The 49,849-nt window shown below is 45.0% G+C and carries 38 protein-coding genes, 1 pseudogene and 1 riboswitch; of the genes and pseudogenes, 6 read left to right on the top strand and 33 right to left on the bottom strand.

The window, feature by feature from the left end; all coding sequences use genetic code 11:
• Positions 1 to 198 (top strand): hypothetical protein (locus AB4585_RS05570; protein WP_372169412.1); only part of this gene is annotated, 198 nt, incomplete at its 5' end.
• Positions 199 to 409: 211 nt separating this feature from the next.
• Here the strand turns inward: AB4585_RS05570 and atzF are convergent.
• From atzF to AB4585_RS05535, 7 genes are all read right to left on the bottom strand, one after another.
• The gene (atzF, locus tag AB4585_RS05565) at positions 410 to 2,209 is read right to left on the bottom strand and encodes an allophanate hydrolase (protein ID WP_372155246.1); all 1,800 of its coding nucleotides are present in this window, start codon (positions 2,207 to 2,209) and stop codon (positions 410 to 412) included.
• A 20-nt stretch (positions 2,210 to 2,229) separates the two neighbouring features.
• Positions 2,230 to 5,820 (bottom strand): urea carboxylase, encoded by a 3,591-nt coding sequence (gene uca / locus AB4585_RS05560; RefSeq protein ID WP_372169411.1) that lies wholly within the window; start codon positions 5,818 to 5,820, stop codon positions 2,230 to 2,232.
• A gap of 93 nt (positions 5,821 to 5,913) precedes the next feature.
• Positions 5,914 to 6,552: an urea amidolyase associated protein UAAP2 gene (locus AB4585_RS05555; RefSeq protein ID WP_372155616.1), complete on the bottom strand. Its 639-nt coding sequence runs from the start codon at positions 6,550 to 6,552 to the stop codon at positions 5,914 to 5,916.
• An 11-nt stretch (positions 6,553 to 6,563) separates the two neighbouring features.
• Positions 6,564 to 7,328 carry an urea amidolyase associated protein UAAP1 gene (locus tag AB4585_RS05550; protein ID WP_372155617.1) on the bottom strand — a complete coding sequence of 255 codons (765 nt, stop codon included), beginning with the start codon at positions 7,326 to 7,328 and terminating at the stop codon, positions 6,564 to 6,566.
• A gap of 10 nt (positions 7,329 to 7,338) precedes the next feature.
• Positions 7,339 to 8,145, bottom strand: a complete 807-nt coding sequence (locus AB4585_RS05545; RefSeq protein ID WP_372155618.1) for an ABC transporter ATP-binding protein — start codon at positions 8,143 to 8,145, stop codon at positions 7,339 to 7,341.
• Positions 8,138 to 8,968, bottom strand: a complete 831-nt coding sequence (locus tag AB4585_RS05540; protein ID WP_372155619.1) for an ABC transporter permease — start codon at positions 8,966 to 8,968, stop codon at positions 8,138 to 8,140. Before AB4585_RS05540 ends, AB4585_RS05545 begins: the two co-directional genes overlap by 8 nt.
• A 33-nt stretch (positions 8,969 to 9,001) precedes the next feature.
• Positions 9,002 to 10,075 carry a putative urea ABC transporter substrate-binding protein gene (locus tag AB4585_RS05535; protein WP_372155620.1) on the bottom strand — a complete coding sequence of 358 codons (1,074 nt, stop codon included), beginning with the start codon at positions 10,073 to 10,075 and terminating at the stop codon, positions 9,002 to 9,004.
• Positions 10,076 to 10,139: 64 nt separating this feature from the next.
• Positions 10,140 to 10,237: riboswitch (guanidine-I (ykkC/yxkD leader) on the bottom strand.
• A 770-nt stretch (positions 10,238 to 11,007) separates the two neighbouring features.
• On the opposite strand from AB4585_RS05535, the pseudogene AB4585_RS05530 reads away from it, so the two are divergent.
• Positions 11,008 to 11,550: pseudogene (locus AB4585_RS05530) on the top strand (PhoH family protein); the annotation flags it as partial.
• 108 nt (positions 11,551 to 11,658) lie between these two features.
• Here the strand turns inward: AB4585_RS05530 and tldD are convergent.
• The 26 genes from tldD to AB4585_RS05400 all read right to left on the bottom strand — a co-directional run bounded on the left by tldD (position 11,659) and on the right by AB4585_RS05400 (position 42,960).
• Positions 11,659 to 13,104, bottom strand: coding sequence for a metalloprotease TldD (tldD, locus tag AB4585_RS05525; protein WP_017061366.1), 1,446 nt, complete (start codon positions 13,102 to 13,104; stop codon positions 11,659 to 11,661).
• 19 nt (positions 13,105 to 13,123) lie between these two features.
• Positions 13,124 to 13,936 (bottom strand): carbon-nitrogen hydrolase family protein, encoded by an 813-nt coding sequence (locus tag AB4585_RS05520; RefSeq protein WP_017061365.1) that lies wholly within the window; start codon positions 13,934 to 13,936, stop codon positions 13,124 to 13,126.
• Positions 13,937 to 14,030: 94 nt separating this feature from the next.
• Positions 14,031 to 17,906, bottom strand: coding sequence for a YhdP family protein (locus AB4585_RS05515; RefSeq protein WP_017061364.1), 3,876 nt, complete (start codon positions 17,904 to 17,906; stop codon positions 14,031 to 14,033).
• Between the two features lie 10 nt (positions 17,907 to 17,916).
• A complete protein-coding gene (gene rng, locus AB4585_RS05510) occupies positions 17,917 to 19,386 on the bottom strand; it encodes a ribonuclease G (RefSeq protein ID WP_017061363.1) in 1,470 nt (489 codons plus the stop codon).
• A 20-nt stretch (positions 19,387 to 19,406) separates the two neighbouring features.
• Positions 19,407 to 20,030, bottom strand: a complete 624-nt coding sequence (locus AB4585_RS05505) for a nucleoside triphosphate pyrophosphatase (RefSeq protein WP_102393506.1) — start codon at positions 20,028 to 20,030, stop codon at positions 19,407 to 19,409.
• A gap of 7 nt (positions 20,031 to 20,037) precedes the next feature.
• Complete coding sequence (gene mreD, locus AB4585_RS05500) at positions 20,038 to 20,526, bottom strand: rod shape-determining protein MreD (protein WP_017061361.1); 489 nt, start codon at positions 20,524 to 20,526, stop codon at positions 20,038 to 20,040.
• Positions 20,516 to 21,403, bottom strand: coding sequence for a rod shape-determining protein MreC (mreC, locus tag AB4585_RS05495; RefSeq protein WP_004735927.1), 888 nt, complete (start codon positions 21,401 to 21,403; stop codon positions 20,516 to 20,518). Before mreC ends, mreD begins: the two co-directional genes overlap by 11 nt.
• Positions 21,404 to 21,497: 94 nt before the next feature.
• Positions 21,498 to 22,541 carry a rod shape-determining protein gene (locus tag AB4585_RS05490; RefSeq protein WP_017062957.1) on the bottom strand — a complete coding sequence of 348 codons (1,044 nt, stop codon included), beginning with the start codon at positions 22,539 to 22,541 and terminating at the stop codon, positions 21,498 to 21,500.
• Between the two features lie 150 nt (positions 22,542 to 22,691).
• Positions 22,692 to 27,092: a DUF6701 domain-containing protein gene (locus tag AB4585_RS05485; protein WP_372169410.1), complete on the bottom strand. Its 4,401-nt coding sequence runs from the start codon at positions 27,090 to 27,092 to the stop codon at positions 22,692 to 22,694.
• Positions 27,089 to 27,526: an MSHA biogenesis protein MshP gene (locus AB4585_RS05480; protein WP_372155542.1), complete on the bottom strand. Its 438-nt coding sequence runs from the start codon at positions 27,524 to 27,526 to the stop codon at positions 27,089 to 27,091. Before AB4585_RS05480 ends, AB4585_RS05485 begins: the two co-directional genes overlap by 4 nt.
• Positions 27,516 to 28,262: a prepilin-type N-terminal cleavage/methylation domain-containing protein gene (locus AB4585_RS05475; protein ID WP_372155541.1), complete on the bottom strand. Its 747-nt coding sequence runs from the start codon at positions 28,260 to 28,262 to the stop codon at positions 27,516 to 27,518. The genes AB4585_RS05480 and AB4585_RS05475 overlap by 11 nt, the downstream gene beginning before the upstream one ends.
• The gene (locus AB4585_RS05470) at positions 28,262 to 28,831 is read right to left on the bottom strand and encodes a prepilin-type N-terminal cleavage/methylation domain-containing protein (protein WP_372155540.1); all 570 of its coding nucleotides are present in this window, start codon (positions 28,829 to 28,831) and stop codon (positions 28,262 to 28,264) included. The genes AB4585_RS05475 and AB4585_RS05470 overlap by 1 nt, the downstream gene beginning before the upstream one ends.
• The gene (locus tag AB4585_RS05465) at positions 28,828 to 29,319 is read right to left on the bottom strand and encodes a prepilin-type N-terminal cleavage/methylation domain-containing protein (RefSeq protein ID WP_372155539.1); all 492 of its coding nucleotides are present in this window, start codon (positions 29,317 to 29,319) and stop codon (positions 28,828 to 28,830) included. Before AB4585_RS05465 ends, AB4585_RS05470 begins: the two co-directional genes overlap by 4 nt.
• 150 nt (positions 29,320 to 29,469) lie before the next feature.
• Entirely contained in the window at positions 29,470 to 29,985 is a 516-nt protein-coding gene (locus AB4585_RS05460; RefSeq protein ID WP_372131917.1) for a type II secretion system protein, read from the bottom strand.
• Positions 29,986 to 30,020: 35 nt separating this feature from the next.
• On the bottom strand, positions 30,021 to 30,596 hold the full coding sequence (locus AB4585_RS05455) for a prepilin-type N-terminal cleavage/methylation domain-containing protein (protein ID WP_017068729.1): 576 nt from the start codon (positions 30,594 to 30,596) through the stop codon (positions 30,021 to 30,023).
• Positions 30,597 to 30,675: 79 nt separating this feature from the next.
• Positions 30,676 to 31,131 (bottom strand): MSHA biogenesis protein MshF, encoded by a 456-nt coding sequence (locus tag AB4585_RS05450; protein WP_372155538.1) that lies wholly within the window; start codon positions 31,129 to 31,131, stop codon positions 30,676 to 30,678.
• Between the two features lie 3 nt (positions 31,132 to 31,134).
• The gene (locus AB4585_RS05445) at positions 31,135 to 32,358 is read right to left on the bottom strand and encodes a type II secretion system F family protein (protein WP_017061351.1); all 1,224 of its coding nucleotides are present in this window, start codon (positions 32,356 to 32,358) and stop codon (positions 31,135 to 31,137) included.
• Positions 32,359 to 32,370: 12 nt separating this feature from the next.
• A complete protein-coding gene (locus AB4585_RS05440) occupies positions 32,371 to 34,095 on the bottom strand; it encodes a GspE/PulE family protein (RefSeq protein ID WP_017061350.1) in 1,725 nt (574 codons plus the stop codon).
• Positions 34,085 to 35,260, bottom strand: a complete 1,176-nt coding sequence (locus AB4585_RS05435) for a tetratricopeptide repeat protein (RefSeq protein ID WP_371721860.1) — start codon at positions 35,258 to 35,260, stop codon at positions 34,085 to 34,087. The genes AB4585_RS05440 and AB4585_RS05435 overlap by 11 nt, the downstream gene beginning before the upstream one ends.
• Before the next feature lie 2 nt (positions 35,261 to 35,262).
• On the bottom strand, positions 35,263 to 36,102 hold the full coding sequence (locus AB4585_RS05430; RefSeq protein ID WP_017061348.1) for an ExeA family protein: 840 nt from the start codon (positions 36,100 to 36,102) through the stop codon (positions 35,263 to 35,265).
• A gap of 53 nt (positions 36,103 to 36,155) precedes the next feature.
• Positions 36,156 to 37,793 (bottom strand): pilus (MSHA type) biogenesis protein MshL, encoded by a 1,638-nt coding sequence (gene mshL / locus AB4585_RS05425; protein WP_017065932.1) that lies wholly within the window; start codon positions 37,791 to 37,793, stop codon positions 36,156 to 36,158.
• Between the two features lie 15 nt (positions 37,794 to 37,808).
• Positions 37,809 to 38,141, bottom strand: coding sequence for a hypothetical protein (locus AB4585_RS05420; protein WP_017061346.1), 333 nt, complete (start codon positions 38,139 to 38,141; stop codon positions 37,809 to 37,811).
• Positions 38,134 to 38,781, bottom strand: a complete 648-nt coding sequence (pilO, locus tag AB4585_RS05415; protein WP_017061345.1) for a type 4a pilus biogenesis protein PilO — start codon at positions 38,779 to 38,781, stop codon at positions 38,134 to 38,136. The genes AB4585_RS05420 and pilO overlap by 8 nt, the downstream gene beginning before the upstream one ends.
• On the bottom strand, positions 38,781 to 40,223 hold the full coding sequence (locus tag AB4585_RS05410) for an MSHA biogenesis protein MshI (RefSeq protein WP_372155536.1): 1,443 nt from the start codon (positions 40,221 to 40,223) through the stop codon (positions 38,781 to 38,783). Before AB4585_RS05410 ends, pilO begins: the two co-directional genes overlap by 1 nt.
• Before the next feature lie 2 nt (positions 40,224 to 40,225).
• Entirely contained in the window at positions 40,226 to 42,241 is a 2,016-nt protein-coding gene (csrD, locus tag AB4585_RS05405) for an RNase E specificity factor CsrD (RefSeq protein ID WP_017062969.1), read from the bottom strand.
• Between the two features lie 161 nt (positions 42,242 to 42,402).
• The gene (locus tag AB4585_RS05400) at positions 42,403 to 42,960 is read right to left on the bottom strand and encodes a single-stranded DNA-binding protein (protein WP_017061342.1); all 558 of its coding nucleotides are present in this window, start codon (positions 42,958 to 42,960) and stop codon (positions 42,403 to 42,405) included.
• Positions 42,961 to 43,238: 278 nt separating this feature from the next.
• On the opposite strand from AB4585_RS05400, the gene AB4585_RS05395 reads away from it, so the two are divergent.
• The 4 genes from AB4585_RS05395 (at position 43,239) to AB4585_RS05380 (ending at position 49,791) form a co-directional block, all read left to right on the top strand.
• A complete protein-coding gene (locus AB4585_RS05395; protein WP_029235590.1) occupies positions 43,239 to 43,886 on the top strand; it encodes a LuxR C-terminal-related transcriptional regulator in 648 nt (215 codons plus the stop codon).
• Positions 43,887 to 44,043: 157 nt separating this feature from the next.
• Positions 44,044 to 44,916 carry a UTP--glucose-1-phosphate uridylyltransferase GalU gene (gene galU / locus AB4585_RS05390; RefSeq protein WP_372155535.1) on the top strand — a complete coding sequence of 291 codons (873 nt, stop codon included), beginning with the start codon at positions 44,044 to 44,046 and terminating at the stop codon, positions 44,914 to 44,916.
• A gap of 183 nt (positions 44,917 to 45,099) precedes the next feature.
• Positions 45,100 to 47,931, top strand: a complete 2,832-nt coding sequence (uvrA, locus tag AB4585_RS05385; RefSeq protein WP_017061339.1) for an excinuclease ABC subunit UvrA — start codon at positions 45,100 to 45,102, stop codon at positions 47,929 to 47,931.
• Positions 47,932 to 48,027: 96 nt separating this feature from the next.
• Positions 48,028 to 49,791 carry a PglL family O-oligosaccharyltransferase gene (locus AB4585_RS05380; protein WP_372169409.1) on the top strand — a complete coding sequence of 588 codons (1,764 nt, stop codon included), beginning with the start codon at positions 48,028 to 48,030 and terminating at the stop codon, positions 49,789 to 49,791.
• Positions 49,792 to 49,849 lie beyond the last annotated feature (58 nt).

The following is a 49,849-nucleotide window of genomic DNA, read 5'->3' as shown; positions in this document are numbered from 1 at the left end:
CATCAAAAAGGCAAAAGACAGGACTTGACCCTACGTACGATTTCATCAAAAAGGCAAAAGACAAGACTTGACCCTACGTACGCAAACGCTGACATGCGCCAAGTAAAGAGACAAAGAAACCGGATTGATAAGTCTTTGGCTCAAGCTGAAGCTCTAGGATTAATGGTCACTGATATTAAAGGAAGATTAGGATGGTGAGTTCACGGGTAAAAATTCAATCCGAGAAGCTTTTGGACAGAACCTAGTTAGAGTACTTACTTAAATTAGTAAAGTACGAATTATCTAAAGTATCGCAAAGTACTCTGCCACTGCTTTATCACTGCATCTGTGTTCTGATTATTTTTGAGACAGAACCTATTTAAAGCTTAGGTATATCTCCCAAGCCTACTATTTATAAAAGAGACATCAATCATGATTGTATAAGAAAAGACCTCCATCCACCCGTTTCTGTGATATCGGTTGCCCCTTCAATTCCAATACCTTCACAGATAAACCCTTTCACCCATTCGCCAGAGTCAATTTCAACACTACCTAATCCAAGTGGATGAGGGATTTGCACAAGCAAGGAACCTAGCTGTTTTTTAGGAACTCGCCAGATTTCAACTTCAATCTTTTGGCCTTGGTTTTGGTTACGCACCAGCCCCGGTCTTAACGGCGGGCCACCTGCTAGGCAGTATAGAGAGTAGTTTTCTGATGTGGTGGTGCGCTGTTTAAAGTTCGCGCCCAATTCAATCAGCTGATGGTTAAGCGCTAGATCTTTCATGTGAGCACCGCATACAAGAAGATCAACGCTCTCACTACTCTCAAGTTCAACCTGTGTTGCACCTAAAGGTAAGTTCATCGCCTGTTGCCACTCTTTAGCTAGAGCAATCAGAGCTTCATCCTGAAAGGCTTGTGCAAATAAGGTGACGCCAAATGGTAGCCCGGCTTCGGTGAAGCTTGCGGGTATGGCAATCGCGCTGTAGTCGAGCAGGTTCATGAAGTTGGTGTAATAGCCAAGGTTGGTGTTCAGAGCGATTGGGTCGCGGTTAACTTCATCAATGGTGTAGATAGTGCCTGCTGTTGGTGTGAGCACCGCATCAACATCGTCCATCAGCTGATCACACTTAACCTTATAGGCTTGCATTTGATACATGGCTTTGAAGGTATCGGCGGCTGAAAGATCTTTGGCTCCACCAACAATGGTTTGAATCACTTCTAAGCACTGCTCTTGATTGCTGTTAAAGAAGGATTCGATAGCCGCATAACGCTCTGCGACCCATGGCCCTTGGTAAAGCAAATTTGCTGCTTCAATAAATGGCGATAAATCAAATGGAATGACCTCTGCACCCAATGATTCTAGACGAGCAACCGACTGAGCATAGAGCTTGCGGTACTCTTCGTTGCCAAAGAATTTGAGCTGTTCTTCCGCTGGTACACCGACTCTCAACCCAGAGAACTTTGCAGTCGCTTCAAGCCCTTGTTCAATCGCATAGCGAGCATAGCAATCGCTCTCATCATAGCTCACGCCCACTTGGTAGAGTGTAGTAAGGTCTTCTGCACTCTTGGTGAAAAACGTCACGCAATCTAGTGTGCGACATGCAGGGACGACACCGGTGCAACTTAGCAATCCTTTACTTGGCTTCAAGCCATAGAGGTTGTTGAATGCAGCAGGTACGCGACCTGATCCCGCCGTGTCTGTGCCAAGAGCAAAGTAGACTTGATTGGTCGCCACAGAGACCGCGCTGCCAGAACTTGAACCGCCCGAAATATACCGCGCATCAAAGCTGTTATTCACCGCGCCCCAAGGGCTGCGTGTGCCAACCAAACCTGTGGCGAACTGGTCAAGGCTTGTCTTACCCAAGGGTACAGCGCCTGCTTTGATCAGCTGTTTGACGACATACGCTGATTCTGATGGCTGATAGCGGTAAGCTTCACAGCCAGCAGTAGTATCTAGCCCCGCTAAATCAATATTGTCTTTGATGGCAAAAGGGACACCAAAGAGGGGTAACTGATCAATATCTTGTTTGGCGAGTTCAGCGAGATACATGTCCAGTTGTTGGTCAGAAATCACTGAGAGCCAGACGTTAGATTGATCGGCTCTGACTTGCTCAAGCTTGGTACGTAAAAACTGCTCGGCGTTAGTCTCACCGCTGCGATACGCCTCATGTAAGCCACTGATCGTCAGTGGCTCTGATGCTGTTTGAATAGTTGTGTTTGAATCTGTCATCTTACCTATCCTCAGAACCGTTACGCAGCACACGTATTAACAACAAGTAGCGGCTCGCCTGCATGTACCTGCGCACCCGCTTCATGGCATATCGAGTCGATTACACCCGAGACACTCGCGGTCACTTCGAGCTCCATTTTCATCGCTTCCAGAATCATCACCACATCATTCTCTTTCACAGTTTGCCCCGGCTCGACGAGCACTTGCCATATGTTGCCAGCAACGTGGCTCTCAATGGCTTCTTGCCCTTCTTCTAGCTCTGTTTGAACACTCGACTGCTCTATTTCAGTCGCTACGAAGTTCGCTTGTCCAGACTCTTCCCAACGCTGACGCTCCTCTTCGAATGCCTGTTGCTGGCGAGCTTTGCTCTGCTTGATTTCATCGGCATGTTCATCGAGAAGTGATTGGTAATCTGCAAGTGAGAACTCGGCCTCTTCAATCTTCACTGGATAGTGACCTTGTGGGTGTTTCTCACGAATATCGAGCAGCTCCTCCGCACTCACTTCGTAGAACTTAATTTGGTCGAAGAAGCGCAACAGCCAAGGCTTGGTGAAGGCTTCGGTTTGACGGTAGCGATTCCACATCTGCAGAGTTCGACCCACAAACTGATAACCACCTGGACCTTCCATACCGTAGACACACATGTAAGCACCACCAATTCCGACCGCATTTTCTGGCGTCCAAGTACGTGCTGGGTTGTATTTAGTAGTGACCAAGCGGTGGCGAGGGTCAATTGGTGTTGCCACTGGCGCACCAAGATACACATCCCCTAGCCCCATCACTAAGTAGCTCGCATCAAACACGATGCGCTTAACGTCTTCTACTGAGTCGAGCCCATTGATACGGCGAATAAACTCAATGTTATCCGGGCACCAAGGTGCGTCTTTGCGAACCACTTCGTCGTATTTACGAATCGCCAGTCGAGTGGCTTCGTCATCCCAAGACAGTGGCAAATGCACCACGCGAGCAGGCACAGTTAGCTCATCGATATTACCGAGAGTCGCTTCAATCGATTCTAACTCGTCAAGCAGCTGCTCTCTTGGCAACACGAGGTTGTCGTAATGAATTTGCAGTGAGCGAATCCCCGGAGTGAGCTCTTCTACGCCAACCAAGTTTCTCTCTTGAAGCTTGAGCATCAAAGCATGAACTCGGAAACGCAGGCGAATGTCGAGCATTTGCGGACCATACTCCACCAGCAAGTAATCTTCACCACTAGGGCGGTACACGACTTGCTCACCATATTGACTCGCTGGGATGGTCTTGATAATTGGCGAATCGAGCTCTGCTGTTGGCAGCGCCATTTCATTGATGACACCTGTCTCAATCTGAGAAAGTTGCGCGCGCTCAGCAAGCTCAGCGTCTTCTACTGATACAGGGGTAAATCGAATCTTATCTCCTGCTTTGAGCTGCCCCATCTTCCAAAGATCCGCTTTGATGATGGTCGCTGGGCAGACGAAACCGCCAAGACTTGGGCCATCTGGACCTAGAATAACCGGCATATCACCAGTAAAGTCGATAGTGCCAACGGCATAAGCGTTATCGTGGATGTTTGATGGGTGAAGCCCTGCCTCGCCACCATCTGCGCGTGCCCAGTTTGGTTTAGGTCCGATTAAACGAACGCCTGTACGGCTTGAGTTAAAGTGCACTTTCCACTCGGCATCAAAGAAGGCATCAATATCCTCTTGGGTGAAGAAATCTGGCGCACCGTGAGGGCCGTAAATCACTCGGATCTGCCATTCACCGTTGAATTCTGGCTGCACCACTGAGGTAATTTCAGTCGTACTCTCCTGAGCCGATTGGCTAATACGCAGTACATCCCCCGCCACTAATGCACGACCAGCGTGGCCACCAAATTGGCCTAACGTGAAGGTTGAGCGGCTACCAAGATATTCTGGGCAATCAATACCACCTTGTACCGCTAGGTAAGTACGAGCACCGTCTAGCACCTTGCCAAGCTTCAGCGTTTGTCCTGATTTAATCTCAATCGCTGTATTCATCGTTACCGATTCACCATCCAGTGAGGCTTGGATGCTTGCGCCTGTCAGCGCGATACGTGTCGCTTGGTTAAATTTAAGCGTTGGACCCGAGACAATGATTTCCAAACCAGCGCATGACTCATCATTGGCTAGTAGTGTGTTGGCTAAACGGAAGCTTAATGCGTCCATAGGGCCTGATGGTGGCACACCAATGTCCCAGTAACCTGTTCGTGCTGGGTAATCTTGAATGGTGGTTTGTGTTCCTCCATTGACGACATCAAAGGTATTCGGTTTAAACTCGAAAGTATTGAGAGACTGAGTCAGCACCTCACCTTTCTTTACCAGTTCGCTCGCTAATAGCTGGCTTAAGTACGCTTTGTTGTGTTCGATGCCGTAAATCGTGCTGTTGTCGAGGCTTTGCTTAAGCTCTGCAAGTGCTGTGTCTCTGTCTTGGGCATGAACGATCACTTTAGCAAGCATAGGATCAAAGAATGGCGAAACTTCAACGCCCGCTTCAATCCAATGTTCTACACGTAAGTTCTCTTGCTCTGCCCACTCGACATGACTTAGTAGCCCAGCACACGGCTGAAAGTTTTTGTTAGCATCTTCGGCGTAAAGACGAACCTGAATCGCATGGCCTTGTGATTTTAGGTTTGCACCAAGTGTCGCCAGTTCTAGCTGCTCAGCACCTTGGCGAACCATCCACTCAACAAGATCAACACCAAACACTTCTTCTGTGACACCATGTTCCACCTGTAGGCGTGTGTTCACTTCAAGGAAGTAGAACTCTTGTGTTTGCTGATCCAATACAAACTCAACCGTACCTGCATTGCGATAGTTCACCTCACTCGCAAGGCGAACCGCAGTATCCTGTAGCTTAGCTCGAGTTTCATCGTTGAGGTTCGGTGCAGGTGTCTCTTCAATGACTTTTTGGTTACGGCGCTGAGCAGAGCAATCACGCTCACCTAATGCAACCACATAACCTTGTCCGTCACCGAAGATCTGCACTTCAATATGGCGTGCCTGCTGAATAAACTTCTCGATGAACACGCCGCTGTTACTGAAGTTGTTTTCACTTAATCGCTTAACGCTATTATAAGCCTCATCCAGCTCTTGGCTTGTAAAGCAGCACTGCATACCGATACCACCGCCACCAGCGGTACTTTTAAGCATCACTGGATAGCCAATTTTCTCCGCTTCCTTTAGGGCTTGCTGCTTGTCATTCAATAAGTCTGTGCCTGGGAGAAGCGGTACGTTCGCATGAGTCGCGATGTTACGCGCAGAGTGTTTTAGGCCGAACGCTCGCATTTGTTCTGCTGTTGGTCCTAAAAAGACCAATCCTTCTTGTTCGCAGCGTTCAACAAATTCTGGGTTTTCGCTTAGGAAGCCGTAGCCAGGATGAATCGCTTCTACCCCTGACTGTTTCGCAATAGCAATGATTTTGTCTTGATCAAGGTACGTCTCGGTTGCGCCGCCCTGACCTAAAGAGTAAGCCTCATCAGCACCGACAACGTGTAAACTTTGAGAGTCTGCTTCGCTATAAATAGCAACGCTTGTGATATTGAGTTGTTTTAATGTGCGGATAACTCGGCAGGCAATGGCTCCACGGTTAGCAATTAACACCTTACTAAACATATTTTCTTCCCTAAAATCCAGGTCGTCCCGGAAAAATAAAGAGCATTAACTAGGGTCGTCCCTTGCTCATTTTTTGCAGCTATTTTGCTGACTTTATTGCCAAACGATGACCTCAACAGGCGTTGGGTTGTAGGCATTACATGGGTTATTCAGTTGTGGGCAGTTCGACATTAAGACGATGGTGTCCATGTGGGCTTTGAGCTCTACGTACTTGCCTGCGCCACTAATACCGTCCGCAAAAGTAAGTCCACCTTCGGCTGTCACAGGTACATTCATAAAGAAGTTGATGTTATGGGTAATGTCGCGCTTAGACATACCAAACTGCTCGTTTTCAGCGACAGCAAGTAACCAGCTATCACGGCAAGCATGCATGCACTTTTTATCAATTGAGTAACGTACTGTGTTGCTCTCGGTCGCACATGCGCCGCCAAGCGTGTCGTGTCGGCCACAGGTATCTGCGACAATCTCAAGCATCACATTGCCTTGGTCAGACAGAATCTTGGTCCCAGCAGTTAGATAAACATTACCCTGCTCACGAATGGTATCGATGGCGCTGTAGCGCTCTGAAGGATCATTCGCGTTGTAAAACAGAGTATCTGCAGCTTGGTTGCCTTCAATATCAAGGATACGCACCGTTTGGCCTTTTTTTACGACTTTCATGTAGTAGTCCCCCGCAGGCACAACATCACGATAAAGTGCTTCACTTGGCTGTAATTGGCTCTCTACAATCATGTTTTACTCCTTTAACAACAGTGACTAACGGTGGATGGTTCAACGGCTTGACTTTCCGTAGCGGCATAACGACGGTTGTTTTCAAAACCTCGCTCGTTCTCTTCACGGTGATTTAGACAGGCATCACTTTCGAGCATCGGGTCAGACTCAAATACCGTTACCTCAACAGGCTTATATGGATATGTCTCTGATGGATTAAGTGGATGCGGACAAGTCGTCATCACTACCAAGGTATCCATCTCAAAACGCAGCTCAATACAGTCATCGGCTTGGCTGTGCTGAGGGTCGTAGTTAAGATTACCCACTTCATCGGTAGCCACTTTGCTGAACAAGTTAAGGTTCGCCGCCAAATCACGCTTACCTAAGCCATATTTCGCCACTTCTACTAGCAACGCGTCATAGCCGTTCTGTTTCCACTGGTTACGCTCTGTTTGGTAGTCTCGCTCACCCCACTTCTGTGCCACTTTCTGTTTGTTGGCAACACCACAAACAGTATCAATCCAGCCAGTGTCATCACGGACAATCGAACAGAAAATACGCCCCATATCTGAATACAAACAGTTGCCTGTGGTCAGCTTGAACGTGTGTTGGCATTTCAAGGTATCAGGCGCATTGTAGCGCTCTATCGGATTGGCAGGGTTGTAGAACAACACACTCAGGTTCGCCCCGCCTTCTAGGTCTTTGAACCGAACCGTTCGACCTTTCGGCACGACCATAGACCAATGGGCGGCCCCAGGCAGTGTGTCTGAAAAAATCACTTCCTGTTTTGCTAACATGTTTTATTCCTTATGCAATTTTTTGTAGTAGTTGTTCTGGTTGGGTGTGTTCCAACTGCTCAGTTGGAATATCAAAAGTCACCTGCGCACCAAAACGCTCTGGGGCTTGCTCATCATGGCGGGTATGATCAAACACCCATAGACGGTTGCCTAGATGGAAGCCTTCACTAAGATCGTGAGTGATCATAAATACGGTCAGGTTTTGCTCTTTCCACAGCGATTTCACGAGCACATGCATGTCTTTGCGAATACCCGGATCAAGTGCGCCAAAAGGCTCATCCAATAGCAGTATTCTTGGCTTCTTAATTAGTGCCTGAGCAATAGAAAGACGCTGTCTCATACCGCCTGATAGCTCATGCGGGTATTTATCTTGAGCGGCTAACAAGCCTACTTGTTCCAGCATCTTCAACGCTTGCTTTTTCGCTTGTTGCTTCTTAGCCCCAAACAGTCGTCCCAATAAAGTGCTGGAAATACTGCTTTCCTCAAACTCATAGCCGAGCATGACATTCTCAAGTGCAGTCAGATGTGGAAACACCGAGTACTTTTGGAACACGATGCCTCGCTCTACACCAGGCTCTTGAGTAAGCGGCTCGCCATCCAATAACATTTGGCCTCTCGATGGTGTTTCTGTGCCTAGCAGCATGTTGAGGAAAGTGGTTTTTCCACAACCCGAAGCGCCGACGATGCTGACGAAGTCACCTTCATTGACAGTGAGGTTCAAACGCTCAAGGACGATGTTGTCGCCATACTCTTTCCAAACCTGCTTGATTTGGATGATCGGCTGCTTGGTTTCGTTATTCACTTGCGCACTAACCATGATTCTCTCCTTGAGACTGGTGATACCAAGGGCTTAACTTTTTCGACGCTAAGCGTAAGAGCCAATCCATGCTGTAAGCCAAGATAGTGATCCACAAGACGTACGGTAGAATCACATCCATTGATAGGTAACGGCGTACCAAGAAGATGCGGTATCCCAAGCCTTCGGTTGCAACAATCGCCTCTGCGGCAATCAAGAACAGCCATGCGCTACCCAAGGTTAGGCGAACGGCTTCAATCAGCTTTGGCATAATCTGAGGAAGGATAACTCGCACAATAATTTGCCAACTGTTCGCGCCTAGTGTTTGAGCCTTAATGAGTTGCTCATCAGGCAGGCTTTGCACCCTAAGCTGAATGTCTCGAATAATGATCGGACACACACCGATGACAATCAGCACCACTTTAGAGACTTCACCCACCCCAAATGAGATAAACAATATTGGCAATATCGCCATAGGCGGAATAAGAGAAACTACGGTGATCACCGGTGATAATGAAGAACGCACTAAAGGAATAATGCCCGTCGCAATACCTAGTGATAGACCAATCAGTGCACTGATACCAATCCCCCAGCCTAGTCTTGCAAGACTGGCAAAGGTGTCTGTCCACATTAGGTATTCACCCGTTCTTCGGCTTGGGGTAAACGCCATTCTGTCGATGGCATCTGCAAAACTGCTGAGCGCGGGAAGTAGCTTATCGGCGGAGTTGGCTGCCAGTCTCGCATCTGCTGCCGTCACGTAGACGGCAAGCAGGATGAGAAACGGCATCACACCTAACATAACGCGTCCAAATTTGGACGGATGACAGTTAATTACTTTGGTCATAACGACTCCATTTACAATGACCGAATGGTGAGGTTACAGCTTGTTATCCGCTGCCATCTGCATGTACTCAGATGTAAATCGAAGCTTGATGTTGCTTGGGTCGCCATAAACGCCCGTTGGTGTTTCTACGCCAATGAAACCCGCATCAGGCGCACCTTCACCTAGCAGACCATGCTCAAATGAGAACTCGCTGACTTTTTGCATCGTCGCAGCAAGTTTAGGGCTTTGTGTAAATCTCACTGCCTCATCAGCGGAGTAGAACATATTGGTCGCTTGTAGCTGAGACTTGTAACCATCAAGGTCAGTACCAGATGCTTGTGCCATATAGGATTTGGCTTCATCACCCTGTTCTGATGATTGCATGATCGACATGATTTCGTACCACGCGCCGGTCAAGGCTTTACCCAATGCTGGGTTGCTTTCCAAGGTCTCAGTATTGACGACCAGTAAGTCGATAATTTCGCCAGGGATGTCAGAAGAGTTGAAAACAAAAGAAGTGTCTGGCTGAGAAGTGATTTCACTCAATAGCGGGTTCCAAGTAACGACAGAAGTCACTTGGCTAGTGCTAAATGCGGCAACAAGATCAGCATCGGATGTGTTGACGACTCTCACATCACGCTCACTCATACCCACACTTTCTAGCGCGCGAGCCAGCAGGTAGTGAGATACACTTAACTCTACAAGGTTAATTGACTGACCTTTTAGGTCTTCTAACTTTTTATCCCCTTTAAGGACAATACCATCGTTGCCGTTTGAGAAGTCACCCACTACTAGTGCTGTTGAGTCAGCTCCACTTGCCGCAGGAATCGTTAATGCATCCATGTTCGTCATAACGGTTGCATCGAACTGACCCGTGGTGAACTGATTGATGGACTCAATGTAGTCGTTAACCTGCACAACATCGATTTCAATGCCGTACTTATCTGCCCATTTATCTAAGATTCCAGAATGGTCTGCATAATCCCATGGCATCCACCCGACATAGATAGACCAAGCAAGAGTAAACTTTTCTTTCTCTTGTGCTAATGCGATTGGGGAAAAGGCTGAAGTGAGTAGCGTCGTACCGACAACGGATGCAAGTAGGCTTTTTTTGATTTGAGCTTTCATTGAAATCTCCTCCATGAGGTCACTAAATACAAACACAAGAGACATAACCAATTGGCTTGGTTTAATCTCCCGGGCTTCTATCCCTCCGTGTGACCCCTTGCGAGGTTGACAACTCTCGACCCAGACACTGTATCAACAGCCGGAACCCTAGATGTCTATTTGCCAAATTGTGAGTTAGCAAGGTTAATCACCTAGCTAACTCTGTGCTCTTGTAAACTTACAATAACTAAACAAATATCATGCCAATTTTAAGTAACTAAAAATCAATAACTTAAACTCAAAGTGAATTACTACACTGTTCTAGATGTGATCATTTTGGTGCATAAGTTCAATTTGGGTGCAGTGATAATCCCCCGACTTTTATAGGTGCACTAAAGGTATGAGGAAAAGTAAGTCAAATGGCGGCTCTGTGAAGTAAGTAGCTAATCAGGCGTAACTTCGAATGGGGCAGAAGCAAGCTTGCCACATACAGTTCTTAGCTTTAAACTAACGTTGAGAGCCTCGGGTATCCCTGCTTTTTCTTGGATGTACTATTTACTGTCTGGCCAGAAGTAATTGTATCGAATTGAACTTGGCTTAATTGCAAAGCAGACCACCGAGGACATATGATAAGTCTAGGTGCTTTCCCTTCCATATACTTTGGTGATAAAACACCCGACGCTGCACACAGAATGTGTTCCCTCTTCGTTTTGAATGACAAACATTCTGTAGCTGTTTACAAAGCCATAGGCATTGCCTGTGGCTTTGTCGTATCTGGGACTAAAAAAACTGGTGCAACAGGCTTACACACAAATTAATCTATTGATAGTTTCTTATGCTCTAAACGTTTAGGGGCAAAGACGATTTACGAAACAACTTGTTTCGCATTTTTGCAAGATCCTCTTGCAAAATTTAGGTATTAAACTTTGTCCAACAGGCTATTGGACAATTTGGGCATGACACTGCTTGCTATGGCTGCTGCACTTGAACAAACCATTGAACGTAAGCAATTCGATAAGATCATCGTAACCCGCAACACCCCTGATATTGGTGAATCGATAGGTTTCCTTCCGGGTACAGAGGAAGAGAAAATGTTGCCTTGGTTGGCTGCTGTGACCGATACACTGGAAGCGCTGCACAAGAACGACCACTGCACAGAAGGCTCGATGAAGTACATCTGTGACAAAGCCAATATCCAGTTCAAATCAATCAACTTCATGCGTGGCCGCTCGATTCAAAATGCCTTTGTGCTTTTGGATGAGTGTCAGAACCTCACCGCTTCACAGATAAAAACCATCATCACCCGTTGTGGTGAAGGTACTAAGATCGTCTGCTCAGGTAACTTAGCGCAGATAGATTCTTCTTACCTAACCCCTGTGACTTCAGGCTTAACCTACATGGTTGAGCGTTTTAAAAACTTCGAAGGCAGTGCCAACATCCACCTCAATGGTGTGGTGCGTAGCCGACTAGCTGAGTTTGCGGAAGAGAACATGTAGTGACTCTATACGCTCACTGAATCAGTAATCTAAAAACAAAAAGCGCCTCACATTGGAGGCGCTTTTCAATTTAATATTTTGAAGTAAGTCGGCAGAGGTTAGTCTGAATTACTCAGTACCACCAACGGTTAGCGAGTCTAGTTTCAATGTTGGTTGACCAACACCCACTGGCACACTTTGACCAGCCTTACCACACACACCCACACCACGGTCGATGCTTAGGTCGTTACCCACCATAGACACCTGCTGCATCGCTTCGATACCAGAACCGATTAGCGTCGCGCCTTTCACTGGGTGAGTGATCTTACCGTTTTCAATCATGTACGCTTCAGACGCTGAGAATACGAACTTACCTGATGTGATATCGACCTGACCGCCACCGAAGTTCGGTGCGTAGATACCTTTCTCAACCGTCGCGATGATCTCTTCCGGTGTGTGTTCGCCCGGTAGCATGTATGTATTCGTCATACGTGGCATTGGAAGATGCGCGTATGACTCACGACGACCATTACCTGTCGGTGCTACACCCATTAGACGAGCGTTCAGCTTATCTTGCATGTAACCTTTTAGGATGCCGTTTTCGATTAACGTATTGTACTGACCGTTAACACCTTCATCATCGACGTTCAATGAACCGCGTAGATCCGTTAATGTACCGTCATCGACAATCGTACATAGGCTTGAAGTTACTTGCTCACCAACTTTGCCAGAGAATACTGACGACTCTTTACGGTTGAAGTCGCCTTCTAAACCGTGGCCTACCGCTTCATGCAGCAGAACGCCCGGCCAACCAGAACCAAGAACCACAGGCATGGCACCAGCAGGCGCTGCAACCGCTTCAAGGTTAACTAATGCTTGGCGAATCGCTTCATCCGCAAATTGGTAAGCAACTTGAGTGCCTTTGTCATCACTTAAGAAGAAGTCGTAACCAAAACGGCCACCACCACCAGCGCTACCACGCTCACGACGATCACCCTTCTGTGCAAGTACGCTAATAGACAAGCGAACCAGCGGACGAATATCACCAGCGTAAGTGCCATCAGTCGCAGCAACCAGCATCTGCTCATGCACACCACTTAAACTCACCGATACTTCAGTCACCATCGGCTCTTTAGTGCGAATGTAAGCATCTAATGATTTTAGTAATTCTGTTTTCTGCTGTTTTTCCCAACTCGCAAGCGGGTTAACTGCATCATAGTAAGCTTGATTAGAGTTGCGTTTGAACGCTTGAACCTTGCCGTTTTGACCTTGTTTAGCAATACCACGAGCCGCAATTGCGCTCTGCTTAAGACCATCCAATTGGATTTGGTCAGAGTAAGCAAAACCAGTCTTTTCACCAGATACTGCACGAACGCCAACACCGCAATCGATATTGAAAGAGCCGTCTTTAATAATGCTGTCTTCTAGCACTAAAGATTCGTGCCAGCTTGACTGAAAGTAGATATCAGCATAATCAATTTGGCGGGTAGCAATACTCGCCAATGTATCTGCGATATTTTGCTCCGTAAGCCCTGTCGGGTTCAGTAGCGCTTCTTCAATTTGATTAATGCTCATAGATGGCTCTTGTTTGTAATTAAAATTGATTGGTAAATCGAGAGTGTTGCGCGATGGGCATATTTTGCCTAATGGACTCGCAACTGGATGTGTCTATCTCAACCACCATACTTTTAGGATCTTGGTCTAACTGTGCGACCACTCGTCCCCATGGATCAACCACCATTGAGTGTCCCCATGTTTCTCTTTGGCAAGGGTGTTTTCCGCCTTGACCTACCGCGACAATCCACGACTGTGTTTCAACCGCGCGGCATCTTAATAGTACTTCCCAGTGCGCTTGACCCGTTACCGCTGTAAAAGCCGCAGGCACCACAATGATTTGTGCCCCTTGCTTACGTAACTCTGAATACAAGTGTGGAAAGCGCACATCATAACAAATACTCAAACCTAAGCGACCAAAAGGCGTTTCCGCTGTCACAACTTGGTTGCCCGGAGTGAAAATATCCGACTCTCGATAGCACTTATGGGCGTCAGCGACATCCACATCAAACATGTGTAGCTTGTCGTAATGAGCAACGAGGCAACCAAAATCATCAATCACCAAGGTGGTGGTCGTCACTCCGTTAGTTGTGCTTATCGGCATACTGCCAATGACGATCCAAATTCTGTGAAGCTTTGCTAGCTCAGAGATTTTCTTTTGCAGTGGGCCATCATTAAAAGGCTCAGCACACTGGTGATAGTCGGCTTTACTGCCAAAAACTAACGCGTTTTCAGGGCAAACAACCCACTTAGCCCCCAACTCTTTGCACTTTGCAACTTCTTGAGCAAGGTACTCAAAGTTCAATTCAGGGCTGGGGCCAGATGTCATTTGAATCAACCCAACACAATCCATGTGTATCGCTCCTCCATTCATTATGATTCAGAAATCAGCATTTCACCGTATATTCGCTGACTCGGGCATAAGGTCTTTTCGGCTAATTTAAGGCCTATTCGGCTAATTTTCTCAGCTTCTCTGGCAGCTGAAACTCGCCAGAGCTACGAGAAAGTTCGCTCACCGTTGGTGAATCCAATGGTCCTTTCACCGAATAATTTACTTGGGTAAAGACTTCCACAACTGGCGAGATAACCGTGGTCACCGCCAATACGTACAGCGCCGTTTGAGGGGTTACCGCAAAGGCCGTTAATACGGGAATACCCGAGGTAATATCTGGGGTAAAGTTCACCTCAGCATCAACCTGACGCGTGTTGAGGTTAGCGATACCTTTGATTTTCATCTCACCTGCGACCGCATCCATGTTCAGATCATTGGTCAGGAAGATACCATTTTGAATCTCGCCCGTTCCGGTGATGCTGTTGAAGGCCATACCTTTATCAAACACATCTGAGAAATCGAGCTGCATCTTACGGATGATCGAATCTAGGCTAAACAGGCCAAGTAATCGAGCTGCGCCGCTCACATCCGAGATAATGCCTTTACCAAACTTGGTTTTAACGTTGCCATCAAGGGTATCCATTTTGATTCCCCAAGGCGAACCATCCCAATTTAGTTGACCTTCCAACGCGAATGGCGCTTTTTGAATCCCGGAAGTAATACCAAAGCGCTCCATGAGCTCGCTGTTGTTTTCACCTTCAACATCAACGGTTAACGATGAATGACTCTTGTCACCTTGCAGTTCCCACCAGCCACTCACATCCGCTTTGTTACCGCCGCTTCGCACCTGGATTTTGTTCCACTCGATACGATCTTCGTTCCTCGTCATTTCAACATCGACCTTACCCACCTTGTAGCCTTGCAGCCAAAAGTCGTTCAGCGTCAGGGTCAGGTTTGGCATCGCATCGTGGATCTCTCTATCCAATTTGGATATCAATGGCGCAGCTTGTTCTTTACGTTGCAGCAGTTGCTGATCTTGGTTGTTCTTATCACTCCACTCAGGAACAAACAGATGCAGACGATCCAGTGAAACTGTCAAATCATAAGGAGGCAGGTAGTTAATATCCCCTTCTAGCTCTTGGCTAGACACTTCCATTTGCCACGCCTGTTTGTTCTTACTAGCACTAAAATCGACGTCATTCCAAGAGATACCACCCAAGATCAGCTCTTTACTCTCAAAGGTAATACGGCTTGGCGCAGGTATGGTTGGCGTGTTCATTTGACTAAGTACAGCCGTTGAAGGCTTTACCGGTTCCATTACAACCGATAACCAATCATCGGCATTGAATTTGTCTGTACGAATCAGGGCGTGATGGCCCACCACCGGGCTAATTTTGTAGCCACCGCGACCAAGCACTAAGTTGGTCGCCGTTAACTCAGGCACGTCGCCTGTGATATCAATCTCAGCTTGGTACTTGGTGTTTGGCAATTGCAGGCGCGCGGTAATCGTCTCTTGGTTACCCGATGCCTGTAGCCTTGCAGAGCCACTTTCTAGTGATTTTTTCGCCAATGGATATGGGTAATCACTCGCCAAGTATTTTAGGTCTGACTGTAAGTCTAGTTGGTAGGTAAAGCCGATATCATTCAGCTGGATATCAATCTGGCTTTGCCATTGCGCATGACCTGATAAGCGGCTTAACCATTGCTCACCGATGTAAGGTTCTAGAGGCTTGACGTCCCAATCACCTAACACATCAATATCAACTGCATAGCCAGGACCATCATTAAGGCCCTTAAAATCAAGCGAGATACCTTGGTTAAGCAGATCCGCAGCGAGGCCATTTGCCGTCACTACGTCATTATCAAATTCAATTCGACCCGTGGTGTTCTCGAGCACCATTGGCGGCGCTTCAATCTCAACATGGTTGCCACTTAAGTCGGCGTAACCCCATGCTCTTGCTTCTTTTTCAGAATCAAACGGAATATTCAGCTGGAACTCAGAAGAGACATCACCACTCACTTGAAGTGCGGTTAAGGCTGCGCCTACCGAGCCCACCAGTGGCGAAGACGTCATGTAATCGCGTACTGCGTTGCCAGACGCCGTCGCTTTAGCTTCAATTTCAATATGGCCGCCTTCCCCTAAATAAGGAATGCGTCCTGTGATTCGATCTGCCGTCACATCCATCAGTTGAGCTGAGCGAGAATCCAGATGCATCGCATCATTTTCAAACAACAGATCAAGCTGAAGATCAGTAATCAGTGGCCACGCGGTATCAAAGCTGAATTTCGCATCTTCTAAGCCAACCCAAACCTGGAAAATACCATCGTGGTTAGTGTATGGGTATTGAGACAAATCACCATGCCACAACAGTTTTACGGTATCCGCTTTACCGGCTTGAATCGCAGTTGAAAGGTAGTCTGTTAGATCTTGCCCAAGAGCCAGTGTAGGTAAGTAGCGCCATGTTTCACCGACATTGTAAGCGTCCGCTTCGCCGTAGAAGGATAAAAACGGGCTCGCATCTTTTGGGAAGTCTAAGCGGAATGCGCCTAGTACTTGTAAATCGGGGGTGGCAGCTGTGATTTTGTCTGACCACAGCTTCCAGCCGTTTTCATCTTGCTGCCAAACAATATCAACCTGACCTTGTTTGATATTCAAAGGAGCTTGGAATACGTCACCATAAGGGAACACATCGTCAATAACATGCAGGCTAGCTTTCGCTTCCGAGGCCGAACCAAACACACTACCAGACACTTGGCTAAAGCCTGGGACTAGTTCCCACTGCTCGATAGCAAGATCAGAAAAACTGGCTGAATAACGTAAACTGTCAATTCCCGAACCCATGGAAACACGGATATCAGAAACAGAGCCGCCCGGCGCCAATACGTTAATCATTTTGGTTGATTGTTCAGAGTCAGGCAGCAGCTTAATCAACGGAGTAATAGTCGCAATATCCAGCTCAGAAATGTTGAGTTGCCATGGACCTTGATTCCACTTGAACGCTACGTCGAGTTCCGGCCAAGGTGTGTCATCCGTTCTAAGGTTTAGTGAGTGACCATTTACTTGCCAACCATCATCAGTCGGCGACAACTTAAAGACACCGGACTCAAGCATGAGGTCATGCTCGCCATCTTCGTTCCACGCCAGTTCTGAGGGTAAAACCTCAACATAAGCGCTCACTGGCTTGCTATTTCGCAGCGTAAGCCAGCTATTCAAGCTCACAGTACCCGTTTCAATGCCGGATTCCGCCTGCATATAATGCGTAAGCCATGGCTTAACAGAAATGCTGTCGGCACTGACATAAAACTCACCAGTCACATCAGTCAGTGACCCACCATCAATAAAGTTAGCACTCACTGACAGAGAGTTTAGATTGGCATCTTTGATACTCACCACACCTTCAGCAAGGTGATGTTTGTCTGAATTTTGCCATTTTAAGGTTTCTATATCGAGCTGACGTTCTTCACCCGAAACAGAGTGATAAAGAATAGAAGAATCTTTTGCAGTTACATCGACGAGTGTTTTTAGCAGTAAATTATCGAGCTCTTGTATCACTCGCTTGGAAGACTCGGGATCTGTAGGTTCGTCTTTGCCATTTTGTCCGGCAAACAGATCAATTGAGCGGATATCAAGATACATTTGATTCATGACTAGATCGGCCACAACCGGGCGCATCTGCACGAGCGATTGAATCAAGTCAAACTCGACTTCAACACGCTCAACAGAGAAGGTCACATCTTCTGCATTGGGGAGGCTAGCTTTAACGCCTTGCAGAGCAATAGAGGGGTGAGTGTTACGCCAAAAACCGCCCACATCTTGAATCGAAAAATCAAAACCGGAGTGTTGGTTTACCCAAAGCTCAATTTCAGATTGATACTTGTTTAAATTGGGCAAGGCTACACGCAGTGTAGTAACGGCAATGGCTAGCGTTACTAAGAGAGTAACCACTAACCATAAACATGCACGTAGAATCAGAGTAACGCTTGAGCTCACAAAATTTCCATTACATCATAACAACATCAAACTGCTCTTGTATGTACAGAGGCTCAGCCTGGATTTTAACTTGCTTACCAATAAAGACTTCAAGCTCCGCAAGCGCATGAGATTCATCGCCCTCTAACGCCTCAGCTACGGCAGCTGCCGCATAGACCACAAATTTATCGGCGTCGTACGCACGATTCACTCGCGTGATCTCTCGAAGAATTTCATAACAAACGGTTTCAACTGTCTTCACACTGCCGCGGCCTTCACAAGCAGGACAGCTCGAACATAGGATATGCTCAATACTTTCACGAGTACGTTTACGAGTCATCTCAACCAAACCAAGCTGCGTGAAGCCATTAATATTGGTTTTCACACGGTCTTTGTCGAGCGCAGCCTCTAAAGAAGTTAGTACTCGCTTACGATGTTCCTCAGACAACATATCAATAAAGTCGATAATGATGATGCCACCTAAGTTACGTAGACGCAGCTGACGAGCAATCGCTTGAGTCGCTTCTACATTGGTGTTGAAAATCGTCTCTTCTAGATTACGACGACCAACAAACGCGCCAGTGTTGATATCAACCGTGGTCATCGCTTCAGTTTGGTCGATAATCAGATATCCACCAGACTTTAATTCGACTTTACGATCCAATGAACGCTGAATTTCGTTCTCGGTATCGTACATATCAAAGATAGGCTTATCACCTTCATACAGCTCAAGCTTGTCTGTCAGCTCAGGCACGTATTCAGAGGTAAACTCTTTTAGGTTTTCATATTCTAGACGAGAATCGACCTGAATCTTGCTCAGCTCAGTACCGACGAAGTCACGTAAGATACGTTGGCTTAAGCAAAGCTCACCATACAAACGAGTACGCGCCTTGTGCTTACCACGACGCTCTAATACTTTTAGCCATAATCGCTTCAAGAATGCGGCATCTTGTGCCAACTCATTTGAATCTGCACCTTCTGCTGCTGTGCGGATGATGAAGCCACCGTGTTCGTCACAGTAACGAGACACGACTTTTTTAAGACGGTTACGTTCAGACTCGCTGTCGATACGTTGAGATACACCAACATGACTTGCGCCCGGCATAAATACCAGATAACGAGACGGTAGAGTGATATCAGTGGTTAAGCGAGCACCTTTAGTACCAAGAGGGTCTTTGACCACTTGCACCACAATGTCTTGCCCTTGACGGACAAGCTCTGAAATATCACGAACCTGAAATTGTTTCTTTTCGTTTTCAGCGACACATTCAGTGTGTGGGACAATATCAGAGGCGTGTAAAAAAGCTGCTTTCTCAAGGCCTATATCCACAAAAGCCGCCTGCATTCCCGGAAGAACACGGCTTACACGTCCTTTATAGATATTTCCTACGATACCGCGTCGAGCATCTCGTTCGACATGGATCTCTTGAAGAGCCCCCCCTTCAATCATGGCCACACGAGTTTCACTCGGGGTCACGTTCAGCAACAATTCAGCACTCATGGTGCACCTCAGGTTAGTAATTATAAGAATTCTTGCAGTAGCTGGTCCGTTTCAAATAAAGGTAAGCCGACAACGGCGTAATAACTACCTTCGATTCGGGTGACAAAGCGTCCGCCCAAACCTTGGATCCCATAGCTACCGGCTTTATCGCATGGCTCCCCTGTTTGCCAGTATTGTTCTATTTCTTTTTCACTGAGGGGTTTAAACCATACGTCGGTAATAATGACTTCTGTTCTTTGTTTTTCTTCTGAAACCACAGAAACCGCCGTCATCACTTGGTGACGTTCATTCGCTAACTGAGTAAGCATGCGCTTAGAGTCAGCAAAATCGGTGGGTTTCTCAAGCACTTGCCCTTGGCTTACGACGACTGTGTCAGAACCAAGAACGACTATATCAGAGCCATGATCTACAGTATCAGAACTAGGAACGACATGCTGCCTTTCAGAAGGGTTATCTTTCAATAAAGACAACGCAGCTAAAGCTTTATCTAAAGATAGTCGCTTAACATATTCTTCGGCGGTTTCTTGAGCGTGTTTACACTCTTCAACATCGGTTACGAGGACAGAAAACTCATAACCGAGTTGAGATAGCAATTCTTTGCGGCGTGGAGAGCCGGATGCCAAAACTAAATGTTTCTTTTCCATCGTCACGCTACCTCACATGCCAATGGCGACGCACGCGTCTCATTAATAAAAACATCCAAGGCCAAAGTATACAGTTTATCAATGCGCTCCATAACGATAACGGATTGAAAACAACATCTTGGATCAAATATTCACCAAAGAAGATCAACACCTCAAACAAGACCGTTAACGCGGCAATGATCATCGCTTGCTGCCATAACGCCATATTACGAATGACGAGGAAGTTCATCGCAATAATGTACATCACTATTGCCATCATCATGCCTCGAATACCCAGAGTAGAGCCGATCAAAAGATCCCACAATAAGCCTAAAATCAAAGCACTACCCACGTTAACACGATGCGGTAGAGCCAAAACCCAGTAACACGTAACCAGCAGTAACCAAGATGGTCTAAATAAATCTAAGCTACCAGGCCAAGGGATCGTCTGCAGAATCAGTGCTATTAAAAATGAGCAGAAAATTACTACCTTGCTTCTCAAAACGCTATTGGCCATCTTCGCCCTCTAACAATGCTTGTTCTATGCTCGATTGATCCGCTTGCATCTGTTTGTTTTCATCAGGCCATACAAGCAGCAGGTATCTGAGCTTATCGAACTCAACCACAGGCTCTGCTTTAATCACAGCGAACTCACGTTTCGGGTCGTAATCAACGGCCGTAACATAGGCGACTGGATAACCTTCTGGATATACCCCACCAAGACCTGATGTCACCAACAGATCTTCTTCTTGTATATCGGTACTGGTTGGAATGTGCTCTAGCTGGATCTCATCAATCATGCCATTGCCCGAAGCAATCACACGGATGTCATTACGAATAACCTGAACAGGAATCGCATTGTTTGCATCAGTGAGTAGTAATACACGACTATTATGAGCAGCAACGAAAGTGACTTGGCCGACAATGCCTTTTTCGTTGATCACCGGCTGACCTTCATACACCCCATCAATCTGACCTTTGTCGATCACGACTTGATGGCGATATGGTGAAGTGTCTACCGCCATAACTTCTGTGACGACTTTCTTCTCATCACGGATAAACGGCGAGCCTAACAGCTTACGAAGGCGCTTGTTTTCTTCTTGATATTGCTCAAGCAGAATCAGCTCGCTCTTCAGACGCAAGACTTCTCGTTTAATATTATGGTTAGATTCAATTAACCCTTTGCGAGTGCTAAAACGGTCGTAAACACCATCGAACATAGTGCGAGGCAAGTTGGCTGCATATTGAATAGGCGCAACCATACTGTTTAATAGATAGCGAACATTTGAGAAAGCATCTAAACGACTATCAGCCAGCATAAGGCTGGCTGATAAAATTACAGCAAAAAACAGGCGCAATTGTAGAGAGGGACCTCTACCAAAAATTGGCTTCATTCTATATTTGGTCCTAGAGCTACATTTGATCCTATAGACAAGGTCCTAGGCTCTTTACATAAAACTAGATAAGAAAAGAGCCTAACACTAGATATTATTCTTCGCTGAACAGATCGCCGCCGTGCATGTCGATCATCTCTAGAGCTTTACCGCCACCTAGAGCAACACACGTTAATGGCTCTTCTGCAACAACAACAGGGATACCTGTTTCTTCTGTTAACAGGCGATCAAGGTCTTTAAGCAGTGCACCACCACCTGTTAGTACCATACCGTTTTCTGAGATATCAGAAGCCAGCTCTGGTGGACACTGTTCAAGTGCAACCATGACTGCAGATACGATGCCAGATAGAGGTTCTTGAAGTGCTTCAAGGATTTCGTTTGAGTTTAGGCTAAAGCTACGAGGCACACCTTCAGCAAGGTTACGACCACGTACTTCGATCTCTTCGACTTCATCGCCAGGGTAAGCTGAACCGATTTCGTGTTTGATCTTCTCTGCTGTCGCTTCACCGATCAAGCTGCCGTAGTTACGACGAACGTAGTTGATGATCGCTTCATCAAAACGGTCACCACCAATGCGAACAGAAGACGAGTAAACCACACCGTTCAGTGAGATAACCGCAACTTCAGTAGTACCACCACCGATATCAACAACCATTGAACCTGTTGGCTCAGAGACACGTAGGCCAGCACCAATCGCAGCAGCCATAGGCTCATCGATTAGGTAAACCTCACGAGCACCAGCACCTAACGCTGATTCACGGATAGCACGACGCTCAACCTGTGTTGAACCACAAGGTACACAAACCAAAACACGAGGACTTGGTTTAAGCACACTGTTGTCATGCACTTGTTTGATGAAGTGCTGAAGCATTTTTTCCGTTACGTAAAAGTCGGCAATTACACCGTCTTTCATTGGACGGATCGCTGAGATGTTACCAGGCGTACGACCAAGCATTTGCTTAGCAGCGTGGCCAACAGCAGCGACACTCTTTGCAGAACCCGCACGATCTTGGCGAATAGCTACAACTGAAGGCTCATCAAGAACAATGCCTTGGCCTTTTACATAAATAAGGGTATTGGCTGTACCTAAATCAATCGATAGGTCGTTTGAAAACATGCCACGAAGTTTTTTAAACATATTCTTCGCTCATCCTGCAAGAATTAGAAGACAAAAATTGCACTAAATGTACCAATGCCTTGCTGTTACGGCAAGGCATTGAAGTACAAACATGGACTGAAACCCGCAATTTCTTACAGATTCCTAACTTAAGGGGCAAAAATTATATTATTACTGACCTGTTAAGCCACTTTCACCTCGGTAGATCACACGATCGTTACCACGGTAGATACCAAATGTGACGACGGTGGATGGATCTTCATCACCCAGTTGGCGCCAGTTGTAACGTAGCCATGGTTGATCTTGATCACTGCCACTACATGAGATGTTATTTCCGCCATCGCTATCAGGCTCAGAGTCATCCATTCTTAACCACAGACGAACTTGCTCACGTGGCGCGTCTGTTCCTGCTGGCGTATTTTGATTTGCTGTGACCTCTTCTTCTCCATCATCCACATTTCCACTACCGTTAAGTGAAACTAAAGTGGTTGCCGCCCCTTCACTGTGCCAAATAACTTGTTTACAAGTATTAGCCCCATTGAAGGTACTGCGGTCATCATCCTCGTTAACAATAAACTCGCTGCCATCCCAGAACTCAGCGCGCAATGGAATAGTTAGAGTAGTATCAGAATTGCCACCAATATCATCTAGCACCATTCGACCATAACGAGCTGGAGGCTGGACCGGAAACTCGACAGAATCAGTCAAAATATCAGAGTCAGTAAATGAAACAGGATCAACTCCTGCAACAGTCAAGCCAAAGTGGGTAATAGTGGAGTTAGCATCTGAAGTATTAAACGGTGCATCTCTGCGGCTAACGTCATCCAAATCCGTAACTCGCTGAAGAACAGCGGCACTATCGTTCAACAACCAATGCTTACGATCAGTAGACCAAGTGCCTGCCTCAGTATCCAGCAAGAACCCATTATCGACAGCTGTATCATCTAGAACACCAAAACTGGCTTGTAGGCTCGGGGCAAAGAATTGATAGTTGTTAAGCGCGTTACCAACACTGCTTTCACCTGATGCCATTGGGTATACCTGATGAACGGTTGAGTCATAAGGTTGGTCTAAGTATGCAATATCACTTTGATTTGTAACATTCCACTCAGGGTCACCTTGCATGAAGTATTTGGGGTAAAAACGGCCGATAGTTTTAGACCCAGTGACACCTGAATCACCATTTGGAGGGGCAATGGTGCTATAAAAGTTACCCGTTTCAATTGCAACCAATTCAAAACTTCCTACCTCTGAGTAGGTTAACCCATCAAGTTGGTACCCACCATTTGACTGATCACTAATTGAAATACTCGGAGATATCGTGTCGGGCATCAAATAGCCAAGTACACCCTCACTTGGTGTGTCTAAATAATGGGAAACACTGATCGAAGCTTGAGACACAAAATAATTCGAAGGAACACCTACATTATTTGAACATACGGAATTTACATTAGCTCCGGTAATCATGGGTTTCACGTCCACATCAAAGCTCTCCCCCGCTGCAACAAAGCCACTACTGCTGGATTCTGTACTCGTTCCACTTGAATCGCTATCAGTACATACAGCAAACTCATAAGGTTTAGATTTGACAACAAAGCTACCAACCAACCCCGAACTTGCGGAATCAGGCTGTTCATAAATAGGACACCCTTCAATTTCAGAACAATCAAAGCTAGGATCATTGATAACTACATTAACTTGCCCAACATTGCTCCAATTTACTTCAGTTGTAGCACCACCATTATCAAAATTTAGATCTGTAACTGAGAAGTCATCAAGTGATCCATCTTCAGGGGTAGGCATTTCAAGAAAGTAATCTTTAGAAGCATCAAATGATAAGTTTTTAGTATAGCCATTTACTGGGCTAACAACGCCTTGATCACAAGCTTGAGCCGTCACCTCTACCACTAACTCTTGAGAGTCTTGAGCTGCATTCATATGTATTTGGCTTGGGCTTGTATCAAACTTATAGGGCACATAAAAAACTTGTGTCGATGTTGCGGGCTCTGAATCGTAGACACCCCCAACACTGAAACTACCAACCGTATCAGAGTCTAAATACAAGGTTCGAATGCCACCATCAAACGTATAATCCGGAGTTTCACACGCATTGTTAGCTTCACCCTTACACCATCGCGTTCCCGTTGGGGTTACCGTCGCTTCAAACTGCTCATTAGAGTCGACCAATTCGCCATTCTCTTCTAGGCGAAACTCAACCGGAATTCGCTCACAGGTTAGGCTATATAATTGTTGAGGTTCTACAACCAATAATCCTTGCTGTACTGGGGGTTCACAAGAATAATCAGGTTTGATTATCGTTACACCATTATCAAGCACGGCGACTCTCGCTGTCACGGCACCATGAATAGCTGTCTGATTTAAATCTACAGTATCTGCGAGAATAAATCCTTTGAAAGTAGAGTTCCCAACGTCAAATATGACCTCACCTTTAGGAGCGTATATAATGGGATAAGCGAAGTCAGATTGTATATCAACTGCCAAGTTAAACTTCATACGTGTTATCACATTTATTTGAGAGTTGCCCTCAAAGGCATATACCAAATCTCCTGCATCATGCTCATAATTATCAAAGGTCACCGTGGAATTATCAGGAAAAACCAGTTCTACACCCGCCCCTCCACTAACTTTAACATCTGAGATATAACTGTCTTCATCTAAGACGACTCGAACTAGATTATAATCATTCCCCTGCTTGTTGATAACGAGCTTAGACAAGTTACTCTCAATGAAAACATCTATTGTTTCACCGTTAATTTGGTAAGAACATATCTCTGAGTCCGCTCCGCAGCTCTGCAAAATATCCGAAGCCTTGCCCGTAATGGTTAAACTTTCTGATGGATTTTTTTCTGCAATAGAGGTTACGTAACTGCCTTTAATCTTTCTTAATTCAAGTTGGCTATCATTATTACCAACATCACATTGATGTTCATCACACACTGGAAAATTATAAATATGATAAAACTCACTCGCATCATCAAAACCCAATAATAAAAAGTCATCTTTTGTTGTCCATTTATCATTAAAGAGCTCATAGCCTTCAGAGACCTTTTTTAAAGATTGATTAATATAGTTATTAGACCAGCCGCTAAATTTTGTTTGCTGGCTGGTAACCGTCAATGAGCTATTCACACCAGTCCAACTCTGAATGGGCTCGGGAAACAAGTTACACACGTTGGCAACAGGAACCACCTCAGGTAACTCAAACGCAAAGTAACCCACTTCTTCCGGAATATGCGTGCGGTCTCTAAAGTCCTCATCTACAACAAAGCTAACTTGGTTCGTGTTAATGTTACATCGACGTAGCCAGCCTCCGTGTCCACCAGCCCTCTCTTGTTTATTAGCTATGATCCCGTCAATATTCGTTAGAGAGGTGGTAGCATACTTATCCTCACAGCCATCCAACATTGGGTCATTACCGCTTTGACTTGGCGTATCATACCCTCTTGCAAATTGAACCTTAAAACCATCAACATCAAGGTTAGTATTGGTGGCTAACGTCGCTAAAAACGCGATCTTCTCATCGTCATAATCATCGTTACTGCGGTGAGAAGCACTTAGCTCCAAAAACAAATCAATGTATGACGTTTCATCGGTTCGCCTAACCTTGCCAGAGGTCATCCATTTATCATTGTTATTTCGAGTTTGAATTTGATGCAATACCACCGGATTAGAAGAAAAGCCAGCTCCGCCAAAATCGCTATAAAGGACTCTATCATTACTATTTGAGCCTGATTTAGCACTGGCTGCATCGGTGTTCAAATAACCCGCTATGACTTCATGGCCATTAAAATCGGCCACACCGGGCTCAATCGCAAGGTAACTGACTTCTGTTATCGGTTGGCTATCTAAATCTGAACCACCGCCATTCTTTGGCGCCTTAATCTGCTTGATGGTCGCTTCGGTTTTGCTTACCTCGGTAACCATTAACGTTGCAGGAGCATCCGCGTCAGGGGCACTTGAATCAATGGTTGGCATCACAAACACCAGTGGCGTGTTGGTATAAGACTGAGTCAGTGGGATCTTACATTCTCCACCAGAGCACTGAACGATACCAAATTCATACTGAGCATCGTTTGAATAAACCGGCGGTGGCTCGATATCCGAGCTGTCACATTCTAGTTCAGTACTGTCCCCACTATTAATATCGACGCTTTGCGGGTGAATACCTTTAAAGTCTGCGGGGTAATTGCCTAAAAAAGTAAAACCCTGCCCATCGTCAACGTAGTAGTCTGCGGTTCCGGCATCATTTCCCGCTCCCGGCTGATAAATCAGTTGAACACTATAGTCTCCCCCACCAACCATGTAACGAGGATCGCGAATAAAGGGCGTATCTCCCACCGTAGGCTCATTAATATCATTGGTCCAGATGGTGTATTCCGGGCGGTTATTTCCGGGCTCTTGCTCTGCAAACACAGATTCAACAAGCTGGGCGGAATTGATATTAAATGATATTTTAAATTCACCGCTCGGATCTACGTTACAAGTCGACGCTGTCGCGATCAAAGGGAATAGGCAGAAACAGGCAACTAAAATATATCTACATGCTTTCATCGTATTGACTCCCTCACCCAAACTTCTTGAATACGCTGTACTTGGTTAATGCCTGAGCCACAAACGGCTGTTGATTCAATCTTAAAAAAACCAACATCATCTAAAATTCCGATCGGAGTACAAGTTAACTCTTCAACTGCACAGATAGTCGACATCCCACTACTCACTTGGTTTGAATTTAAGTTACCACAGACGGTGCTCACACTGGTTGAAACCGCAGGCGAAACAGTTAATGGATAAACTTGAGTAAGTGCCCACTCATTTGCAGAATGCGCTAAAAGCCAAGCCTGAGTTCCCAGTTGTTTACGTGTCAATGTATCGTGATTTGACCACTGAACTTGCACTAAAGAAGTCGCGAGGAAGCCCATCACCACAATAACAAATACTACGACGACCAAAACACTGCCTTTTTGAGATGATTTACTATGGCGCATTAAGTACCTGCACATCTTGTTGGTAAACACTTACTTCGTTGTTTTGCTCAAGTACAAGATCGATGTGAATCACGCCACCTTTTTGTAAACTTGGCTCTTCGTAACGGAAGTTACTTTTTGTATAGTTAACGCTATCTGTGACCCTTATGCCATTTCGTTCAATAACACCTTGTCCTTCGATAGTATTGTTCACTATACAGAAGCTGACATAATTCTTGTTTTCATAGATATAATGTCGTTGTGCGATCGACTCACTCACAAGACTCAAAGCTGTAATACTGAAAGAGTTGGTATTTTGCACCGCACCCGAAACGTCAATTCGTTTATTGGATTCCACTGCCAAATCATTAAAACTACTAGGATTTATAATAAGATAGTCTCCTACAGAGAGACTTGGGGCATCTTGACCAACAATGAAGTCCAACTGATTGCCTAGTTCATCGAAGTGATAAAAACCGGAATATTTGATCGGATAGAATGAAAGACACTTTCTATCAAAAGCAAGTGTAGGTAAAAAAGTCTGATCTTCAGTAAAGCTATTAGGGACCGCGTGACTGATTTCTCGCGACATTTTCTCAACAACAAACTGCCCTTTTACTTGCACCTTTTGTCTATCGATAGTGTCGACATAACCTTTCATGCCGTATTCAACAAAGCCAGCGATTGCTAAGCCAATCACACCTACGACGACAATCGTTACAATCATCTCAATTAAGGTAAAACCACGTTGCTTCATCAGTAGTTCCCCTTGTAAGCGATAACGCTGTAGCGGTTGTTGCCACCAAAGATCTGTAACTCAACACGCTTCATCGTGCCAATAGCATTATCGTTAATACCATCCATGTTTTGATCGTAAAATACGGAGACTTCAACTCTAAAATTGGCATAACTGCCTTCAATATTTTCATCTAGGATATTAGCAAGTGGGTACTTAATAGGAGATACACATGCTGATTCAGTGGTATCGGTGTACCAACAGCCAATATAATCATCGACATCATTAAAAGCAGCGGGCGTTGCCTCTGAGCCATCAACACCAAGTTCATTAGGCGCAGAACAAGCAGTCGCACCTGCATCACCACAACGCATTATCCCACCATCAAAATCACTGCTGTGATCAAATCCTCTAGCCAAAATTTGATTCATCAAACTCTGACCTAAGGCCACGGAACGGTTTTGATATTGTGGGTCTGCTGAACTTGCCACTTGTGGTGCTAAAAAACTGGTAATCGTGACCATCGCAATACCCAAAACGATAATCACAACAATGCTTTCAATCAGAGTAAAACCACGTGAGCGAATCATAGACATGCTCCCTCACGTACATAACCTTGAGAATTAATACAGACTTGGGCGCTATTGCTCGAAGTGGTTGAGTTAATCGTAATGTCCACTCCAGCACTTACTGAAGGGTTTCCCAATAAATCAAAGTCGATAACAGTATTCGCTGGAGAAAACGTTATATCTGATATACGCACATAATCACTACGCGCATCGGCTTGTGATTTCTGAGCACTATTTGACAGGTCTAAACGACAAGCTGTTACGGAACCTAAACAGTCATCATTAATAGCAAGGCGAAAGCTATCATTAGCAGCGGAAACATTCGATTGCATTCGATTGACTTGGATTTGGCGAATAACAGAGGTAGCTTGTTCTTGCGCAGTAAAAGTGGAATAGCTAGAGGTACCTACGAAGCGGCTCGCGGCAAAGGTAGAAACAATACCGAGGATAATGATAACGATGATCAGCTCTACTAGAGTAAAGCCTTTGGGTATGGGGCTGCTATCCATAATGAGCCTCTAACTGCCAAGCGAATACTGATTATACAAGATAACGAAGTTTACGATCTTATGTATATGAATAGTTTTAATATTTATGAGCGATAGGAAGAAAAAGGCCGACAAAAGCCGGCCTAAAATCTAGATAATATTCACTGGAGATTATAAACCACAGTTTCCATCGGCACCATCAACAATCAATACAGTCGCAGGCGTATTCGCATCAATAGCTGCTGTATACTGAACACATTGCACAGTGTATCCGTCTATACCAATGTCAATAGTAGTATTTGTAGGGTCAGTTGCATCATCTTCAGAGCTATCTAAAACCACGAACTCATTTGATACATCTAAGGTTTGCATGATACCGCCTTGGTTAGCAGTTTCATCGTTAACAGCAACAGGGTAACCAAAACTATGTGCTATACCTTCAACTACAGTACCTGGATTATCATCAGTAAAAGCAGTATATGTTGTAGCTTCAATGCCGTTGATTGCCGCTTTACCATAAGAGATCCCCATGGCTCCTGCTACAGCCCCACGTAAGCCCTCTAATGTTGCAGTGCGAGCATCATCTTGCAGGTTTAGGAAACGTGGTGCCGCAGTTACAGCAAGAATACCTAGAATAACAATTACAACCACTAGTTCGATTAGGGTGAAACCGCCTTGTCTTTTCATAGTTAAGCTCTCTCTATGTTTAATTTTACGCAGACTTACTGCAAAGTTACGGTCACACGACCAGTTTTAATTTCGTAAACAAATTCATGTTCTGTACTACCTTCTAATTGAACGTAAGTACAGGTTGCATCACCTGAATTCGCTTGCGCTGAATATTTGTAATTTGAGTCATTAGCGACATCTGAAACCGCACCTACTTTAGGTGGATTTTGCAGCAAGTTTTCCATCAACTCAGAACATGTTTCATCTGAAATATCTTGTGGAGCAGTGCTCGAATTATTGTTCAGAGTCCACGGATAGCCATCTCTAAAATCGGTATCGACATTGTTACTGTTCTTTGATCTCGTTAACCAAAAATCAACACCATCATAATTTACAGTATTGTATGTTTCAACACCTATCTTCTCTGATGGCCTAGCTTCTGCTTCCCACTGTGCTCTTGCCGATAGTACTGCGGTTGCAAAGCCACCAGCAACACCTTCAATACTTGATTTCTTGGCTTCATCTGTCACATCGAGAAAGCGAGGTAAAGCAGCCACCGCCAATAAACCAACGACCACGATCACTATGACTAATTCGACAAGGGAGAAACCCTTTTGATTCTTAAGCATTTTCTACCTACTCATCTAATTATTAACGCGCATTATACATTCGCGCTCGTATAAAACCATAAAAAAACTGTCAATATTTTCACAAAGCCAAAATATTGGCTTTTACACTAAACCTTTCTCTTTCGAGTAATATATCTACCTGATATTTATCAGCATAATGATAACTACAGTGAAAGTGTATGTTATCACTTTTATCTTCAACTCTTGGAGAGCTTAGCCCTAAAATGCTCCCTTGAGGATATAATTGATCCAGCCAATAGTTACAGTCTCTCTCCGTACCTTGGATAGGCATTATCCATCCAGTTCTGCTGTAGATCTTTGGGGGTTCCGAGCCTTCTTCTTGCCCAGCACCCGATAACAAATACTGCTGTTTGAACAAATTGGCTTGCTCTAAAATCCGCTTGCTCGCGACGATAAATGCCGTGTTAGTCGCTTCTTCTTCTACCGTTTTGAATGCCGAAAGCACACCGACAATAAGAAAAAGAATAACCACTGTCCAAATAACAAAACGTGAGCGTTGTAGGTTATTTAGCATTCCCTAGCCTTTGATCGCATCCAACATTCCCCACATCGGCAAGAAGATACCTAGCGCCAAAATCAGCACCATGCCTGCAACGATGGTTAACAAAATGGGTTCAATTCTGGCGGTTAAGGTTTTCAGATCGTAATCGACTTCGCGGTCATAAAAATCAGCCACTTCAAGTAATAGCTCATCAATACGACCCGTCTCTTCACCGACGGAGATCATTTGTATCACGAGCGGTGTGAAAATTTCGCTGTTAATCGCGGTCGACGAAACCGTACTACCGGCTTCAATGGCCGATTTCATGGCTTGAACTCGCAACTCTAGAAAACGGTTATCTAAAGCTTCCGCCGAAAGCGCTAGCGACTGGTTCAGTGGAACACCCGCTTTAAGCATCAAAGCAAAAGTACGCGAGAAGCGTGACAACAGTGCTCGATTCACTACCCCGCCAATGACCGGCATTTTTAAGCGTAATCGATCCCACTTTTCCAAGCCTTTGTCTGTCTTCACCCAAGCTTTAAAAGCGAAGATAAGACCAAAGATCACTCCAAGCATTAAGCCCCAGTAATTCACAAAGAACTCAGACATACCAATCAAGATACGAGTAGGCAGCGGCAAGTCGACACCAAAGCGCGCAAACATGCTTGAGAACTGTGGAATAACCTTGATGTTAAGAATGAACATTGCAATCAAGATAAAACTGATCACGAATGTTGGGTAACGCATCGCAGTCTTAATTCGTTTGCGAGTCTCAACTTCTTGTTCGTAATATCCAGCTAATTGCAGTAAAGCCTGATCTAGACGGCCTGTGTTTTCACCAACGCCAATCATCGAGACAAACAACGGACTGAATACCTTTGGGTGCATCTGCATTGACGCCGCTAAGCCGCGACCATTAGTTAGCTCAGCAACCACCTCTTCCAAGGCGGCTTTCAGCTGCTTATTTTCGCAGTTTTGAGTGAGGCCTTTCATCGATCTTAATAGTGGTACACCCGCTTTGGTTAGGCTGTATAACTGTCGACAAAACAGAACCAACACCTCTAACGGTACACTCGGAAAGAACAGACTCGATACATCCATATCTAAGACTGAACCACCACTTTTGCCCAGTTTGATAGAGGTTGGAATGATCCCTTTACTCATCAAGCTTTCAGCAGCAAGATCTTCGTTATTCGCGTCTAATTGCCCACTTACTTGACTACCATCAGAGCTGCGACCTACATAACGATACGTTGGCATATCATTCTACCCCTACAGATAAATTGGGTCAGTGGCACCGGACGCATCACCTTCGCCAAGATGCATTATCTCATCAAGACTCACGACACCTTGCAGAGCCAATTCCATCGCAGAAGCCAATAACGGTTTATAGTTTTCAGACTGTCTCGCCTTTTGAGCAAAACCTACCGCATCATTAGCTCTCAGTGCATCCATCATGTTTTGCTCTAGCTCCAACATTTCAAATACACCAATTCGCCCGCGGTAACCCGTTAAGTTACAGTTCTGGCAACCACGGCCTTTCATAAACGGCACACCTACTTGGTTAGGGAAACGGACGCTCAGCCATTGCTTGCGAGGTTCATCTAACTCATCCTCAACCTTACAATCTGTACACACTTTACGAACTAATCGCTGTGCGACTACTGCTCGAACAGCGCTCGCGACCAAGTAACCCGGAGCACCCATATCCATCATACGCAACGCGCTGTCTACCGCATCATTGGTATGTAACGTACTTAATACTAAGTGGCCGGTCAGTGCAGCTCTCAAGCCTATCTCAACGGTTTCGTGGTCACGCATCTCACCGATAAGAATAATATCGGGATCCTGACGTAGAAAGGTTCTCAAGATAGTAGAGAAATCGAGATTGATCTTAGGGTTTACCTGAACTTGATTCACACGAGGTAGGCGGTATTCCACCGGGTCTTCCGCAGTAATGATCTTTTTACCCGGTTCGTTTAATTCACTTAACGCGCCGTATAAGGTTGTTGTTTTACCTGAGCCGGTTGGGCCGGTAACCAAAATCATGCCATGTGGACGGCGCAATTGTTGACGCAGACGAACCAACAGATCACTCGGTATGCCCGACTCTTCTAGTTTACGTAGGCCCGCTGATTGGTTAAGAAGACGCATAACCACTGATTCACCGTGCTGTACTGGCATGGTCGACATACGAATATCAACCGACTGACCTTTAGCTCGGATATTAAATCGGCCGTCTTGAGGAAGACGTTTCTCTGAAATATCGAGGTTTGCCATCAGCTTCAAGCGCAGTACAAGTGCTGAAGCAATATTCACTTCATTCAGCAATGTTTCATGCAGCACACCATCAATACGCTGACGAAGACGCAATACGTTTGAATCTGGCTCGATATGGATATCCGAAGCACCAACCTGAATAGCATCTTCAAATAGTGAGTTGATCAGCTTAACGACGGTAACTTCATCACTGTCTTCTTCAGCGATATCGAAATCAAAAGCATCATTAACTTGGTGTTCAGCGTGAAGTTGCTCAGCAAACGAGGCAATCTCTTTGGTTCTTCGATAATAGCGATCGAAGCCATCAACCAATTGCCTTTCTTGAGCAACAACGAATTCAAGCGCGTAATCGCCGAGCTGACCAAGCAAAGACTCTTGGGCAAACAGATCCGCAGGGTCACTCATTGCAACACGCAAAGTGTCACCTTGGCGTCCAATAACCAATGCACGAAGGCGACGAGCATGTACTTCGGGTAAAAGCTGTACTGCTTCAACATCGACAACGGCTCGGCTTAAATCAATAAGAGGAATCGCTAACTGCTGCGACAAAAAGCTCAGCATTTGCTGTTCTGACAAGAAGCCAAGCTCAATTAGCGCATCACCCAGCTTACGCCCAGTACTTTTCTGAGCGGCCAGTGCTTGTTCAACTTGAGCCTCAGTGATAATGCCTTCTTCGACAAGCAAATCACCAAGTCTTTTTCTTAATCTAATTTGCATCGCCGCTCTCCTCTAAAGCATTGAGTATTTTTAACCGGTCACGCACAAAGCTTTGTGATTGAGATGAGATACCGACTCTGGTTAACGCACCTTGGTATGACGCTTTAGCAGCTGTGAAATCGAGTTGACGTTCTTGCTGAATCGCTAAGCCTAACCACCAGCGAGCATTATCTGAATCGACCTCAACCAACTTTTGGTAACTCTCGAGTGCGATTTCTTCTTGCTGTGATTTTTGGCTCAACGCCGCACGCATTGCTAGATACTCTTGAGTTGGATGCGGAGGCATGTGTACTAAAGGGCTCAGCGCCGCTTCTGATTGATTCGCTTTAACCAGCAGTTTAGATAACCCTAATCGCAATTTTTCACTGTTGATGTTGAGCTTAATTCCAGACTGATAAAGCTCATAGGCTTTGCGAGTATCGCCTTTACCAAAATAGAGAATCGCAAGTTTCTGACGGACATCTTCATTTCGTGGCGTGTAGCGTAGAGCTTCAGTGTAGCCCTTCAACGCACCAGTAAGATCGTTCGCATCAAGCGCTTTCTGAGCTCGACCTTGTGCATTCACAGATAGCTGTTCCGGAGTTAACTCAACCTGTTCGATCAACATTCCGCTATTTTCTGAATCACCAGAGGCTACAGGCTCATTAGAGATAGACGCAGGGGCTTTTTTTGCCACACTAGCAACGTAAATCGGTTGGGGAATTTCAGTCTTAGTCGTTTCAGGCACGCTTAGAGCTTTAGCCGGTGTTTGTTGTTTTGTCGCTTTTGGGGCAGACATAACAACTGATTCGGAAACACTAGGCTTAGATTGAGCGCTTTTTGCCATCGCAGTGTTTTCTGTTGAAAGGATCGCAGAGTCTAGTGTCACCAATTTCTTAGTTGGCGATGAGATAGGTTGAGCAACTTCCTGAATGCCATTTGAATCATCAACGACAGAGACTTGAACCTGTAAATCTCGAGTTGAGATTGACTGCTCAACAATAGACTGATCAATCACAGGGCCTTGCGATATCGCCCAGCCGCCCATCGCTAAACTCAAAGTAAAACCCGCAACAACCCAAACTAGGGGGGAACGCGTTTTTACTTTAGGTACGACTGCCGCTTCAATCGAAGTCGCTGATTTTTTCTTTGCCAATTCAGACAAGGCGTTGTTAATGACGCTCATAATTAATTCCAACCCCACAGTATTGGCGTTTTAAATTTAGGCTTACACACATCGTACGTTTCATGCATAGCTGAAAAAAGATGTTGGTTGTCGATACTTTTCTTATCTTCACTGAACGAAAGCAATAGAGCCTTATGGCAAAGTTGGTTTATCAATCTAGGGATACCTAACGACGAACGACAGATCGCCTTTTTTTGATTCAAGCTGAATAACTCAGGGCTACCACCAGATTTAGCGATTCGATTATCAATATAAGCCACCGTTTCATCGAGATTCAGCGGTCTCAGTGTCGAACTAAATGTGATTCTTTGGCGAAACTGCCTTAGGTGGTACGCCTCTAATCGAGCATCCAATTCTGGCTGACCTAATAAGACAATCTGCAGCAGTTTTTTATCTTCCGTTTCAAGGTTACCAAACAACCTTAATGTTTCGAGCGCTTCATCCGATAGAGCCTGAGCTTCATCAAGAATAGCCACCACTCTTAAACCAGAATTGTGCAATTCAATGAGCTTATGCTGAATGTTATCAACCAAGGTTGCTTCATTATCGACAGCTAAACCAAGCTCTGTTGCAACCGCCTGGCGCAAGTCTGCCCCTGATAACACAGGGTTTGGTAAGTAGATCAGAGCTGTACAGTCATGTAGGTGATTGACCAACATCCGGCAAACCATGGTTTTTCCAGTGCCTACTTCTCCGGTCACCTTAATCACGCCCTCACCCATTTCCAACGCCGAGATTACCGTCTGAATCGCTTCGAAATGAGGCGCTAAACCATAGAAGAAATCGGTATTCGGCGTTAAGGTAAATGGCAGTTGTTCAAAACCAAAGTGAGCTTGATACATACGACGACCTAGCTTAGTGAGACACTGCCACTCTATATTGAAAAAGTAAGCAATTACTCTTCATCAGGGAACCACTGCTGAAGAAGATCACGTGAACGCTCCAACTCATTTTGCCAAGTATTCACACCCACGATCGTTGGCTTAAGCAAGATCACGAGCTCAGTTTTTTGCGTTAACTGATTGGTATTACGGAACAAATGACCTAAGGCTGGAATATCACCGAGGAATGGAACTTTAGAGGTCACATCACTGGTGTTGGATTTCATCAAACCACCAATAACAACCACATCGCCATCTCGAGCTCGAATCACTGAGTCAGACTCACGAATAGAGCTTTTCGCCAAAGGAAGCTGCACCACACCCGTTGTAGAACCAAGGTTGAGCTCTTTCACTTCTTCCTCGACCTCAATAACGGCTGGGTGAACATGTAAGAATACGCTACCTTTATCATCTATCTGAGGGGTCACATCTAAGGAGATACCCGAAAAGAACGGAGTTAACTCAACCTCAGGTGCAACGTTCGCGTTGTCACCACTGCCTACCGCGCTAGATAAATCCGTCACGTAGTATTCGTCAGTACCCACTTTGATAACCGCTTTCTGGTTGTTTGCAGCTGTGACTCGTGGGCTTGATAGAACGTTCAGGTCACCTTGAGTATCCATAAAGCTCAATACCGCTTCAAAACTGCCATCTGAGATCGTTACGTTGGTTTGCCCGCCTAACAAAGAGCTGATCGCATCTAATGGAGGCAAAGTTCCACCAGGTCGATCAATTACCACACCGCCGCTGCCAATCGACTTAGATAAATTAGACCAGCTAATACCTTGTTGGTAACCATCACTCAAGGTTACTTCCATGATTTTGGCTTCTAGGATAACTTGACGCTGCAGGCGTTTTTGAGAAATACCTAAGAACTCTCGAACCTCACGAATTTCGTCAGGGTAAGCACGCACTGTAATCACACTCGCTTGCGGGGTCACGACAACGCTTTGCCCATCGCCCGAGCCAATTAAGTGAGCAACCGCCGCTTCAAGCTGTGGCCAAAAATCACTTTCAGAGGTCGTTTCAATCTCTGTACCACCATTCGATGTCGAGTTTGATGAATTAGAAGAGTTAGATGAATTTGACGAGTTTGAGTTCGAGTTTGAAGAGCTCGATGAATTCGAATCTGAGTTAGAGATCGTACCGGTGGTGATCGTCGTTAGTGAGCGACCAGAACGCTTAACTTGTAAGTAATCGACAGGGATCGTTACGGTGCGAAGACCGGCAGGATAAACTTGAATCACTTTGCCACGCTTTTCAATATCGTAGCCATACATATCTTGAGCAACAGCCAGTACCTCATCTAACGTCACGTCCGTTAGATTAAGCGTAAGGTTTCCAGACACACTTGGGTGAATAGCCGCACTATATTCCGTACCTTTCACTAAGCTGGCAAAAAAAGTTCTCGCTTCAACGCCTTTTGCCTGAATACGAAAACGCTTAACCGTTTCCATCCCCGGAGACATCGAGTCAGAATTAAGCTGAGGCATAAGGTCATCTTGAACCGACGAAGGCAGCTCATGAAGCGCTCTGCTATTGGCTTCATTAATTGATTCGTTTAAAGACTCTTTAATCTCAACAGGATCTCTATGCCCCATCGAACAGCCGACTAAAGATGACACTAGGATTGCTACTACAAGTTTACGCATGTCTTCACTCTAACCTTAATTATTCTTAACATCTAAAGAGAACATCTCTAATTTCCACTGCTTAGAGCTTCTCTGCAGAGTGACGTATTCTGGATCTATGTTCTTAACTCGGTACCCTCTGATCGTTTCCCCTTGTCCGAGAATCTGACCATTCATAATCGCATAGCAAGGCGTATCTCCCTTACACACGATGCTTTCTAAAGAAGGCAAGCGATAACGAGTTGGTGCTTTCTTAGCAGGCGCCGTTTTCTGTTGAGGTGAAAGCCAGCCTAATGGCGCCGTGGGATCTTGCTCAGCCCACACAAAAGAGCTACTAAATAGCAAGGACAACAAAAGAGTTCTAACCACCGATAAACTCCTGTCTAGTACCTAATGTGTAAACCTCGAACACCAGTCGAGCTTTAGGATATTCTTCTACTGAGTATTCAAATGTGCGCCAGTAGTAACTCACAGGTAGAGACTCAAGTGCTTGAAGGTAAGCTGAGATATCAAAGTAACTGCCGGTTAGCTCCATTCTTACAGGGTGAAGAAAGTAGCCTGAATATTCGCTGGTCTCTTTATTGTTCGAAATCGCTTCTGGTTTTAATGACTCTAGCGATTCAAGCTTTAGTCCATTACCGGCGTTAAGAACGCTCTCCAGTAACTGCGACATTTGAGAAGGTGTGATTAATCCATCAACAATCTGAGAAAGCTGAAGAGAGAGATCTTGGCTCTCCACCAGCAGCTTTTTGTACTCTCGATTAATTTCTTTGTCTGGGTCTTTGTTTAACTGAGCTTGCAGAACAAGTAACTCACCTTGCTGCCTTTGATTCGATTGAGTCAGGCTGCTCGCCTTGGCATTTTTAGCTTGTAGATCGAGATACGCAGGCTCAACCAATAAGGTGAACAACAACATCGATAGGCCAACAAAACCACACACAAAAAGTAGCCATTTTTCTCTTTGACTTAATGCAAGAAACTTATCGCTCAGCTGGTTCCACTGCTGCATTATTTACTCTCCCGACGAGTACTTAGCTCAAACGTCACCACATCCTGATCATTACGGCCAATTTTTAGTTTTTCAAAAGTGCGTCCGACTAAATTAAGCTCACTTTTAAACTGACCAATCCAGTTCGGAACGACATTTGCGTTACGAGCCAAGCCACTAAGATCTAAAGTATCGTGGGTCATGTAGATGTGCGAAAGAGAAATGTCATTTCGGCCTAATTTAGCTAAGGAATTCATGACGCCAGAATACCCGACTTGTTGGGATTCGTCGTATTGTCCAACAGCCTTCAAAGCCTCTTTTTTAGCCTCAGTCTCACGTTTGAGACGCGCAACCGCCGCGACTTTCTCTGGAGACGGTTTATGCTGAGTTAACTTACTATTCAATTGGTTAACTTGCTTGTTAAGTTGATTCGAGTCTTGTTGCAGGGCTGTTAGCTCTTTATCTAGATTAGAAACTTGATACTGCATTGCGAAGTAACCACCAAGCATCAAAACACAAACTACTCCCCAGCTCGCAACAACATTGGTCAGCGTAAAATATTCTTTTTTAGGCTTAAGGTGTTCAGGGTAAAGATTGACCTTAAACGTCTCTTTTTCAGCTGCAAGTTTAAGCAACAAACTCTCTGAATTATCACGCTCACCTTCAACCAACAGTGAAACTGTCGAGCTCAATGTACTGTTTAAGGCACTTTGTAACTCTGCTTCATCTTCTTCGTCACAACAGATTTTAAGCTGGTGAAGCTGGGTGCCTTTAATTTGAGAAGAAAGGTAATCAATCGAGCGTTGAAGCTCTAAAGCGAGGCCATCTAACTGCAGAGCACTTGACGCAACACCCGTTAAAGGTGGCACAACACTGCGGATGGTTCTTTGAAAACAAACGGTATTTTCGACAAACGCACCCAATTTAAAGTGTGAATTGACGCTACGTTGTAAAAGAATGAAATTAGACAGTTCGCCTGCACTGTAACCCCAGATTTCATCTTCAGGAGCAACACCTATTAATTCAACCTGAGCCGAATTAGTGATATTCAAAAGCTTGTCCAACAGCTTTTTAGGCAGGACATATACTTGCAGCTTGTTCGACGTTGGTAACGCGACCGCACTCGCAGTAATTTCCGTGACTCTTTCTGAAACAAGATCTTTGAGTAAAAAAGGCAGTGCTACCGACCATTCACTCTCTGGAATGTCCGGTTTATCAATTTGGTAGGTTTGGTAGTAGTTAGCACAGACAATCAGTTGGACGCTATTACTGGTAAGCGCCTCACTGCTAAGCGATTTTTTTAGCGCACTCTCCCAGTCCCCATTAACCACGGGAATGCTGGCTACTTGAGGATCCTGTTCTGTCGATGAAATATAAATGGCGTCATTGCCCAGCAAGACAACTTGCGAGCTACCTTTATTATTCGTTGGCTTTATTTTGTCTAAAATCGCTTTAAAATTCATTCTTAACTACTACTCTTACGCCATCGATTTCTTCGTCCAACTTTGACAACAGATTCCGCTTTCGCGGCTTTTTCTGCTTGATTAGGCAAAGGGATAATTTGTTGTTCTTCGTCGAAATATCTCCCTTGATAGCCGTTAATGCCTAACTCTATCAAGGTATTCTTTTCTTGTTTTGTCTCGACTCCAACGGCAATAACTTGAGTTGGAGAATCACCACACGCCCCAATTAAGCTGCGAACAAACAGTTGGTTCTCATGCCTTTGGTCGATTTTCTTTATTAGGCTTCGATGAAGCTTAATATAATTAACCTTCAAATCCTTTATATAGTGAGTGCTAACAATGGTTCGCCCAGCTTGGCCAACCACAACTTTACACCCTAAACCTCGCAACATCTTTGCCACCGGTCTCATATAATCAAGATGAGCAATCAAGTGCCCTTCTGGAAACTCAAACGCAAGCTGAGAGCGGTGTTGAGCAGAGAGCTGTAACAACTCACTCCTAAACCACTTAAAGTGCTGTTTATTAGCAAACGGGGTAACATTCAGATTCACTGAATAGTTGATAGGTTGAGTTGATTCTTTCAACGATTTCAACACAACCTTTAGAACCGATTGGTCCATTTGAGCTTGATAACCCACTTGCTCTACCGCAGGCATAAATCGAGACGATTTCAATAAACCTTTGTCAGGATCCTGAATTCTAGTAAATATTTCTCTATGCAATTCATTAACTTGACCAGATTCCGGCATAAGATAACACCGCTGAGCAAAGATTACTAAATTTTCAGGAAGCAGCGCTTTATCAAGTAATGTTCTCCAACGAACACTGCCTCTATCAAGCTCATTCTTATTCTCTTTCGGGTAACGGCTCCAGTTATTAATACGCTCTAACTGAGCACTCTTTAGTGCCGTTTCCGTTTCATCCATGATCTGGCTATGACGCTCACCTTCGGTATACATGGTCACACCAATATGACACCAGTTATCCGACTCTAAAGGCTCTGGCGGAGTTAGCTTATCTAACTGCCTTAAACACTGAGCAGCCAAGGTAGCAATATCTTTTGCGCCCTGATGAGGGATAAATACAGCAAAGTCCGCTTCGTAATAGCGAGAAAAAATGACATCGGGATAGCGTTGAACGATATTCGACAGTACTTCACCGACTTCAATAATAAAGCCGTCTGTGGTTTGCTTATCGTTAGCATCACTAACTTGCTCCCATTCGTCGATACGTATCAGTAACACACCGCCTCGAGCACCACTTTCATGCAGTGCCGATTCCAGCTTATTATCGAATAAAACTCGGTTTGCCGTTCCCGTGAGTTTATCTAGGAAAGTATGGGTACGAATAAAGGTATCAAAGCGACTTCGTTCTTGACGAGCATCTTGTAGCTCTTCAATCAATACATCTAAGGCTTCGCTTGCGGTATAAGGCCACTCTCGCTCATCTCCCTTTGCATGAGCTTCAACCTGACCGGCCAAGATCATTCTTCCTCGCTCTTCCAAGATTTCAGAACCCATGAGTTGTTCTTTCAACCAACGAACACCGCGAGCAAGACAGAACAGAACCAATGCGACAGCCAAAGTAATTGACCACATCGCTTCCATTGAGTAGTTGTAGCCAATATAAGGAGGAAGTGCTTTAAATTCGATTCGGTAGCCTTCATTACGCTCTAAAATGAAGCTTTTCTCATAAAGACGATTGGGATCAATTTGTGGGGAGGTATCTTTGAAACGATAAACGATGCCGGTCTTGTTCGAGAGTTTCATCTCAACAATATTGCTCGCCTGCAACATCTTAGGCATCCAACGCTGCATTGAATACGCGGCGTCAGGGTCTTCCATCTCTTTATCTACAACGTCGACAATGCCAACCAAATAATGGTCTAAATATTCCTGTCCAATACGCTTAAAGGAAAGTGTGCCACCAATAAAAAGAATGAACATCGCGCTGATCACTATCACGGTGACAAATGCGACCAATCGAGTGCTCAATTTTAGTGTCGGGGTATATCTCATGAATAACGAAATCCTTTTCAACTCACATTATACCGTATTGCTACTTATACTATAAATTGACGTTGTAAATAAAGCGTTAAGAATTGTAGGTAACAAAAAGCCGCGATGAACGCGGCTTTTTCCAATTTAATACTGTCTTTATAATATATTAAAAACAGGGACTAGAATGGGATGTCATCATCAAAATCCATTGGCGGCTCATTATATTGAGGTTGAGCCTGCTGAGGAGCTTGTTGAGGTGCTTTTGGCTGCTGTTGAGCGGGAGCACTGTATTGTTGTTGCTGTTGTTGTGGCTGCTGTGGCTGACCCCAACCACCTTGCTGTTGGTTGTTACCCATGCCACCTTGAGCAGGAGCACCACCTTGAGCACGGCCGCCAAGCATTTGCATTACACCATTGAAGCCTTGAACAACCACTTCAGTTGTGTAGCGATCTTGACCGCTTTGATCTTGCCATTTACGTGTTTGAAGTTGACCTTCAATGTAAACTTGAGAACCTTTACGTAGGTACTCACCAGCAACTTCCGCAAGCTTGCCAAACAGAGCAACACGGTGCCATTCTGTTTTTTCACGCTGCTCGCCAGTTGCTTTATCACGCCATGACTCTGACGTTGCAATGGTAATGTTCGCTACTGCGCCGCCATTTGGCATGTAACGAATTTCAGGGTCATTACCTAGGTTACCCACTAATATAACTTTGTTAACTCCACGGCTAGCCATGATTTGCTCCGTCTAAATTCATAGTCTCAGAAAATTTTAGCGCACAAGAATAGCATGCTTTTCTACAGTGATAAATCGCATTCCTATTCTCTCCTCACTACAAAGAATAAAAACGTAACAAATCATGATATTCAGAGCGATGTTGCTTTTTTCTCCACTTACAAACCACTCATTTACTTTGATAATTGATATTCAACGCAAGTCACTATCAAGGCGCTAGAGAAGCTAAAGCCTGCATGACAACGTGGAATCTAATCCCACTCAAACAGGACGTTTCAATGAGAAAATCAAGATACGCTCGCACTTTACACTTTCTGTGCATCGACCCAAACGATACCTATCTACATGTAAAAGAGATAGAAAAGCATTTATCTATTGTTCTCTACAAAATGACACCCGACGAATTAATGCTAGTTGATAGAAAGCAGAGTAACCGGATCTTGCTCGTCGATTACAGAGAGGTACCACAACTACTGATTATTTGTCCTAACCTGACTGTTATGTGGAAAAATCACGAAATCATTTTATTCAATGTCCCCCAGCAACTTCCAACCTCAGAGCTTCTTACCTATGGGGTACTAAAAGGACTCTTTTACAACACTGAACAAAAGGACAAGATTGCTCGTGGTCTTCAAGAAGTCATTGATGGCGATAACTGGCTGCCAAGGAAGGTAACCAATCAACTGTTGTTTTATTATCGCAATATGGTCAATACCAACACCACACCAACCAATGTTGATTTAACCATTCGTGAGATCCAGGTGATTCGCTGTCTTCAATCCGGGTCTTCAAACACACAAATCGCCGATGACTTGTTTATTAGTGAGTTCACGGTTAAATCTCACCTCTATCAAATATTCCGTAAGCTTGCGGTAAAAAATAGAGTTCAAGCGATAGCATGGGCAAACCAGAACCTGCTTGCATAATCGACCCACCTCTTAGTCTGACGATAATTTTGAGGGAAGCTCTAGTAAACCATGGCTATTGTTGCTGAATTTTCGACATAACTTATGCTAGAGTTGCCCTCAGAAATATCAACCACTCAGGTTGAATCAATAATTATTATAGATAAAGGGTCTTATCATGATCAAAAAGTGCCTTTTCCCGGCAGCTGGCTACGGTACACGTTTTTTACCTGCAACCAAGTCAATGCCTAAAGAAATGATGCCTGTAGTAAACAAGCCTCTGATTGAATACGGTGTAGAGGAAGCTATCGAAGCTGGTATGGATGGAATGTGCATCGTTACTGGACGTGGTAAGCACTCGATCATGGATCACTTTGATAAAAACTACGAGCTTGAGCACCAGATTAGCGGCACCAATAAAGAAGACCTATTGGTTAATATCCGTGAAACGATTGAAGCGGCAAACTTCACCTACATTCGTCAACGTGAGATGAAAGGCCTTGGCCATGCTATTTTAACGGGTCGCGAACTTGTAGGCGATGAACCGTTCGCAGTAGTACTTGCTGATGACCTTTGTGTGAACGAGCAACAAGGCGTGCTAGCTCAGATGGTTGCGCTATACAAACAGTTCCGCTGTTCTATTGTTGCTGTACAAGAAGTTCCAGAAGAAGAGACTCACAAGTACGGTGTTATCTCTGGCGAAATGATCAAAGATGACCTTTTCCGAGTTGATGACATGGTAGAGAAGCCAGAGCAAGGTACAGCACCAAGCAACCTAGCGATCATTGGTCGTTATATTCTGACTCCAGACATCTTTGAACTTATCGAGCAGACTGAACCAGGTAAAGGTGGCGAAATCCAGATTACCGATGCATTGTTAAAACAAGCCAAAGCAGGCTGTGTATTAGCATACAAATTTAAAGGCCAACGCTTTGACTGCGGTAGTGTAGAAGGCTATATCGAAGCAACAAATTACTGCTTTGAAAATCTATACAAAAAAGACCAGCAACAAATCGAACTAGGTAAGCACTCAACAACAAAAGAAGCTTAATCGCTAGTTTTGGCATACTAACTAATGATACGTAGCGATGAGTTAGTCGCGTAATAAATGATTTAAAGGGTGACTCGAAAGCGTCACCCTTTTTTTGTTTACTGTTTTTTTATCCAGTAAAACTTTGCACAAATCTCACTCTATGTAATACTTTAGCCACTTAAAATTACATGGTCTATTGAGATGGATAAAATAGAAATTAGAGGCGCTCGTACGCATAACCTCAAAGACGTCAACCTAACCATTCCACGTGACAAACTGACTGTCATCACCGGATTATCGGGTTCAGGAAAGTCGTCACTTGCGTTTGACACACTCTACGCAGAAGGTCAGCGTCGTTATGTTGAATCTCTGTCTGCTTACGCTCGTCAATTTCTATCTCTTATGGAAAAGCCTGATGTCGACCATATTGAAGGTCTGTCTCCAGCTATCTCAATAGAACAAAAATCGACTTCACATAACCCTCGCTCAACCGTCGGTACCATTACCGAAGTCTATGATTACCTCAGATTATTGTATGCGCGAGTAGGCGAACCTCGCTGTCCAGACCACAACATCCCTCTAGCAGCACAAACCATCAGTCAAATGGTCGATAAGGTCTTAGAACTGCCTGAAGGCTCAAAGATGATGTTGATGGCACCGATTGTCAAAGAGCGCAAAGGTGAGCATGTTAAAACACTGGAAAACTTAGCTGCGCAAGGCTTTATCCGAGCCCGAATTGATGGTGAAACCTGTGATCTATCCGATCCACCAGCACTTGAACTTCATAAGAAGCACACCATTGAAGTTGTGGTAGACAGATTCAAGGTTCGTCCTGATCTTCAACAGCGTTTAGCCGAGTCATTCGAGACCACATTAGAGCTCTCTGGCGGTATCGCTGTCGTCGGCTGGATGGACGAAACGGATCAAGAAGAGATCGTATTCTCTGCTAACTTCGCTTGTCCTAAATGTGGTTACAGCATGCAAGAGCTTGAGCCTCGCCTGTTCTCATTTAATAACCCGGCAGGAGCATGTGGTACGTGTGATGGTCTTGGTGTTCAACAGTATTTTGATCCAAGCCGAGTGATTTTAGATGAGAACCTAAGCATTGCTGAAGGTGCGATAAAAGGTTGGGATCAAAAGAACTACTACTATTTCCAAATGCTAACGTCGCTGTCAGAACATTATGGTTTTGATCTGTATGCGCCATTTAATTCTCTACCGAAAAAGACTCAAGAGATCATTCTAAAAGGATCAGGTCGAACTGAAGTGGAATTCAAGTACATCAATGACCGAGGTGATATTCGAGTTAAGCGTCATCCATTCGAGGGCATTTTAAATACCTTAGAGCGCCGTTACCGTGATACTGAATCTAGCGCGGTGCGTGAAGACCTTGCCAAATACATCTCAACCAAGTCGTGTTCTAGCTGTGATGGCACTCGCCTGAGACTAGAAGCTCGCAATGTTTTCATTGGTGATACAACACTTCCGGAAATCGTTGAACTTAGCATTGCTGACGCACTACAATTTTTCCAAGAATTGAAGCTAGACGGTCAACGTGGGCAGATCGCAGATAAAGTGATGAAAGAGATCAATGATCGTCTGCATTTCTTAGTCAACGTTGGTTTGAACTACCTTAACCTATCACGCAGTGCTGAAACGCTGTCTGGTGGTGAGGCGCAACGTATTCGTTTGGCGAGCCAAATCGGTGCCGGTTTAGTTGGCGTTATGTATGTACTTGATGAGCCATCAATTGGTCTCCACCAGCGCGATAATGAACGTCTATTGCAAACCTTAATTCACCTGAGAGACTTAGGTAATACGGTACTTGTTGTGGAACATGACGAAGATGCAATTCGTTGTGCTGACCATGTTATCGATATCGGTCCAGGAGCAGGGGTGCACGGTGGTCACGTGGTGGCAGAAGGTACCATGCAAGACATCATCGAAAACCCGAACTCTTTGACAGGCCAATACCTGAGCGGTGCTAAAGAAATTGCAGTGCCTGAAAAGAGAACGCCTATCGACAAGAAAAAGGTCGTCGAGATCGTTGGCGCAACGGGGAACAACCTAAAGAATGTGACCGCGACAATTCCTGTTGGCTTGTTCAGTTGTATTACGGGCGTATCAGGTTCGGGTAAATCAACGCTTATCAACGATACCTTCTTTAAAGTCGCCCACACTCAATTAAACGGTGCCACGACTGCAGTTCCAGCAAAGCACAAAAAGATTAAAGGGTTAGAACATTTTGATAAGGTAATCGACATAGATCAAAGCCCTATCGGTCGTACACCAAGATCAAACCCTGCGACCTACACAGGGATTTTCACCCCTATTCGTGAACTATTCGCGGGCACTCAGGAATCACGTTCTCGTGGTTACAAGCCAGGTCGATTCAGCTTTAACGTTCGTGGTGGTCGTTGTGAGGCTTGTCAGGGAGACGGCGTAATCAAGGTAGAGATGCACTTCTTACCCGATGTGTATGTGCCTTGTGATGTGTGTAAAGGTAAGCGCTATAACCGTGAGACTCTAGAGGTCCGCTACAAAGGTAAAACCATTGACGAAGTTCTAGAGATGACTGTGGAAGATGCTCGTGAATACTTCAACCCGGTACCTGTTATCGCTCGTAAACTGCAAACTTTAATGGACGTTGGCCTCTCTTACATTCGCTTAGGGCAAGCAGCTACAACCTTATCTGGTGGTGAAGCTCAGCGTGTTAAATTAGCGCGTGAACTGTCTAAACGAGACACGGGAAAAACCTTATACATTCTCGATGAGCCAACAACAGGCCTTCATTTCCACGATATCCAGCAGCTACTGACGGTATTACATAGACTGCGTGATCACGGTAATACAGTTGTCGTGATTGAGCACAACCTAGATGTCGTTAAAACAGCAGACTGGATCCTAGATCTTGGCCCAGAAGGTGGGCAAGGTGGTGGTGAGATTGTTGCAGAGGGTACACCTGAAGATGTGGCGTTAGTCGAAGGTTCACACACTGCTCGCTTCCTTAAGCCTATGTTAAATTTGAAGTAGGTGTAAAATAGCGCCCTGCGGGCAGACAGAAAAATGTTAAAGTAACAGAGCTTGTTTCAGAAGGAACAAGCTCTGTTTTTATAAGGTTAGGGATTTATGGCAACAATACACACTAGCGGTACTCAGCTAGAAAATCAGGTCACTCAGCTACCACTCAACAAAGCATTTCTGGCTTCTTTAGCTGTTGTATTCTTGTTAGCTATGCATTTTTTTATGCCGAATCCTGGTGGTTCGGGCCTTGCTCTATCCTTTAACCCTACCACTTGGCTAGCGCTAAGCTTCACGCTAGCGATTGGCTTTTACCAACTCGCGACCAATCGAGTACTCAAGTATTCCAAATTAACAATTGGCTTGTTGATTAGCTGCATCATACTCACACTACCCATTTTATACAGCAATGCTGCACCTCAAGGAGCGTCAGGACGCTTGCTTGGATTGTGGACGGGCTTTGCCTTATTTGTGGTGCTGCAGCAATTTAAGTTCAGCAATAAACACAAGCAACGTATGTTGTGGTTCATTGTACTTGCTGTTGTTATACAAGCACTATTTGGCTATGTGCAATATTTCTTATTAGAACCTGGCAACCTATTTGGCTACAACACTGCTGCAAACCGACCATATGGGATATTTCAACAACCGAATGTAATGGCAAGCTTTCTTGCTACTGGTTTTGTGCTGTCCGCTTACCTTTTAGCAAGGCAGCCGGCTAAATATAACCATAAAATCAGCGAATCATTCCTACTGTATTTAACTCCAACCTTAACCGTGCCCTTGCTGATCATCATTGCATCACGTACCGGATGGTTGGCCGCTGTCATTGGGTTTATCTGCATTCTGCCCTATCTATACAAGTTCTCGACCAAGAAACGCTTCTACGGATGGTGCGCATCAGTGCTCGTCGGTGTCGTCGTCGCTTTTTCGGTGATCAGCCTAAGTGCGACTGATAGCCTCGCTAACAAGAAAGCGAACCTAGAAAGCCCGCGCGCTTATACGTTCCCGCAAGCTTTAGATATGATGATCGAAAAGCCATTTACAGGTTATGGTTACGGGAAATTTGAGTCTGAATACACGCTATATACAGCTCGCCAACATCAACTCAACTCGAACTATCATCCAGGTCTTCCTTCAATGGATCACCCGCACAATGAGTTCCTGTTTTGGGGAGTTGAAGGGGGGATTGTACCAATCATCGGAATCTTGATTGCTGCAATATTGGTGATGTCACGCATAACAAGTTCAGCAAAGGGAACACGTCTAGCCCTGCTCGCGTTATTTATCCCAATCCTTTTGCACTCTCAACTTGAGTATCCTTTTTACCACTCGGCGATTCACTGGATAACATTCATTATATTGATTTACTGGGTAGATCAGCGCTCTTCCCGACATTATCAACAGTCGTTCAGTATCATCAGCAAGACCCTATTTAGAGTGTTGAGCTTAGTGCTCCCTATTTTGGTCAGTTTTTATATGTTGAGCGCCCTGCACACCAACTATGTACTGACTAAGTTTGAACTGTCTAAGCCGAAAAATCCGGACATTCTTAAGCAGGTAACGAACCCAGTGGTGTGGAAAGATCGCTACGATTGGGATATATACAGCACTTACCTTAATATCGGCCTCTACAAAGCCGACCCGAGCCTTATACAGCCTTACATCGATTGGTCACTGGAGATCATTAAGAGCAAACCAAGACCGGCTTTCTACAGCAATCTGATTCTGGCGTATCAAGGCCTAGGAGAAGAAAGTAAAGCAGAGCAAATTCGTAGCGAAGCGAACTTTTTATTCCCTAACAGAGACTTTTCAAAGGTTCAGTATAAGAAAGTGTCACAAGCAGAAGATAACGTTTCGTCTGCAGAATAATGTTAAGAATTCGCAACGCAAGCTTCACTTAGTAGGCAGTCATAGACAGGATCTTAAG

Origin of the sequence: Vibrio sp. 10N.222.49.C9, assembly GCF_041474985.1 — a bacterium.
In the GTDB taxonomy this organism is placed as follows: domain Bacteria; phylum Pseudomonadota; class Gammaproteobacteria; order Enterobacterales; family Vibrionaceae; genus Vibrio; species Vibrio crassostreae_C.
Note: the sequence above shows the minus strand (reverse complement) of the source record. Positions and strands in the feature narration are given on the sequence as shown.

Bases quoted from the DNA above. Each gene is read 5' to 3' on its own strand.
- AB4585_RS05520 (WP_017061365.1), bottom strand. From the start codon at position 13,936: ATGGATTGTGTTGGGTTGATTCAAATGACATCTGGCCCCAGCCCTGAA.
- uvrA (WP_017061339.1), top strand. From the start codon at position 45,100: ATGGATAAAATAGAAATTAGAGGCGCTCGTACGCATAACCTCAAAGAC.
- galU (WP_372155535.1), top strand. From the start codon at position 44,044: ATGATCAAAAAGTGCCTTTTCCCGGCAGCTGGCTACGGTACACGTTTT.
- AB4585_RS05395 (WP_029235590.1), top strand. From the start codon at position 43,239: ATGAGAAAATCAAGATACGCTCGCACTTTACACTTTCTGTGCATCGAC.
- AB4585_RS05485 (WP_372169410.1), bottom strand. From the start codon at position 27,092: ATGAAAGCATGTAGATATATTTTAGTTGCCTGTTTCTGCCTATTCCCT.
- AB4585_RS05490 (WP_017062957.1), bottom strand. From the start codon at position 22,541: ATGTTTAAAAAACTTCGTGGCATGTTTTCAAACGACCTATCGATTGAT.
- AB4585_RS05475 (WP_372155541.1), bottom strand. From the start codon at position 28,262: ATGAAGCAACGTGGTTTTACCTTAATTGAGATGATTGTAACGATTGTC.
- atzF (WP_372155246.1), bottom strand. From the start codon at position 2,209: ATGACAGATTCAAACACAACTATTCAAACAGCATCAGAGCCACTGACG.
- AB4585_RS05410 (WP_372155536.1), bottom strand. From the start codon at position 40,223: ATGAATTTTAAAGCGATTTTAGACAAAATAAAGCCAACGAATAATAAA.
- AB4585_RS05470 (WP_372155540.1), bottom strand. From the start codon at position 28,831: ATGATTCGCTCACGTGGTTTTACTCTGATTGAAAGCATTGTTGTGATT.
- AB4585_RS05555 (WP_372155616.1), bottom strand. From the start codon at position 6,552: ATGATTGTAGAGAGCCAATTACAGCCAAGTGAAGCACTTTATCGTGAT.
- mshL (WP_017065932.1), bottom strand. From the start codon at position 37,793: ATGCGTAAACTTGTAGTAGCAATCCTAGTGTCATCTTTAGTCGGCTGT.
- AB4585_RS05535 (WP_372155620.1), bottom strand. From the start codon at position 10,075: ATGAAAGCTCAAATCAAAAAAAGCCTACTTGCATCCGTTGTCGGTACG.
- AB4585_RS05540 (WP_372155619.1), bottom strand. From the start codon at position 8,968: ATGACCAAAGTAATTAACTGTCATCCGTCCAAATTTGGACGCGTTATG.
- tldD (WP_017061366.1), bottom strand. From the start codon at position 13,104: ATGAGCATTAATCAAATTGAAGAAGCGCTACTGAACCCGACAGGGCTT.
- mreC (WP_004735927.1), bottom strand. From the start codon at position 21,403: ATGAAGCCAATTTTTGGTAGAGGTCCCTCTCTACAATTGCGCCTGTTT.
- AB4585_RS05480 (WP_372155542.1), bottom strand. From the start codon at position 27,526: ATGCGCCATAGTAAATCATCTCAAAAAGGCAGTGTTTTGGTCGTCGTA.
- AB4585_RS05430 (WP_017061348.1), bottom strand. From the start codon at position 36,102: ATGTATCAAGCTCACTTTGGTTTTGAACAACTGCCATTTACCTTAACG.
- AB4585_RS05460 (WP_372131917.1), bottom strand. From the start codon at position 29,985: ATGAAAAGACAAGGCGGTTTCACCCTAATCGAACTAGTGGTTGTAATT.
- mreD (WP_017061361.1), bottom strand. From the start codon at position 20,526: ATGGCCAATAGCGTTTTGAGAAGCAAGGTAGTAATTTTCTGCTCATTT.
- csrD (WP_017062969.1), bottom strand. From the start codon at position 42,241: ATGAGATATACCCCGACACTAAAATTGAGCACTCGATTGGTCGCATTT.
- AB4585_RS05435 (WP_371721860.1), bottom strand. From the start codon at position 35,260: ATGAGCGTCATTAACAACGCCTTGTCTGAATTGGCAAAGAAAAAATCA.
- pilO (WP_017061345.1), bottom strand. From the start codon at position 38,781: ATGCAGCAGTGGAACCAGCTGAGCGATAAGTTTCTTGCATTAAGTCAA.
- uca (WP_372169411.1), bottom strand. From the start codon at position 5,820: ATGTTTAGTAAGGTGTTAATTGCTAACCGTGGAGCCATTGCCTGCCGA.
- AB4585_RS05445 (WP_017061351.1), bottom strand. From the start codon at position 32,358: ATGCCAACGTATCGTTATGTAGGTCGCAGCTCTGATGGTAGTCAAGTA.
- AB4585_RS05465 (WP_372155539.1), bottom strand. From the start codon at position 29,319: ATGGATAGCAGCCCCATACCCAAAGGCTTTACTCTAGTAGAGCTGATC.
- AB4585_RS05545 (WP_372155618.1), bottom strand. From the start codon at position 8,145: ATGGTTAGTGCGCAAGTGAATAACGAAACCAAGCAGCCGATCATCCAA.
- AB4585_RS05440 (WP_017061350.1), bottom strand. From the start codon at position 34,095: ATGCAAATTAGATTAAGAAAAAGACTTGGTGATTTGCTTGTCGAAGAA.
- AB4585_RS05455 (WP_017068729.1), bottom strand. From the start codon at position 30,596: ATGCTTAAGAATCAAAAGGGTTTCTCCCTTGTCGAATTAGTCATAGTG.
- AB4585_RS05505 (WP_102393506.1), bottom strand. From the start codon at position 20,030: ATGGAAAAGAAACATTTAGTTTTGGCATCCGGCTCTCCACGCCGCAAA.
- AB4585_RS05550 (WP_372155617.1), bottom strand. From the start codon at position 7,328: ATGTTAGCAAAACAGGAAGTGATTTTTTCAGACACACTGCCTGGGGCC.
- AB4585_RS05400 (WP_017061342.1), bottom strand. From the start codon at position 42,960: ATGGCTAGCCGTGGAGTTAACAAAGTTATATTAGTGGGTAACCTAGGT.
- AB4585_RS05380 (WP_372169409.1), top strand. From the start codon at position 48,028: ATGGCAACAATACACACTAGCGGTACTCAGCTAGAAAATCAGGTCACT.
- rng (WP_017061363.1), bottom strand. From the start codon at position 19,386: ATGAGTGCTGAATTGTTGCTGAACGTGACCCCGAGTGAAACTCGTGTG.
- AB4585_RS05450 (WP_372155538.1), bottom strand. From the start codon at position 31,131: ATGCTAAATAACCTACAACGCTCACGTTTTGTTATTTGGACAGTGGTT.